Origin of the sequence: Nocardioides sp. 31GB23 (assembly GCF_040012395.1) — a bacterium.
Taxonomy (GTDB): Bacteria; Actinomycetota; Actinomycetes; order Propionibacteriales; family Nocardioidaceae; genus Nocardioides; species Nocardioides salarius.
Map to the genome: position 1 here is coordinate 1 of NZ_JBDYKJ010000016.1, position 54586 is coordinate 54586.

General features: G+C 73.1%; 57 protein-coding genes (1 of these 57 cut by a window edge). 26 read left to right on the forward strand and 31 right to left on the reverse strand.

The features are described from left to right. Positions 1 to 303: 303 nt before the first annotated feature. From ABKW28_RS06885 to ABKW28_RS06905, 5 genes are all read right to left on the reverse strand, one after another. Positions 304 to 1224, reverse strand: a complete 921-nt coding sequence (locus tag ABKW28_RS06885) for a hypothetical protein (protein WP_348607583.1) — start codon at positions 1222 to 1224, stop codon at positions 304 to 306. Further along, positions 1217 to 1927, reverse strand: coding sequence for a response regulator transcription factor (locus tag ABKW28_RS06890; protein ID WP_348607586.1), 711 nt, complete (start codon positions 1925 to 1927; stop codon positions 1217 to 1219). Before ABKW28_RS06890 ends, ABKW28_RS06885 begins: the two co-directional genes overlap by 8 nt. A 10-nt stretch (positions 1928 to 1937) precedes the next feature. Next, positions 1938 to 2510 (reverse strand): flavin reductase, encoded by a 573-nt coding sequence (locus tag ABKW28_RS06895; RefSeq protein WP_348607589.1) that lies wholly within the window; start codon positions 2508 to 2510, stop codon positions 1938 to 1940. After that, complete coding sequence (locus tag ABKW28_RS06900; RefSeq protein ID WP_307822773.1) at positions 2507 to 3652, reverse strand: DUF5931 domain-containing protein; 1146 nt, start codon at positions 3650 to 3652, stop codon at positions 2507 to 2509. Before ABKW28_RS06900 ends, ABKW28_RS06895 begins: the two co-directional genes overlap by 4 nt. Before the next feature lie 68 nt (positions 3653 to 3720). Continuing rightward, on the reverse strand, positions 3721 to 4452 hold the full coding sequence (locus ABKW28_RS06905; protein ID WP_193670411.1) for a lysophospholipid acyltransferase family protein: 732 nt from the start codon (positions 4450 to 4452) through the stop codon (positions 3721 to 3723). 83 nt (positions 4453 to 4535) lie between these two features. Between ABKW28_RS06905 and ABKW28_RS06910 the strand changes: the two genes are divergently transcribed. After that, on the forward strand, positions 4536 to 5330 hold the full coding sequence (locus ABKW28_RS06910) for an alpha/beta fold hydrolase (protein WP_193670412.1): 795 nt from the start codon (positions 4536 to 4538) through the stop codon (positions 5328 to 5330). A 23-nt stretch (positions 5331 to 5353) separates the two neighbouring features. Next, positions 5354 to 5812, forward strand: a complete 459-nt coding sequence (locus ABKW28_RS06915; protein ID WP_193670413.1) for a hypothetical protein — start codon at positions 5354 to 5356, stop codon at positions 5810 to 5812. A 42-nt stretch (positions 5813 to 5854) separates the two neighbouring features. Here the strand turns inward: ABKW28_RS06915 and ABKW28_RS06920 are convergent, their stop codons facing one another. The 5 genes from ABKW28_RS06920 to ABKW28_RS06940 are packed head-to-tail and all read right to left on the reverse strand — an operon-like array spanning position 5855 to position 10018. Next, complete coding sequence (locus tag ABKW28_RS06920) at positions 5855 to 6853, reverse strand: ROK family protein (RefSeq protein ID WP_307822774.1); 999 nt, start codon at positions 6851 to 6853, stop codon at positions 5855 to 5857. Positions 6854 to 6860: 7 nt separating this feature from the next. Beyond that, positions 6861 to 7802, reverse strand: a complete 942-nt coding sequence (locus ABKW28_RS06925; RefSeq protein ID WP_193670414.1) for an ROK family glucokinase — start codon at positions 7800 to 7802, stop codon at positions 6861 to 6863. Further along, positions 7799 to 8350 carry a hypothetical protein gene (locus ABKW28_RS06930; protein ID WP_348607592.1) on the reverse strand — a complete coding sequence of 184 codons (552 nt, stop codon included), beginning with the start codon at positions 8348 to 8350 and terminating at the stop codon, positions 7799 to 7801. The genes ABKW28_RS06925 and ABKW28_RS06930 overlap by 4 nt, the downstream gene beginning before the upstream one ends. Continuing rightward, entirely contained in the window at positions 8347 to 9555 is a 1209-nt protein-coding gene (locus ABKW28_RS06935; RefSeq protein WP_348607595.1) for an ArsA family ATPase, read from the reverse strand. Before ABKW28_RS06935 ends, ABKW28_RS06930 begins: the two co-directional genes overlap by 4 nt. A gap of 13 nt (positions 9556 to 9568) precedes the next feature. After that, on the reverse strand, positions 9569 to 10018 hold the full coding sequence (locus tag ABKW28_RS06940) for an SRPBCC family protein (protein WP_193670417.1): 450 nt from the start codon (positions 10016 to 10018) through the stop codon (positions 9569 to 9571). Between the two features lie 182 nt (positions 10019 to 10200). On the opposite strand from ABKW28_RS06940, the gene ABKW28_RS06945 reads away from it, so the two are divergent. From ABKW28_RS06945 to ABKW28_RS06985, 9 genes are all read left to right on the forward strand, one after another. Then, the gene (locus ABKW28_RS06945) at positions 10201 to 12006 is read left to right on the forward strand and encodes an AMP-dependent synthetase/ligase (RefSeq protein WP_348607597.1); all 1806 of its coding nucleotides are present in this window, start codon (positions 10201 to 10203) and stop codon (positions 12004 to 12006) included. Positions 12007 to 12193: 187 nt separating this feature from the next. Next, a complete protein-coding gene (gene cpaB, locus ABKW28_RS06950; RefSeq protein WP_348607600.1) occupies positions 12194 to 12943 on the forward strand; it encodes a Flp pilus assembly protein CpaB in 750 nt (249 codons plus the stop codon). A 60-nt stretch (positions 12944 to 13003) separates the two neighbouring features. After that, positions 13004 to 14218 carry an AAA family ATPase gene (locus ABKW28_RS06955; protein WP_348607603.1) on the forward strand — a complete coding sequence of 405 codons (1215 nt, stop codon included), beginning with the start codon at positions 13004 to 13006 and terminating at the stop codon, positions 14216 to 14218. Further along, positions 14215 to 15672, forward strand: coding sequence for a CpaF family protein (locus ABKW28_RS06960; RefSeq protein ID WP_348607606.1), 1458 nt, complete (start codon positions 14215 to 14217; stop codon positions 15670 to 15672). The genes ABKW28_RS06955 and ABKW28_RS06960 overlap by 4 nt, the downstream gene beginning before the upstream one ends. Continuing rightward, positions 15672 to 17612 carry a type II secretion system F family protein gene (locus ABKW28_RS06965; RefSeq protein ID WP_348607610.1) on the forward strand — a complete coding sequence of 647 codons (1941 nt, stop codon included), beginning with the start codon at positions 15672 to 15674 and terminating at the stop codon, positions 17610 to 17612. The genes ABKW28_RS06960 and ABKW28_RS06965 overlap by 1 nt, the downstream gene beginning before the upstream one ends. A gap of 1 nt (position 17613) precedes the next feature. Beyond that, positions 17614 to 18540 (forward strand): type II secretion system F family protein, encoded by a 927-nt coding sequence (locus tag ABKW28_RS06970; RefSeq protein WP_348607613.1) that lies wholly within the window; start codon positions 17614 to 17616, stop codon positions 18538 to 18540. A 7-nt stretch (positions 18541 to 18547) separates the two neighbouring features. Beyond that, positions 18548 to 20158: a sensor histidine kinase gene (locus ABKW28_RS06975; protein ID WP_348607620.1), complete on the forward strand. Its 1611-nt coding sequence runs from the start codon at positions 18548 to 18550 to the stop codon at positions 20156 to 20158. Beyond that, on the forward strand, positions 20155 to 20814 hold the full coding sequence (locus tag ABKW28_RS06980) for a response regulator transcription factor (protein WP_348607623.1): 660 nt from the start codon (positions 20155 to 20157) through the stop codon (positions 20812 to 20814). The genes ABKW28_RS06975 and ABKW28_RS06980 overlap by 4 nt, the downstream gene beginning before the upstream one ends. 139 nt (positions 20815 to 20953) lie before the next feature. After that, on the forward strand, positions 20954 to 21151 hold the full coding sequence (locus tag ABKW28_RS06985) for a Flp family type IVb pilin (protein WP_348607626.1): 198 nt from the start codon (positions 20954 to 20956) through the stop codon (positions 21149 to 21151). Here ABKW28_RS06985 and ABKW28_RS06990 read toward each other — a convergent pair whose 3' ends face one another. The 5 genes from ABKW28_RS06990 to ABKW28_RS07010 form a co-directional block, all read right to left on the reverse strand. Further along, complete coding sequence (locus ABKW28_RS06990) at positions 21152 to 22357, reverse strand: M48 family metalloprotease (protein ID WP_348607629.1); 1206 nt, start codon at positions 22355 to 22357, stop codon at positions 21152 to 21154. Beyond that, positions 22354 to 23589 carry a hypothetical protein gene (locus ABKW28_RS06995; RefSeq protein WP_348607632.1) on the reverse strand — a complete coding sequence of 412 codons (1236 nt, stop codon included), beginning with the start codon at positions 23587 to 23589 and terminating at the stop codon, positions 22354 to 22356. The genes ABKW28_RS06990 and ABKW28_RS06995 overlap by 4 nt, the downstream gene beginning before the upstream one ends. Before the next feature lie 49 nt (positions 23590 to 23638). Further along, positions 23639 to 24580, reverse strand: coding sequence for an NlpC/P60 family protein (locus ABKW28_RS07000; protein ID WP_348607635.1), 942 nt, complete (start codon positions 24578 to 24580; stop codon positions 23639 to 23641). Positions 24581 to 24953: 373 nt separating this feature from the next. Next, on the reverse strand, positions 24954 to 25160 hold the full coding sequence (locus ABKW28_RS07005) for a hypothetical protein (RefSeq protein ID WP_348607638.1): 207 nt from the start codon (positions 25158 to 25160) through the stop codon (positions 24954 to 24956). A gap of 108 nt (positions 25161 to 25268) precedes the next feature. After that, positions 25269 to 26594 carry an NYN domain-containing protein gene (locus ABKW28_RS07010; RefSeq protein ID WP_348607646.1) on the reverse strand — a complete coding sequence of 442 codons (1326 nt, stop codon included), beginning with the start codon at positions 26592 to 26594 and terminating at the stop codon, positions 25269 to 25271. 104 nt (positions 26595 to 26698) lie between these two features. On the opposite strand from ABKW28_RS07010, the gene ABKW28_RS07015 reads away from it, so the two are divergent. The 3 genes from ABKW28_RS07015 to ABKW28_RS07025 are packed head-to-tail and all read left to right on the forward strand — an operon-like array spanning position 26699 to position 29475. Continuing rightward, positions 26699 to 28525: a DEDD exonuclease domain-containing protein gene (locus ABKW28_RS07015; protein ID WP_348607649.1), complete on the forward strand. Its 1827-nt coding sequence runs from the start codon at positions 26699 to 26701 to the stop codon at positions 28523 to 28525. 18 nt (positions 28526 to 28543) lie between these two features. Then, entirely contained in the window at positions 28544 to 28822 is a 279-nt protein-coding gene (locus ABKW28_RS07020; RefSeq protein WP_341230980.1) for an Lrp/AsnC ligand binding domain-containing protein, read from the forward strand. An 8-nt stretch (positions 28823 to 28830) separates the two neighbouring features. Further along, positions 28831 to 29475 carry a hypothetical protein gene (locus ABKW28_RS07025; protein ID WP_348607652.1) on the forward strand — a complete coding sequence of 215 codons (645 nt, stop codon included), beginning with the start codon at positions 28831 to 28833 and terminating at the stop codon, positions 29473 to 29475. 203 nt (positions 29476 to 29678) lie between these two features. Here the strand turns inward: ABKW28_RS07025 and trpD are convergent, their stop codons facing one another. Genes trpD through ABKW28_RS07040 form a run of 3 tightly spaced genes read right to left on the reverse strand, consistent with a single transcriptional unit; the run spans position 29679 to position 32063 of the window. Continuing rightward, entirely contained in the window at positions 29679 to 30704 is a 1026-nt protein-coding gene (gene trpD / locus ABKW28_RS07030; protein WP_193670434.1) for an anthranilate phosphoribosyltransferase, read from the reverse strand. Positions 30705 to 30706: 2 nt separating this feature from the next. Then, complete coding sequence (locus ABKW28_RS07035; RefSeq protein WP_348607655.1) at positions 30707 to 31129, reverse strand: hypothetical protein; 423 nt, start codon at positions 31127 to 31129, stop codon at positions 30707 to 30709. A gap of 10 nt (positions 31130 to 31139) precedes the next feature. After that, entirely contained in the window at positions 31140 to 32063 is a 924-nt protein-coding gene (locus tag ABKW28_RS07040) for a cytochrome c oxidase assembly protein (protein WP_348607728.1), read from the reverse strand. A gap of 157 nt (positions 32064 to 32220) precedes the next feature. Here ABKW28_RS07040 and ABKW28_RS07045 point away from each other — a divergent pair, with 157 nt between their 5' ends. The 4 genes from ABKW28_RS07045 (at position 32221) to ABKW28_RS07060 (ending at position 36587) form a co-directional block, all read left to right on the forward strand. After that, entirely contained in the window at positions 32221 to 32826 is a 606-nt protein-coding gene (locus ABKW28_RS07045) for a heme-copper oxidase subunit III (protein WP_227492200.1), read from the forward strand. Between the two features lie 91 nt (positions 32827 to 32917). After that, on the forward strand, positions 32918 to 33730 hold the full coding sequence (locus tag ABKW28_RS07050) for a c-type cytochrome (protein ID WP_341230851.1): 813 nt from the start codon (positions 32918 to 32920) through the stop codon (positions 33728 to 33730). After that, positions 33727 to 34842, forward strand: a complete 1116-nt coding sequence (locus ABKW28_RS07055; protein WP_193670438.1) for a Rieske 2Fe-2S domain-containing protein — start codon at positions 33727 to 33729, stop codon at positions 34840 to 34842. The genes ABKW28_RS07050 and ABKW28_RS07055 overlap by 4 nt, the downstream gene beginning before the upstream one ends. Before the next feature lie 2 nt (positions 34843 to 34844). After that, positions 34845 to 36587, forward strand: a complete 1743-nt coding sequence (locus ABKW28_RS07060) for a cytochrome bc complex cytochrome b subunit (RefSeq protein WP_302707962.1) — start codon at positions 34845 to 34847, stop codon at positions 36585 to 36587. Positions 36588 to 36704: 117 nt separating this feature from the next. Here ABKW28_RS07060 and ABKW28_RS07065 read toward each other — a convergent pair whose 3' ends face one another. From ABKW28_RS07065 to coxB, 4 genes are all read right to left on the reverse strand, one after another. Beyond that, complete coding sequence (locus ABKW28_RS07065; protein WP_348607658.1) at positions 36705 to 37937, reverse strand: Ig-like domain-containing protein; 1233 nt, start codon at positions 37935 to 37937, stop codon at positions 36705 to 36707. An 89-nt stretch (positions 37938 to 38026) separates the two neighbouring features. Continuing rightward, positions 38027 to 38443, reverse strand: a complete 417-nt coding sequence (locus ABKW28_RS07070) for a cytochrome c oxidase subunit 4 (protein ID WP_193670441.1) — start codon at positions 38441 to 38443, stop codon at positions 38027 to 38029. Next, complete coding sequence (ctaD, locus tag ABKW28_RS07075) at positions 38443 to 40134, reverse strand: cytochrome c oxidase subunit I (protein ID WP_348607731.1); 1692 nt, start codon at positions 40132 to 40134, stop codon at positions 38443 to 38445. Before ctaD ends, ABKW28_RS07070 begins: the two co-directional genes overlap by 1 nt. 74 nt (positions 40135 to 40208) lie before the next feature. Continuing rightward, on the reverse strand, positions 40209 to 41156 hold the full coding sequence (gene coxB, locus ABKW28_RS07080; protein WP_302707956.1) for a cytochrome c oxidase subunit II: 948 nt from the start codon (positions 41154 to 41156) through the stop codon (positions 40209 to 40211). A 93-nt stretch (positions 41157 to 41249) separates the two neighbouring features. On the opposite strand from coxB, the gene ABKW28_RS07085 reads away from it, so the two are divergent. Both ABKW28_RS07085 and ABKW28_RS07090 read left to right on the forward strand, forming a co-directional pair. Then, positions 41250 to 42389: an aminotransferase class V-fold PLP-dependent enzyme gene (locus ABKW28_RS07085; protein WP_348607661.1), complete on the forward strand. Its 1140-nt coding sequence runs from the start codon at positions 41250 to 41252 to the stop codon at positions 42387 to 42389. Then, entirely contained in the window at positions 42386 to 42637 is a 252-nt protein-coding gene (locus ABKW28_RS07090) for a sulfurtransferase TusA family protein (protein ID WP_348607664.1), read from the forward strand. Before ABKW28_RS07085 ends, ABKW28_RS07090 begins: the two co-directional genes overlap by 4 nt. Here ABKW28_RS07090 and ABKW28_RS07095 read toward each other — a convergent pair. Continuing rightward, on the reverse strand, positions 42634 to 43572 hold the full coding sequence (locus ABKW28_RS07095) for a carbohydrate kinase family protein (protein ID WP_348607734.1): 939 nt from the start codon (positions 43570 to 43572) through the stop codon (positions 42634 to 42636). The genes ABKW28_RS07090 and ABKW28_RS07095 overlap by 4 nt on opposite strands. 186 nt (positions 43573 to 43758) lie before the next feature. Here ABKW28_RS07095 and ABKW28_RS07100 point away from each other — a divergent pair, with 186 nt between their 5' ends. After that, positions 43759 to 44049, forward strand: a complete 291-nt coding sequence (locus ABKW28_RS07100; RefSeq protein WP_348607667.1) for a hypothetical protein — start codon at positions 43759 to 43761, stop codon at positions 44047 to 44049. 223 nt (positions 44050 to 44272) lie between these two features. On the opposite strand, the gene ABKW28_RS07105 is transcribed toward ABKW28_RS07100, so the two are convergent. Together ABKW28_RS07105 and ABKW28_RS07110 are read right to left on the reverse strand one after the other, a co-directional pair. Next, a complete protein-coding gene (locus ABKW28_RS07105; RefSeq protein WP_193670445.1) occupies positions 44273 to 44635 on the reverse strand; it encodes an iron-sulfur cluster assembly accessory protein in 363 nt (120 codons plus the stop codon). A gap of 102 nt (positions 44636 to 44737) precedes the next feature. Then, positions 44738 to 45829, reverse strand: a complete 1092-nt coding sequence (locus ABKW28_RS07110) for a glycerate kinase (RefSeq protein WP_348607670.1) — start codon at positions 45827 to 45829, stop codon at positions 44738 to 44740. Between the two features lie 60 nt (positions 45830 to 45889). Between ABKW28_RS07110 and ABKW28_RS07115 the strand changes: the two genes are divergently transcribed. Genes ABKW28_RS07115 through nadA form a run of 3 tightly spaced genes read left to right on the forward strand, consistent with a single transcriptional unit; the run spans position 45890 to position 47990 of the window. Next, the gene (locus ABKW28_RS07115; protein ID WP_348607673.1) at positions 45890 to 46048 is read left to right on the forward strand and encodes a hypothetical protein; all 159 of its coding nucleotides are present in this window, start codon (positions 45890 to 45892) and stop codon (positions 46046 to 46048) included. 21 nt (positions 46049 to 46069) lie between these two features. After that, complete coding sequence (locus ABKW28_RS07120; protein ID WP_348607737.1) at positions 46070 to 46783, forward strand: GNAT family N-acetyltransferase; 714 nt, start codon at positions 46070 to 46072, stop codon at positions 46781 to 46783. A gap of 22 nt (positions 46784 to 46805) precedes the next feature. Next, positions 46806 to 47990, forward strand: a complete 1185-nt coding sequence (gene nadA / locus ABKW28_RS07125; RefSeq protein WP_193670447.1) for a quinolinate synthase NadA — start codon at positions 46806 to 46808, stop codon at positions 47988 to 47990. A gap of 104 nt (positions 47991 to 48094) precedes the next feature. On the opposite strand, the gene ABKW28_RS07130 is transcribed toward nadA, so the two are convergent. From ABKW28_RS07130 to ABKW28_RS07150, 5 genes are all read right to left on the reverse strand, one after another. Then, on the reverse strand, positions 48095 to 49330 hold the full coding sequence (locus ABKW28_RS07130) for a GAF domain-containing sensor histidine kinase (RefSeq protein ID WP_348607676.1): 1236 nt from the start codon (positions 49328 to 49330) through the stop codon (positions 48095 to 48097). Between the two features lie 148 nt (positions 49331 to 49478). Beyond that, positions 49479 to 50057, reverse strand: coding sequence for a hypothetical protein (locus ABKW28_RS07135; RefSeq protein WP_348607678.1), 579 nt, complete (start codon positions 50055 to 50057; stop codon positions 49479 to 49481). A gap of 11 nt (positions 50058 to 50068) precedes the next feature. Next, positions 50069 to 50995 (reverse strand): zinc metalloprotease HtpX, encoded by a 927-nt coding sequence (htpX, locus tag ABKW28_RS07140; protein WP_348607681.1) that lies wholly within the window; start codon positions 50993 to 50995, stop codon positions 50069 to 50071. Positions 50996 to 51079: 84 nt separating this feature from the next. Continuing rightward, positions 51080 to 51358: a hypothetical protein gene (locus ABKW28_RS07145; RefSeq protein WP_348607684.1), complete on the reverse strand. Its 279-nt coding sequence runs from the start codon at positions 51356 to 51358 to the stop codon at positions 51080 to 51082. Then, positions 51355 to 52137, reverse strand: a complete 783-nt coding sequence (locus ABKW28_RS07150) for a PspA/IM30 family protein (protein ID WP_348607687.1) — start codon at positions 52135 to 52137, stop codon at positions 51355 to 51357. The genes ABKW28_RS07145 and ABKW28_RS07150 overlap by 4 nt, the downstream gene beginning before the upstream one ends. Positions 52138 to 52309: 172 nt before the next feature. Here ABKW28_RS07150 and ABKW28_RS07155 point away from each other — a divergent pair, with 172 nt between their 5' ends. Beyond that, positions 52310 to 52921 (forward strand): DUF3043 domain-containing protein, encoded by a 612-nt coding sequence (locus tag ABKW28_RS07155; RefSeq protein ID WP_348607690.1) that lies wholly within the window; start codon positions 52310 to 52312, stop codon positions 52919 to 52921. 9 nt (positions 52922 to 52930) lie between these two features. Next, a complete protein-coding gene (locus ABKW28_RS07160; RefSeq protein ID WP_348607693.1) occupies positions 52931 to 53794 on the forward strand; it encodes a hypothetical protein in 864 nt (287 codons plus the stop codon). Here the strand turns inward: ABKW28_RS07160 and ABKW28_RS07165 are convergent. Continuing rightward, on the reverse strand, positions 53768 to 54586 hold the 3' portion of the coding sequence (locus ABKW28_RS07165; RefSeq protein WP_193670453.1) for an aldo/keto reductase family protein. The gene runs 189 nt beyond the window's last position; the window shows 819 of its 1008 coding nt (coding positions 190-1008); its start codon lies off the right edge, out of view; it ends in the stop codon at positions 53768 to 53770. The two genes, ABKW28_RS07160 and ABKW28_RS07165, sit on opposite strands and share 27 nt — an antisense overlap.

Here is a 54586-nt window from a genome sequence, read left to right on the forward strand (position 1 = left end):
GCTGGGTGCCCCGCACACCCCGCAGCGGCCGCGTTTGGCGCGACGTGGGCGCACGTGAGCGACCAGGACACCCCCGACCGACCCGTCGGCATCGGCGTCCTGGTTGAACTCGACACCCTCGATCACCGCTGTCGCATCGACGCCCAACAAGGCGCGCCATAGGCTGGCGTCCCGCACGCCGTTCTCCTGCCCTTGGTTTCGGACTCTAGACAAGCCAGAAACCTAGACAGAGAACGGCGTGCGCCACATCAGGCCACGCTCAGCGACCCACGGAAGGGTCACAAGAGCCAGATATGGGCCGGGTCAGGGGTCGAGGGCGGTGAGAGCGGCGGCGGCGCGGTCGCGCTCGGCCTGGGCGTCCTCGAGGGCCGCCTGCGCCTCGTCACGCTCCTCCTCCGCCTCGCCCAGCTCCTCCTCGACCTCGTCGCTGGTCGACTCCAGCTCGGCGAGGCGCCGGCGCAGCTCGTCGATCTCCGACTGCACCTGCAGGCTGCGCGCCTCCAGCTCCTCCACCCGCTGCCCGGCCTCCTCGCGGGAGCCGCGGGCCACGACCAGCTCCTCGTCGGCGGCGTCGAGCTCGTCCTGGGCGGCGGCGCGGGCCTTCGCGGCCGCCTCCGGGTCCGGTACGACGCGCAGCTCGGGTCGCGGGGGCGCCTCGGGCGGGGCTGCGGCCGGGGCCTCGAAGCCGAGCGCCTGCGGCAGCGCGAGCGCCCCGGCGACGTCGACGTCGTCCATGCCGGTGGTCTCCAGCGGCGCCACCAGCAGCCCGCTGCGCACGGCCCGGGCGCACTCGGCGTCGACCATCGCGGCCGTGAGCGTGGCCTGCACCTGCTCGGCGACGGCCTCGGTGACCCGCAGGCCGTGCTCGCGGGCCAGGCCCCGCGCGGTCGTGGTGACCGCCGCGGTCAGCTGGCGGCGCTGCCGGGTCAGGGTGCGCAGCTCGTCGGCCGACATCGCCGCCTGCGCCTCGCGCAGCGCGGCGCCCACAGAGAGCACCTGCTCGACCTGCTCGGTCTCGTGGCGCACCAGCAGGTCGACGACCCACGCGGCGGTGGTCGGCTTGCGCAGGGCCTTGAGGTCGCGGGCCAGGTCGGTGCCGCGGTGCTGCTTGACCAGGGCGTCGCGGGCGGCGGTGAACTCGCCCAGCGGCAGCGAGTAGAGCCGCTCGGCGAGGTCGAGCAGCCCGGCACCGTCGCCCGGCTCGTCCCCGGTCTCCTCACTCATCGTCGTCGAGGCCGCGCTCGATCGCCCACCGGGTGAGCTCGACGCGGTTGTGCATCTGCAGCTTGCGCAGCGTGTTCTGCACGTGGTTCTGCACCGTGCGGTGCGAGAGCACCAGCCGCTCGGCGATCTGCTTGTAGGACCAGCCCTTCGCGACCATCCGCAGCACCTCGGTCTCGCGCTCGGTCAGCTCGGGGTGCCCGTCGGCGGGGTCGTCGGCAGGGGTGTCGGAGAGCCGGCGGTACTCCCCCAGCACGAGCCCGGCCAGGCCCGGGGTGAAGACGGGGTCGCCGGCGGCGACGGCAGCGACCGCCGCCAGCAGCTCGGCCCGCGAGGCCGACTTGACCAGGTAGCCGGTGGCGCCGGCCTTGACCGCGGCCAGCACGTCGGCCTGCTCGCCCGACGCGGAGAGGATCAGCACCCGTGCCGAGGGGTCGACGCGCAGCACCTCGGCGGCGACCTCGACGCCCGAGGGTCCCGGGATCTGCAGGTCGAGGACGACCACCTGGGGCCGGGCGGCCGGGAACCGCGCCAGCGCCTCGTCGCCGGTGGCCGCCACCGCGACCACCTGGTGGCCGGCGGCGGCCAGGTCGCGCTCGACCGCGTCGCGCCACATCGGGTGGTCGTCGACCACCATCACGCGCAGGGCCGCGGCGGACCCGGTGGACCCGGTGGATTCTGAGTCGAGCGGTGTGACCTCGGTCATGGCGCCGACCCTATGCCGGTCCGGGGGTCGATCCCTGGCCCGACCCCGCACCGGACCCCGAGGCCGGCGCGCCGAGCCGCAGGTAGCGCCCCCGGCGGTGGCCCAGCGCCCCGCCGGGGCCGTCGTCGTCGCCGACCGCCACGTGCGCCAGCCGGCAGGTGACCTCGAGCGACCAGCCGACCTCGCGCCGGCCGACCAGCTCGACCCCGGCCCAGGTGGGCGCCGAGAGCAGCCGCGGCCCCCACCCGGTCTGCTCGAAGTCGGCCAGCCGCCACGGTCCGCCGGGGGCGGGGGCGGTGCCGGCGAACGCGTCGGCCAGGTAGCGGTGCTCCCAGGCCAGCAGCGAGACGACCGCGCGGCCGGTGTCGAGCAGCGTTCCGGTCAGGTCGGCGTCGGGGTCGAGCAGCGCGAGCAGGCCGGGCTCCTCGCCGTGGGCCAGCATCAACGAGGTGACGGTCAGCCCGTCGCGCAGCGCGCCCTCGCCGGCGGCCCACAGGCTGACGGCGCCGCCGAGCCGGCCGCGGAGGCGGCGTACGGGGTCGGGATCGGGGTCGGCGAAGGGGTGCGAGTCGTGGATGGTCACCGCGGCACCACCAGCTCCCACTCGGTGCCGAGGCCACCGGTGCTCAGGGTAGCGGTGCCGCCCAGGTCGTCGAGACGGCCGCGCACCGAGCCGCTGACGCCGAGCCGGCCCTCGGCGACCGCCTCGTCGAGTCGACCCTCGGGGATGCCGGGTCCCTCGTCGCGCACCGACACCTCGACCCGGTCGGGCAGCGCCTCGAGCAGCACCCACGAGCGCGGGGGCGCGCCGTCGGCGGCGGCCGGCACGTGCCGGGCCACGTTGTCGAGGCACGCACCCACCGCGGCCACGAGCTCGACGACCGCGTGCGCGTCGAGGGGCACCGGCTCGGCCGGCACCGCCACCTCGACACCGGGTCGACGTCCCAGCGCGACCAGCTCGGAGGCCAGGTCGAGCACCCGCAGTCCGCCGGCACTCCCCGCGCTGGCGGGGCCTGCGGTCCCGGCCACCCCGGCCGCGTCCTGGCTGCGGATCAGCCCGCGCAGCACGTCCTCCTGCTCACCGGCCAGCCGCGCCAGCTCCTCGCCCTGGCCGCCCAGCTCGTGGCCACGGCGCTGGACCAGCGCCAGCACCTGCAGCACCCCGTCGTGCACCGCCCGGGCCAGCCGGGTGCGCTCGGCCGCGGTGGCGGCGGCCCGCTCGGCGCGGTCGCGCTCAACGGCCATCTGCTGCAGCGACCCGGCCATGTAGCCGACCACGGGGCCCCCGATGAGCAGCAGGAAGACGTTGCCGTAGACGGCCTGGCTGACGTCCTGGCGCACCGCCAGGTCGGTGCCGGCCAGCACCAGCGCCGCCACGAGCCCACCCTGCCAGCGCAGGTGCACCGCCCAGGCCAGCAGCGCGGTCATCACCCAGAAGCCGGGCACCGAGGCGTTGAAGTCGGGCCCCTTGACCAGCGGGCTGCTCACCAGCGCCACGACCGCGATGGCGAGGTCGGTGCCCAGCAGTGCCCAGCCGCGCCGGGCGTGGTCGGCGTAGAAGTGCCCGGCCAGCACGGTCCAGACCGCGAGCGAGGCGACCACACCGAGGCCCAGCACGGGGCGGTCGAAGTTGTCGTAGCGGTAGACGTTGAGCGCCACCGTGTTGGCCAGCACCACCCAGCGCAGCCAGGCCAGGGCCTGGAAGAGCCGGTCCTCGACGGCCACGGCCGCCGGGTGGTCGGGATCGGCCGCGCCGGGCCGGGTGCGGCCGGGCAGTGCCGCACGGAGCCGGGTCAGGACGCCTTCTTCTGCTCGCCCGCCGACTGCGCCGCGGCGGCGGCGTCGGCCTTCTTCGACTCCTCCTTGGCGCGGGCGGCGTACATGTCGACGTACTCCTGGCCCGAGAGGCGCATGATCTCGTACATGATCTCGTCGGTGATCGAGCGCAGGATGTAGCGGTCGTTCTCGAGGCCCTCGTAGCGCGAGAAGTCCAGGGGCTTGCCGAAGCGCACCACGGGCCGGGTGACGGTGCCGAACTTCTTGCCCGGCGGGGCCACCACGTCGGTGCCGACGACGGCCACCGGGACCACCGGGACGCCGCTCTCGAGCGCCAGGCGCGCCACCCCGGTCTTGCCGCGGTAGAGCTTGCCGTCGTGGGAGCGGGTGCCCTCGGGGTAGATGCCGAAGAGGCCGCCCTCGCCCAGCACCCGCTTGGCCGAGAGCAGCGCACCGGCCGCCGCGTCGGCGCCGGAGCGGTCGATGGGCACCTGGCCCGAGCCGGAGAAGAACGTCTTCTGCAGCCAGCCCTTGAGACCGGTGCCGGTGAAGTACTCGGCCTTGGCCACGAAGGTGACCCGGCGCGAGAGCGTGAGCGGCATGAACAGCCAGTCGGCGTACGAGAGGTGGTTGCTGGCCAGGATGGCCGGACCGTTCTCGGGCACGTGCTCGGCGCCCTCGACCTGGGGCCGGAAGACCACGCGCAGCAGCGGCCCGATGGCCACCCACTTGAGGAACCAGTAGAACACCGAGACGACCCTCCCCGACCACGTACGACGACTGCCGCTGGGGACTCCTGCGGCGCGCACCAGCCTAGGGCATGATCTCGCGCATGACTCCTGCGTCGGCCCCGCCCGTGCACCCGCTGGCCGCCCCCCTCGCCACCGACCCCGACCCGTCGCTGACCGGCGACCGGCGCGTCGGGGTGCTGGTCTGCCACGGCTTCACCGGGCAGCCCGCCTCGGTGAAGCCGTGGGCGCAGGCGCTGGCCGGGCGCGGGTACGCCGTCGAGGTGCCGCGCCTGCCCGGGCACGGCACGACCTGGCAGGACCTCAACGGCTACCGCTGGGAGGACTGGTACGCCGAGGTCCGCGCGGCGCACCGCAGGCTGCTGGAGCGCTGCGACGTCGTGGTGCTGGCCGGGCTGTCGATGGGCGGGGCGCTGGTGCTGCGACTGGCCGCCGACGTGGAGTCCTCCGACCAGGTCGCGGGGGTCGTGGTGGTCAACCCGGCCGTGGCCACCAAGCGCCTCGACGTCAAGCTGCTGCCGGTGCTCAAGCACCTCGTGCCGTCGTTCCGGGGCATCACCGACGACATCAGGAAGCCCGGCGTCACCGAGCACGGCTACCCGCGCGCGCCCCTGAAGGCGGTGCACTCGATGATGCGGGCCTGGCCGGTGCTGGTGGCCGACCTGCCGCGGGTCACCGCGCCCGTGCTCTACGCCCGCTCGGCGGTCGACCACGTGGTCGACGAGTCGTCGGAGCCGCTGATCACCTCGCGGGTCTCCTCACGTGACGTGACGGTGCTGCGGCTGCCCGACAGCTACCACGTGGCCACCCTCGACAACGACCTGCCGCTGCTCGTCGAGGAGACCGCTGCCTTCGTCGCCCGGGTGACCTCGGGCTGAGGCCCACCGCCTACGCTCGAAGGGTGCATCGCGAGGAGGACGACGAGGCCTGGCGCGCGATCGTGGAGAACTTCGGCGAGCGCGCCGAGCTCGACGACCCGGAGGCTGCCTCGGAGACGAGGACCGAGCCCGACCCCGAGCCCGGTCCCGCCGCGGGACCCGACCCGGACCCGGCCCCGGAGCCTGCCCCGGAGCCTGCCCCGGCTCCCCCGCCGGCACCCGCACCCCCGGTCGACGACGAGGACCGCTTCGTGCCCCCCGAGCCGGGCCCGCTGCCGGTGCCCGCCCCCGACCGCGGCATCGCCTGGATCGGGGTCTTCGGGGCCCCGGTGGTGCTGCTGGTCTCACTGCTGGCCGGCATCGACCTGCCGCGCTGGGTCGGGTGGCTGATGGTCGCCTGGTTCGTCGGCGGCTTCGTCTACCTGGTCCACCAGATGCCCCGCGAGCCCCGCGACCCCTGGGACGACGGCTCCCGGGTCTGACCCGGGCCTCCAAGCCCGACCGACAGACCTGGCCGGGCCGGCTCAGCCGCGCGGACGCGCGTGCCGGCCCAGGCCCTCACGCACCAGGTCGGCGGCGCCGACCACCCCGGCCTCGGGGCCGTAGCGCGCCCGCAGCAGCGGCGGCACGACCCGGTGCTGCGCGCCGACCAGCGAGCGGCCCAGCTCCTCGCGCGCCGGCTCGAGCAGCAGGTCGCCCGCGGCCGACACCCCGCCGCCGACGACCACGACGCTGGGGTCGAGCCCTGCGACCAGGTTGGCCACCCCGAGGCCCAGCCACTCCCCGACCTCGGCGTACGCCGCCAGCGCCGCGGGGTCGCCGGCGCGTGCGGCGTCGGTGACCATCGGGCCGGTCAGGGCGGCCGGGTCGCCGCCGCAGGCCGCGGCCAGCGCACCGTCGGGGCCGAGCCCCGCGCGGGCGGCGCGCACCAGGGCGTTGCCGCTGCAGTACTGCTCCCAGCAGCCGCGCCCGCCGCACTCGCAGTCGCGGCCCCCGGGCACGACGCGGGTGTGGCCGAACTCGCCGGCCATGCCGTTGCGGCCGCGGTGCAGCACCCCGCCGACCACGACCGCGCCCCCGATGCCGGTGCCCAGCGTCAGCACCAGCGCGTCGGCGGCCCCCATCGCCGACCCGTGCGCCGACTCGGCCCGGGCCACGCAGTTGGCGTCGTTGTCGAGGAAGACCGGCACGCCCCACCGGTCGGTGAGCCGGGCCCGCACCTGGTGGCCGCGCCAGGGCAGGTGCGGGGCGAAGGCCACCCGCTCGCCTGCGGCGTCGACGAAGCCGGCGGCGGCCAGGCCGACGCCGGCCACCCGCCGGCCGTCGGCGACCTCGTGCACCGCCTCGCTGAGCGCGTCCTCGAGCAGCGCGACGTCGACGCGCCGGCCGGGGGTGGCCCGGTGGGCGACCCGCGAGACGCTGCCGTCGATGGCCACCTCGGCGGCCATCACCTTGGTGCCGCCGACGTCGACGCCGATCACGACCGGGCGCAGGGCCCCCGAGCCCGCCTGCAGGAGCGACACGGCGGGCTCAGACGCGGGCGAGGTCGGCGGCGCCGATGAGACCGGCCCGGTTGCCCAGGCGGGCCTTGCGGATCTCGAGGCTGGGCCGGTGGCCGCGACCGGTGAGCTGGGCGGCGAAGGCGGCCCGGATCGGGTTGAGCAGCAGGTCGCCGGCCTCGCTGACTCCCCCGCCGATCACCACGGCGGCCGGGTCGAGCACGGCGGTGAGGGAGGCGATCCCCTCGCCGAGCCACCGCCCGAGGTCGGCGAGCTGCTCGACGGCGAAGGGGTCGCCGGCGCGGGCGGCCTCGGTGATGAGGGGGCCGGTGATGGCCTCGGGGTCGCCGCCGGCGAGGTCGAGGACCTCACGGGCCAGGAGCGATCCGCCGGCAGCGGCCGCGCGGGCCTCGCGCACCAGCGCCGAGCCCGAGCCGTACTGCTCGAAGCAGCCGCGGTTGCCGCAGCCGCACAGGATGCCGTTGGGCACGACGCGCATGTGGCCGATCTCGGCGCCGACGCCGAAGGCGCCCCGGTGCAGGGCGCCGTCGAGCACGATGCCGCCGCCCACGCCCGTGCCGACGGTGACCAGCAGCAGGTCCTCGACGTCGTGGCCGGCGCCGAAGCGGAACTCGCCCCAGGCCGCGGCGTTGGCGTCGTTCTCGATGACCACCGGCAGGTCGAGGCGGCGCTCGAGGTCGGCGCGCATCGCCACGTCGCGCCAGGCGATGTTGGGCGCGAACATGACCACCGAGCGCGAGCGGTCGACGTACCCGGCCGCCCCTACACCCACGGCGCGCACGTCGTGGCGCGAGCGCAGCTCGCGCACCAGGCCGGCGACGGCCTCCTCGATCGCCTCCTCGGAGCTGGCGGGCGAGACCACCCTCAGCTCCTCGAGGATGGTGCCCTCCTCGTCGACGACACCGCCGGCGATCTTGGTGCCGCCGATGTCGATGCCACAGGTCAGGCTCATGGGAGGTCTCCGGGGTCGGTGCGGGGCTCGGTCTCGTCGTCCGGCTCGTCGTCGAGGTCGATCGTCTCGACGTCGCGCGAGCGGCCCGACGGCGGGGTGGTCGCCAGCAGCGCCGCGGCCGCCTGCACCAGCGACGAGGCGGCCGCGCCGAGGTGCGCGCGGACCTCGGGGCTGACCTGTCGCACGGCGTGCACGCCCCGGCACACCGGGCACCAGCGGCACTCGGGCGCGCCGGTGGCGAGGTTGTCGTCGAGGGCGCCGGCGAGGTGCTCCTGCACCCGGGCGGCTGCCTCGGCGGCGTGCCCGGCCAGACCCGCGAGGTGGGAGCCGAGATCGTGCAGGTCGCCCTGCGCGGCCTTCGCCCCGGCCGCGCCCAGGTCGCCCAAGTCACCCAGGTCACCCAGGTCGCCGAGGTCGCCGGCCTGGTCCTGGGCCCAGTCGGTGAGGGCGCCGAAGAGCTTGGCGGCCTCCTCGGCGAGGGAACCGACGTCCTCGCCGCTCCGGTCGCCGGAGCGGTCCGCGCCGCCGGAGGGCTTCTCGTCGCTCACCGCGCCGCCTCCCGTCGTACGCCGCTCGCGGCGGCCGGCTCCTCGTGCTCGACGAAGCGGACCCGCAGGCCGCCGGCCTCGACCCGTGCGCCGGCCACCCGCAGGCGGGCCAGTCCGGCCGGCAGGGTCAGCAGCCGGCGGTAGGACCCGACCGTGACCACCAGCTCGTCGCCGTTGCGGGCCAGGTCGACCTCGGCGCGGGTGACGAGCGGCAGCGCGAGGCGCAGCAGCGCGCCGCCCTCGCTGCGCTCGATGCTGAAGGGCCCCGGCCCCGCCGGCACCGCCAGCGGGTCGGCGCCGGCGTAGACCTGCTCGGCGAGCCCGCGCAGCGCCTCGACGCCGACGGGCTCCTCGGCGCGGTACTCCGAGCGCCACACCGGCAGCCCGGCGAAGGACTGCTCGACCTGCTCGAGCACCGCGGCCTGCGAGGCCACCCAGCCGGCGCGCCAGTCGTCGCCGCCGGCCTCGGGGAAGACGCGGTTGGCCACGACGCCGTCGACGCGGTAGCCGAAGAGGGAGAGGTGGGTCCAGCTGCGGCGGGCCTCGGCGAGCACGACGTTCTCGGGGGTGAGCACGACCCACACGCTGGCGTCGGGGCCCGAGAGCAGGGTGCGGACCTCGTCGAGCTCGGCGTGCAGCCGCTCGATCGCGTCGAAGACGTGGTCACCGGGCATCGGCACCCCCACGCTGCGGGTCAGCACCGGCTTGAGGGCCTTGATGATGCGCCGCTCGGCGGGGAAGACGCGCTGCATGTACCAGCCCAGCGCCTCGGGCAGGGCCAGCAGGCGCAGCGTCTCGGCGGTGGGGGCGCAGTCGACGACCACGACGTCCCAGCGTCCCGACAGCGCCTGCTGGCGCAGCTCGAGCAGCGCCAGCACCTCCTCGGCGCCCGGCAGCACGGTCAGCTCCTCGGCCGCGACCGGATCGACGCCGGCCGCGTCGAGGACCGAGAGCAGGTAGTGCTGCACCTCGGCCCACGACTGCTGCAGCTTGCGCTGCGCGTCGACCTGCTGGACGTGCAGGCGCGGCGCCACCTCTCTGGGCTCGGGCCCGGCGCTCACGCCGAAGGCGTCGGCCAGGGAGTGCGCGGCGTCGGTCGACAGCACCAGGGTGCGGTGCCCGGCGGCCGCGGCGAGCGCCGCGGTGCCCGCGGCGACGGTCGACTTGCCGACCCCGCCCTTGCCGGTGAACAGCAGGATGCGCACGCAGCGGCCCCGCTCAGCCGAGCGACTCGACGCGCTTCTTCAAGCCCTTCAGCGCCGTGTCGATGAGGATCTTCTCGCCCTTGCGCTTGAGCATGCCGATCAGCGGGATCGAGACGTCGAGGGCGAGGCGGTAGGTCACCTCGGTGGCGCCGTCGCGCTCGCGCAGCACGTAGGCGCCGTCGAGCATGCGCAGCATCTTGCCCTCGACGAGGCTCCAGGTGACCTGGCGGTCGCCGTCCCACTCGTAGGCCAGCGTGTACTCGTCCTTGATCGGGGAGACGTCGAGGGAGAAGAACACCTCGCGCGCCCGGCCCGCCTCGGGACCCTCGTCGATGGTGGAGCGCACCTCGGCGGTCTTCACGCCCTTGGCCCAGGCGGGGTACGCCGGGAAGTCGGCGATCACGTCCATGACCTGCGCGGCTGTGGCGTCGATCACGATCGACGAGGTGGTCTGCTCGGCCATCTGGCTGCCCCCTGTCCCTCCCGGTGGTGACCCGGGTCTCTCCCCCGAGTGCGCGGCGACTGTACCGGATGGGCCGGGGCCGCCCGGCGGCGGTAACGTGCCGTGCGCGTCCCGCCCCGGGCCGCGGCGGGCATGACCGCGAGCCCGACCGGGCCGGATTCGTGAGCAAGAAGGAGACAGACGTGCGTGAGTTCTCCACGCCCCTGACCATCGAGGTCCCAGCGACGGGCAACCTGACCGACGACGTCGTCGCCAACGCCGAGCAGGCACCCGACGCGGTCGTCTTCAGCCGCCCGGGCCACGACGGGGACGCCTGGCAGGACGTGACGGCCGCGGAGTTCCTCGCCGAGGTGCGCGGGGTGGCCAAGGGCCTGGTCGCGGCCGGTGTCGAGGTGGGCGACCGGGTCGCCCTGATCTCCAAGACCCGCTACGAGTGGACGCTGCTCGACTACGCGATCTGGTTCGCCGGCGCGGTCACGGTGCCGGTCTACGAGACCTCCTCGCAGGAGCAGGTCGGGTGGATCCTCAGCGACTCGGGGGCCCGTGCCGTCGTGGCCGAGAGCGCCGAGCACGTCGCCCGGGTGAGCGCCGTGCGCTCCGGGCTCAGCGAGCTCAACCACCTGTGGTCCTTCGCCGACAACGCGGTCGAGGTGCTGACCAGCCTGGGTGCCGACATCGACGACGCCGAGCTGGAGAAGCGGCGTACGAGCGCCACCCCGCTCGACCTGGCCACGCTCATCTACACCTCCGGCACCACCGGGCGCCCCAAGGGCTGCATGCTCACCCACGCCAACTTCATGTTCGAGCTGGGTGTGGCCACCGACGAGCTCGACGCGCTCTTCGAGTCCGAGGGCGCCGCCACCCTGCTCTTCCTGCCGCTGGCCCACGTCTTCGCACGGATCATCCAGGTCGGCGCGGTCAAGAAGCGGGTCCGCCTCGGGCACAGCTCCGACATCAAGAACCTGCTCGCCGACCTCCAGGTCTTCCGGCCCACCTTCATCCTGGCGGTGCCGCGGGTCTTCGAGAAGGTCTTCAACACCGCCTCGCAGAAGGCGGCCGCCGAGGGACGCGGCGCGATCTTCGACAAGGCCGCTGAGACCGCGATCGCCTGGTCGCGCGGCCAGGACAAGGGCCGCGTCCCGCTGCGGGTGCGGGCCGCGCACGCGGTCTTCTCGCGCCTGGTCTACGCCAAGCTGCGCGACGCGCTGGGCGGCAGGTGCGAGTTCGCCGTCTCGGGCGGGGCTCCCCTGGGCGAGCGCCTGGGCCACTTCTACCGCGGCATCGGCCTGAGCGTGCTCGAGGGCTACGGGCTGACCGAGACCACTGCCGCGCTGTGCGTGAACACCCCCGAGGCGACGCGCATCGGCACCGTCGGGCGCCCGATGCCCGGCACCGCGGTGCGGGTGGCCGACGACGGCGAGCTGCTCTTCCGCGGCGGCCAGGTCTTCGCCGGCTACTGGGACAACGAGCAGGCCACCGCCGAGACCCTCGAGGCCGACGGCTGGTTCCACAGCGGCGACGTGGGCGAGGTCGACGACGAGGGCTTCGTGCGCATCACCGGTCGCAAGAAGGAGATCCTGGTGACCGCCGGGGGCAAGAACGTCGCCCCGGCGGTGCTCGAGGACCGCCTGCGCGCGCACCCACTGGTCGACCAGTGCGTCGTCGTCGGTGACGGCCAGCCCTACATCGCGGCGCTGGTCACCCTCGACCGCGACGTGCTGCCGGGGTGGGCCGAGGCGCACGGCAAGCCGGCCGACGCCGCCGAGCTCGTCGACGACGCCGAGCTGCGCGCCGAGATCGAGAAGGCCGTCGACGACGCCAACAAGGCGGTCTCGAAGGCCGAGTCGATCCGCAGGTTCGTGCTGCTGGCCGACGAGTGGACCGAGGAGGGCGGCCAGCTCACCCCCAGCCTCAAGCTCAAGCGCTCGGTGGTGATGCGCGAGCAGCGAACCCGCGTCGCGGAGCTGTACGCGGCTCCCCCGGCCTGATCGGGCGACCGGCGCGGCGTGGCGCAGGTCACACCCTTTAACTGAGCGGTCCGGGCAAACCGGCCACACGACCCCGGAGTCCTCCCTAGCATTCCTCAGGGAGGCGGGCGCACCTGTGCGCCCGGGTCGACGGGCGGAGCAGGGGGACCCCGCGCCAGTGCGACCGCCGACGGGAGGAAGTGCACCGATGGATCGTCGACGAGTGCTGCTCATCGCCGCTGCGGTCGTCGCAGCCCTGGGCACCGTGCTGGTGCTGGTCTACGTGCAGGGCGCCGACAACCGTGCCCGCGACGCCTACGAGACCACCGAGGTGCTGGTCGCGACCCAGCAGATCGAGCGCGGCGAGACGGTGGCGGCCGCCGCCGCCGGCGGCAAGCTGGCCCTCGAGCCGGTGGCCCGCGGGCAGATCCTCCCGGGCGCCCTGACCACCACCGAGGGCGTCGAGCAGGACGTGGCGATGATCGACATCTACCCCGGCGAGCAGGTGGTGCCCCAGAAGCTGGGTGCCAGTGCCGTCGAGGAGACGCGCCTGCAGATCCCCGACAAGGGCGACATGGCGATGTCGATCAACCTCACCGATCCCGCCAGGGTCGCCGGCTTCGTCAACCCCGGCTCCGAGGTCGCGATCTTCGTCAACGGCACCGACGCCACCACCGCCCAGCCCTACAGCCGGGTGCTGCTGACCCGCGTCACCGTGATCGCGGTGGGCTCGACCACCCCCATCACCACCACGACCACGACGGCCGAGGGCCAGGGCGGCGAGCAGGTCGCCGAGACGCTGCCCCGCACCCTGATCACGCTCTCGGTCAGCCAGCCGCAGGTGCAGAAGGTGCTGCTGGGCCAGAGCCAGGGCGAGCTGTCGTTCGCGCTGCTCACCGAGGACTCGAAGGTGCGGCTGAGCCCGGCCACCACCCCGCAGAACCTCTTCCCGGGCTGACCCGCCCCCGGTTCCTCCACCGGACCCACCCACCCAGCAGCACCGAAGGAGGCAGCACCGATGCCCGTCGTCACCGACCCGGAGGCCGCAGTGGTCACCACCCTGCTCGGCGCGCTGCCGCCCGGCGGCCAGGGCGTCGACTCCGTCGAGCGGATGCGTGCCTGGCTCGACCTGCACCCCGACGAGTACGTCGTCGTGCTCGGGCCGCACCTCGACCTCGACGACGCCCTGAAGGTCTGCGAGGACCTGCGCACCACCCGGCCCACCGTCAGCGTCGTGCTGGTGCGCGCCGCGCTCGACACCGACGTGCTGACGCGAGCGATGCAGGCCGGCGCCCGCGACGTCGTGCCCGACGGCGACACCTCCGGCGTGGCCGCGGCCGTCGCGCGCGCCCACGAGCTGCACCTGGCCCTACGCGGGCCCACCGGGGCCCACCAGCTGGGGCGGGTGGTCACCGTCTTCTCACCCAAGGGCGGGGTCGGCAAGACCACCATGGCGGTCAACCTGGCGCTGGCGCTGGCCGACGGCGGGGCGCGCAGGGTCTGCCTGGTCGACCTCGACCTGGCCTTCGGCGACGTCGCGATCACCATGCAGCTCTTCCCCACCCACTCCATCGAGCACGCCATCGGCTCCGAGCACGACCTCGACGTCGAGCAGCTCGACGCCCTGCTCACCCGCCACGACAAGTCGCTGATGGTGCTCGCCGCACCCGCCCACCCCGACGCGCGCGAGCGGGTCACCCCGGCACTGGTCACCCGGGTGCTGCGCACCCTGCGCGAGTCCTTCGACCACGTGGTCGTCGACACCGCGCCCGCCTTCGACGAGCAGGTGCTGACCGCCCTCGACGAGACCGACGAGTGCGTCATCGTGGCCACCCTCGACGTGCCGACGCTCAAGAACGTCAAGGTGGCCCTCGAGACCCTCGACATGCTCGACATCGCCCGCGGGCACCGGCACCTGCTGCTCAACCGCGCCGACGACGCGGTGGGCATCGGCCCCGAGAAGGTCGAGGCCATCCTGGGCATGCCGATCGCCACCCAGGTCGGCTCCTCGATCGACATCGCGGCCTCGACGAACTCCGGCACGCCGCTCGTCGTGGACTCCCCCGACCACGCCGGCAGCACCGCCCTGCGCCGCTTCGCGGCCACCCTGTCGGGCGAGAGCGGGTCGGCGGCGCCGGGCCCGGACGCCGACGACGGGGCCGGCAGCCAGGAGCGCCCCGAGGGCACCTCGGGCCGGGGCCGGGCCCGCTTCCGGATGAGGAGACCAGGATGAGCCTCTCCGACCGGCTGGCCGCCGCCCGCCGCGCCGGGGTCGACGTGGACGCCGATCCCGAGGACCCGACCACGCTGGTGCCGGGCGGACCGGTCGAGGCCGCTCGCCCCGCCGGCGCCGACGTCGTACCGGCGTCGGCGCCCGCGGCCGCTCCCCGGCGCTCGCTGGGCGGGCGCGAGGACGACCGGATCGAGCACCTCAAGGCCAGCGTGCACGCCGAGCTCGTCAAGCAGCTCGGCCCGCAGCTCTACGACGCCGACATGGACACCGACGAGCTCGACCAGCGGGTCCGCTCCGTGCTCGCCGACGTGCTGGGCAAGCAGGACCGGCCGCTGTCGAGCAGCGACCGGCAGCGGGTCTCGCAGGAGATCAGCGACGACATCCTCGGCTACGGGCCGATCGAGCCCTACCTGCGCGACCCCGACGTCTCCGAGGTGATGGTCAACGGCCACGACTCGATCTGGCTGGAGAAGAGCGGGCGGCTGGTGCCGGCGAGCGCCAAGTTCGCCGACGAGGCCCACCTGCGCCGCACCATCGACAAGATCGTCTCCCGCATCGGTCGCCGCGTCGACGAGTCCTCGCCGATGGTCGACGCCCGGCTGCCCGACGGCAGCCGCGTCAACGCGGTGGTGCCACCGCTGGCCGTCGACGGCTCGGCCCTGACCATCCGCAAGTTCGCGGCCGACCCGCTGACCGTGGCAGACCTGGTCCGCTTCGGCTCGCTCTCCGACCAGACCGCCGGCTTCCTCGACGCGTGCGTGCGCGGGCGGCTCAACGTGATCGTCTCGGGCTCCACCGGCGCCGGCAAGACCACCACCCTCAACGTGCTGAGCTCGTTCATCCCCGGCGACGAGCGGATCGTGACGATCGAGGACGCCGCCGAGCTGCAGCTCAAGCAGGACCACGTGGTGCGCCTGGAGTCGCGCCCGGCCAACATCGAGGGCAAGGGCACGGTCTCGATCCGCGACCTGGTCAGGAACAGCCTGCGGATGCGCCCCGACCGCATCATCGTCGGCGAGGTCCGCGACGCCTCGGCGCTCGACATGCTGCAGGCGATGAACACCGGCCACGACGGCTCCATCTGCACCCTGCACTCCAACGGCCCCCGCGACACGCTCGCGCGGATGGAGACGATGGTGCTGATGGCCGGCATGGACCTGCCGGTGCGCGCGATCCGCGAGCAGGTGGCCTCCGCGGTCGACCTGATCGTGCACCAGACCCGCTTCAAGGACGGCACCCGCCGCATCACCCACATCACCGAGGTGGAGCGGATGGAGGGCGACGTCATCACGCTGCAAGACATCTTCGTCTTCGACAGCTCGCTGGGCTTCGACCGCGACGGCCGCTCGCTGGGCCGGCTGCGCGCCACCGGGCTGCGTCCGAAGTTCCTGGAGAAGATGGCCTACGCCAACGTCACCGTCGACCCGCTGATCTTCGCCACGGACCGGATCTGATGCGCTCCTGGCGCCCGCTCCTCCTGCTGCCGCTGCTGGGCCTGGTGGTCTCGGTGCTGCTGGGGCCCGCGCTGCTGGGCACCGGCCAGGCGTCCGCGAGGGGCGCCGCCGGTGAGGATGCGAGCATCTCGTACGCCGAGCCGACCGCCGACGGCGTCTCCCTGCTGGTCTCGGTGCCCGCCGACGCCGACGTCGACCCGGCCTCGGTGACCGTGCAGGTCGGCGGAGCGAGCGTCGGCGCGCAGGCGGAGCCGGCCGGCTCCTCGGGCTCGGTCCGGCGCAGCGCGGTGCTCGCCATCGACACCAGCAACTCGATGTCGGGCGAGCGGTTCGAGGCGGCGCAGCAGGCCGCTCGAGACTTCCTCGTCCTGGTGCCCGACGACGTGCTGGTCGGCGTGATCACCTTCGCCGGCGACGTGGCCACCCCGCAGGCGCTCACCGCCGACCGCGACGCCGCCCGTGCCGTCGTCGACGCGTTGACGCTGAGCCGCGGCACGGCCCTCCACGACGCCGTCCTGGCCGCGGTCGACCTGGCCGGCAGCGAGGGCCAGCGCACCGTGCTGGTGCTCTCCGACGGCGCCGACACCACCTCGACCCCCCTGGCCGATGCCACCGCAGCGGTGGCCGCCTCCGGCATCGGCCTCGACGTCATCTCGCTGCAGGGCGCCAAGCCGACCCTGCGCGAGCTCGCCGAGGCCGGCGAGGGTCGCGTCGTGCCGGCGACGAGCCAGGCGCTGGCGACCGCCTTCGCCGCGGAGGCCGACGCCCTCGACCGACAGCTGCTGGTCACCGCCGCCGTGCCCGGTGACCTGGGCGCCACCGAGCAGACCGTGCGGGTCACCCTCGACTCGCCCACCGGACCCGTCGTCGCCGAGGCGTTCGTGCCGGTCGCCGAGTCGGTCGCCGGCGGCACCGGCGTCGACGACCTCGTGCGCAGCGACAACGGGTGGAGCGCGCCCGGCTGGACGATGTGGGCGGGCGTGCTCGCCCTCGGGGCCGGGCTCGTGGCGCTTGCCGTGCTGCTGGTGCCCCGGCGCCAGGTGGCCGCCGGCCCGGCCGAGCGCGTCGAGCAGTACGCCGCCGCCACCGGTCGCCCCGGCTCCTCGGCCGCCGCGCCGGCCCGGGTCGACCCCGAGCAGGCGCTGGCCCAGGCCAAGGAGGCGGCCGGGCAGGTGCTGCGCCGCAGCCGCGGCCTCGAGGTCCGCATCGCCGCCCGGCTCGAGAGCGCCGGCAGCCAGCTGAAGGCCCCCGAGTGGCTGCTGGTCCACGTCGGCATCGTCGTCGGCGCCGGTCTCCTGGGCCTGTTGCTCGGCGGCGGCAGCCTGGGAGTCGCGCTGCTCCTGGTCGTGCTCGGCCTGCTCGGGCCCTGGCTCTACCTGGGCCTGAGGAGCTCGCGTCGCCGCAAGAAGTTCAACGAGCTGCTGCCCGAGACCCTCGGGCTGATCTCGGGGTCGCTGTCGGCCGGCCTGTCGCTGAGCCAGTCGGTCGACACGGTGGTCCGCGAGGGCCAGGAGCCGATCGCCGGCGAGTTCCGCCGCGTGCTCGCCGAGACCCGCCTCGGCGTCACCCTCGAGGAGGCCCTCGAAGGGGTCGCCGTGCGCTTCGACAGCAAGGACTTCGAGTGGGTGGTGATGGCGATCCGCATCCAGCGCCAGGTCGGCGGCAACCTCGCCGAGCTGCTCGACACCGTCGCCGGGACCATGCGCGAGCGGGCCTACATCCGCCGGCAGGTCTCCGCGCTCGCGGCCGAGGGCAAGCTGTCGGCGTACGTGCTGGGCGGCCTGCCGCCGCTGTTCCTGGCGTACCTCTTCCTCACCCAGCGCGACTACGTGATGGTGCTCTTCACCGACCCCCGGGGGCTGGTCATGCTCGTCGGGGCGGGGCTGTGGCTGGCCCTCGGCGCGTTCTGGATGAGCAAGCTGATCAAGGTGGAGGTCTGAGATGGTGGTGCTGCTGCTCCTCGGCGTCGTGATGATCGCCGCCGCCCTGGTGCTGCTGGCCGCCGCGACCACCAGCGACGCCGAGGCCAGCGGGGTCGGCAGGTCGCTGGCGGTGCTGCAGGCGATGACCGACGCGCCCGAGGAGCTGACCGCCGAGGTCGACCGGCCGTTCTCCGAGCGGGTCCTCGAGCCCCTGCAGGCCCGGACCCTGGGGGTCGGTCGCCGGCTCTCCGGCGCCGACTCCGCCGACCGGGTGCGCCGCAAGCTCGACCTCGCGGGCAACCCCCGCGGCTGGGACGTCGACCGGGTGGTCTCCGGCAAGGTGATCGGCGCGGTCGCCGGCCTGATCGTGGGCGTCGTGCTGGGGCTGGTGCTGGGGCTCTCGACACCCACGTTCGTCGTGGCGGTGGTCGCCGGGCTCGTGCTGGGCTTCCTCTCCCCGGGGCTGTACCTCTACCAGCGGGCCTACGACCGTACCCAGCGGATCACCCGCGACCTGCCCGACGCCATCGACCTGATGACGATCAGCGTCGAGTCGGGCCTCGGCTTCGACGCCGCGGTGCAGCAGGTGGCCCGCAACACCCAGGGCCCGGTGGCCGAGGAGTTCGCGCGGGTGCTCCGCGAGATGCAGATCGGCCAAGGCCGCTCCGACGCACTGCGCGCGATGGCCGAGCGCACCGACGTCGCCGACCTCAAGTCCTTCGTCAGCGCCATGGTGCAGGCCGACTCGTTCGGCATCCCGGTCGCGCAGGTGCTGCGCATCCAGGCCCAGGAGATGCGGGTCAAGCGCCGCCAGCGTGCCGAGGAGAAGGCCCAGCAGGTGCCGGTCAAGATCACGGTACCGCTGATCTTCTTCATCCTTCCCTGCCTCTTCGTCGCCGTGATGGGACCGGCCGCGATCGGCATCATGGACAGCGGTCTGGGATGATCCACCCGTGCACCTAGCCCACCGCCAGGCGCTGCGCATCAACGCCGCGGCCCGCGCCTTCGTCCTGCTGGCGATCGGCGGCCCCCTGCTGTGGGGCCAGGACCGCGGCGGGCTGCTGGGCCTCGCGGTGCTGGGCGCGCTGTGGGTCGGCCTCGTCCCGGTGGAGCAGCGCGCCCGCTCCCGGCCGCTCCTGCTGACGGTGCTCGAGTCGGCCGCGGTGACGACGACCTGCCTGCTGGCACTGAGCAGCTCGCCGGCCATCCTCGGCGCCCTGGCTGCGCCCCCGTTCGTGGCCGGGCTGCGCTGCGGCGCCAAGGGCGTGCTCGCCGCGCTCGGCACCGTCGTGCCCGCCGCCGCACTGGTGCTGGGCCTGGGCGAGGCGTCGCTCAGCACCGACGAGCTGCTCGCCGCCTTCACCTGGCTGACCATGGGCCTGGGCCTCGGGATGATCGCCTCCTTCCTGCGCTCCGCCCTCGGCCAGCCCGACCCGCTGCTGCCCTACCGGCACGCCAGCTCGCTCCTGCACGAGCTCAACCAGCTCTCCGAGGGGCTGAGCTCGGGCCTCGAGCCGCGCAGCCTCGGCGGCGCCATCCTCAGCGCGGTGCGCGACGAGCTGCCCACGGCCGACCTGGTGCTCTACGTCGGCGACGACGAGCTGACGCCGCTGCTGAGCCGCACCCTCGACGACTCGGGCTCGACCCACACCGCCCTGCTGGCCCGGCTGGCCCAGCGCTCGGGACGCCTCGAGACCGACGGCCAGACCTTCGCCTTCCCGCTGCGTCCCGAGTCGGGCCAGCCCGGCATCGTCGCCGGAGTCTTCTCCGACCGGCTCGACCCGGGCGCGCTCGACCTGCCGCGCACGGTGCGCCGGCTGACCCGCCACCTCGAGGTCAGCACCGTGCACCTCGAGACGGCGCTGCTCTTCACCGCCTTCCGCGACGCGGCCACCGCCGACGAGCGGCGCCGGCTCTCGCGCGAGATGCACGACGGCGTCGCGCAGGAGATCGCCTCGCTCGGCTACCTCGTCGACGCGCTCGCCGCCACGCCGGCCTCCGACGAGCAGGCCGCCCGGTTCCTGATGCTGCGCGAGCGGGTCAGCGAGGTGGTCGCCGAGGTGCGCCGGTCGGTCGTCACGCTGCGCACCACCGTGGGCGAGAGCGAGAGCCTGGGAGCGGCGATCGGGTCGCTGGCGCGCAACCTCAGCCAGCTCTCGGGCGTCGCGATCGAGGTGACCCTCGACGAGAAGTCGCAGCGGCTGCGCGGTGAGGTCGAGGCCGAGCTCTTCCGGATCACGCAGGAGGCCCTCAACAACGCCGTCAAGCACGCCCAGTGCACCCTCATCCGCGTGCAGTGCCACGTCGACGCTCCCGCGGCCACCATCTCCGTCACCGACAACGGCCGTGGCCTGGGCGACATCGGGCTGCCCCTCGACGCCCGGGCCGACTCCTACGGCCTGGGCATCATGCGCGAGCGCGCCGCGCTGATCGGCGCCCACCTCGACATCGAGGAGCCGCCAGGAGGCGGGCTCCGGGTCGCCGTCGCGGTATCGTCCGGGCACCCGCCCCCGACCACCCAGCAGGCGAGCGAGTCCCCCCGAGAGATCCAGGTGTCCACATGAGCGAGTCGCTGACGAGGGTGATGCTGGTCGACGACCACCAGCTGATCCGCGACGGCCTCGGCGGCGTCTTCGAGATGCACGCCGACATGAACGTGGTCGGCACCGCCGCCTCGGTCACCGAGGCCCTCGCCCTCTTCGCCGAGCACCGCCCCGACGTCGTGGTCACCGACCTGCAGCTGCAGGACGGCACCGGCCTCGACATCGTGCGTGCTCTGCGCCGCGACCATCCCGAGGTCGGCCTCGTGGTGCTGACCATGCACTCGGGCGACGACCAGATCTTCGCCGCGATGGAGGCCGGCGCGTCCGGCTTCGTCGGCAAGGACGCCCCCTCCGACGAGGTGGTCAAGGCCGCCCGGCACGCCAAGGTCTCCCCGCGCTCCTTCGTCTGCTCCGGCTTGGTCGGCGCGATGATGCGCCGCGGCGCGGCCGAGTCGACCCGGCTCACCGACCGCGAGCACGAGGTGCTGGTGCTGCTGGCCGACGGGCTGGGCGCCTCGGCCATCGGCGACAAGCTCTACATGAGCGAGTCGACCGCCAAGTCGCACATCGCGAAGATCTACCAGAAGCTGGGCGCGGCCAACCGGGCGCAGGCGCTGGTCACTGCCATGCGGGTCGGCCTGCTGTCCTCGGTTCAGCGCAACCCGGGCGAGCGCTGACCGCTCGCGAGCAGGGGTAGTCCGAACGGGCTACCACGACGGCAAACCTTCTCCCGATCCGCCGCGCGTCGTTGCGCCAGCATGCTGAGATGCATCAGGTCCCACCCCTGTCCGGGACCGTGTCTTGAGGGAGACCACCATGCTGCAGTTTCTGATGACCATGATCGCCGGCCAGAAGGCCAAGATGGACGAGCGCGGTGCCTCCGCGGTCGAGTACGGGCTGCTCGTCGCCGGCATCGCTGCCGTCATCGTTGCTGTCGTCATCACCCTGGGAGGTCAGATTCAGGCCGCATTCCAGGGCACGAGCGACCAGCTCCCCACAGCGCCGACCACCTGATCATTCGAAGGTGCGACCTAACGCTATTCGACTCAATGGCCCTGGATGCGTCGTCAACCACCAGCCGTAAACAGTCGTGACATCAGGATCGCTCAGCGACCGCACCGCCAGCCGACGTTGCAGCTCGACGAAGCCCTCCGGGTCCCCCGTGGCCCGGAGGGCTTCGACGTCGGCACGTGTCTCCACCGTCCGGCTGATCCCGTTCTGGAGGGGCGCGGCGAGCACCGTGCCCACGGCCAGCAGGGCCAGCACCAGCGGCACCGTGCCGGCGCGTCGTACGTCGTGACGGCGCAGCAGCACCCCGGCCAGCCCCACGGCGGCGGCCACCCCCACGGCGCCGAGCAGCGAGCCGACGAGCACGTCGTCGTGCTGGGCGTGCGCCAGCTCGTGGGCGACCACCGAGAGCGCCTGGTCCTGCGGCAGGTCGCGCACCAGGGTGTCGTAGAGGACCACCCGGCGGGTCCCGCCGAAGCCGGAGACGTAGGCGTTCAGCGTCGTGGTGCGCCGCGACGCGTCGGCCACCAGCACCTCGTCGACACCGACCCCCTCGGCGTCGGCCAGCTCGAGCACGCCGGTGCGCAGCGCCCCGGCCTCGAGCGGCTCGAAGTCGTTGAAGAGCGGCTCGACCAGCAGCGGGTAGACGAACGACCCGAGCAGCACCAGCAGGCCGAGCACTCCCCCGGCCACCGCGGGCCAGCGCCGCGGGAAGCGTCGGGCGCAGAGCATCAGCGTGAGCAGGCCCACCGAGGTCACCACGACGGCCAGGCCCTCGCGCACCGCCAGGTCGCGGGCGAAGCCGAGCCACGACTGCGTCGAGAGACCCTCCTCGAGCACCCGCCGGCGCACCAGCACGGCGAAGGGCAGCGTGATCGTGCGCCCCAGGACCTCGAGGACCGCGACCACGAGCACCACCTGCGCCCACCACGGCCCGGGCAGCCGGGCCACGAGGCGGCGACCCAGCGAGGTGAAGCCGACCACGCACGCCACCAGCAGCGAGACACCCAGCGAGCCCAGGCTCCAGGTCCGCACCCAGGTGGAGAACGACTCGGCGCGGGCGATGTGCTCAGGCGTGAAGTAGTCCTCCGGGTCCACCGGCTCGGGGCGCCCGCCCGGCACCGGATCCCACGGCACCAGCCACCACGCCAGCAGCGCGAAGGCCGCCCCCGCGAGGAGCAGCACCGCCCAGGCGGTGCGGGTGTGCGTCATGCCGCTCCCGCCTCGTCGGCCAGCGAGCGCAGCTCGTCGCGCCAGCGTCGCGTCAGCTCGGCCTGGCTGATGCCCGCCACCCCGCGCAGCGCGGCGGCGAAGTCCTCGCCCGCGCCGGCCGAGCGGTAGAGCTCGACCAGGGCGTCCTGGCCGCCCGCGCGAGCCAGCTCGCGCGTGGCCAGCCAGGCGGCCTCGTACGCCGCGCCGAGGTACGGCGCGCCCACCCCGAGGTCGGTGGGGCCCGGCAGGGCCTCGGGCACCCCGCTCTCGCGCACCTGGTCGACCACCTGCGCGGCCAGGGTGGTGGCGGGCAGGTCGACGTCGCGCAGCGCCACGTAGTCGGCGAAGCCCTCCACCAGCCACAGAGGGGCGCGGCTGGTGGGCGCCCGGGTGAGCGCGTGCACGGCTTCGTGGCTCATCACGACCTGGGCGCCGACCGGCTCGAGGCGGTCCATCTCGGCGGGGTTGACCAGCACGTGCAGCGGCCCGCCGTCGACGACCTCCCCGTCGGGGCTGGTGGTCACGGCGGCCACGTCGGCATAGGTGCCCTCGTCGACGCCGAGCGCGGCGTCGAGGCCGGCGGCGGTGCGCGGCACCTCGACCACCAGTCCACGCCCGGTGCCGGGCAGCACCCGCTGCACGACCGGCAAGGCTCGCCGGGCGAGGCGGTCGTAGCGGGCCAGGTCGCGCGCGGAGCCGGCCACCGCCACCACCCGCGAGTCCGTACGTCGCACCCGCAGGTCGTCGGTGAGCCACAACGGCGCCCGGCCGCCGGCGACCCCGGCCGCGGTCACGGCCACCCGCTCGTCGCCCTCCGCGACGTTGCGCAGCGCGAAGACGACCTCGCTGCGCGCTGGCGCGGGGTCGAACCCGGCGACCTGCCAGGTCACGTCGACGACCACCCGCCAGGCCCCTTGAGGGTCCGTCCCGCCGTCCTGGTCGACGTAGCGCAGCGTGACGCCCTCGAGCCCGAGGTCCTCGGCGTTCTCGACGACGTCACGCAGCCGGCGCGCGGCCGCAGGGTCGTCGTCCGGGGCCAGGGCCGCGGCGGCAGCCGCGTCGCCGCGCGAGATCGCGGCCTCGAGGCCGGCCAGCGCGGCGGCCGCCTGCCCGGGCCGGGCGGTCGGTGCCGCACCGGGGTCGGCGCCCGGCGTGGCGACGTACGGGTCGTCGAGGACGCGCCAGACGACGAGCCCGAGCACCACCAGCAGGGACAGCGAGAGGCCGACCACCCACGAGCGTGGGCGACCGGCCTCTCGACGTGCGGTGCTGGCCAGCGGATCAGCCGGGTCGGGTGGCCCCGACGAGGGGCATCGAGTTGACGCTGGTGATCCGGACACCGGTGCTCGGGTTGGCGGCGTCGACGATCTGGCCGTTGCCGATGTAGATGCCGACGTGGCTGATCGGGCTGTAGTAGTAGACGAGGTCGCCGGGCTGCAGCGCCGAGGTCGAGACCTTGGTGCCGCCGCCGTACTGGGCGCTCGAGGAGTGGGGCAGCGAGACGCCGGCCTGGCGCCAGGCCATCATCGTCAGGCCCGAGCAGTCGAAGGCGCTCGGCCCGGCCGCTCCGTAGACGTAGCTCTTGCCGACCTGCGCGAGGGCGTACTGCACCGCGGCGGCCGCACGACCCGAGGCGGGCACCGACACCGGCGCGGTCTCGGTGCGCTGGGCGTCGCGCGAGACGACCGCCTCGCGGGCCTCGAGAGCCTCGCGCTCCTCGGCCTCGAGGCGCGAGAGCAGTGCCTCGGCCTCGTCGACCTTCTCGTCGATGGTCGCCTTCTCCTCGGCGAGCTCCTCCTCGACGGCGGCGAGCTCGGCGGCCTGGGCCGCGGTCGCCTGGCGCCGGATGTCGAGCGCCTCCACCTCGATGGAGTAGGTGTCGAAGAGCTGGTCCTGCAGGCCGTCGTAGGCGCTCAGGGTCGACATCTGGGCCAGGAAGGCGCTGGGGTCGTCGGCGACGACCACCTGGCCCACGGCGGAGAGGTTCTGGCCCTGGTAGGTGCGCACGATCGAGTCGCGCACCTGCTCACGGACCGAGCTCATCTGCTCGTCCTGGCGCTGCTGGTCGGAGCGCACGGCGTCGAGCTCGCGCTGCAGCTCCTCCAGCTCGATGCGAGCGTCGTTGTGACGCTCCGAGGCCTGCTCGGCCTCGTGGTAGAGCTTGTCGACGCGGGCCTGCACGTCGTCGATGTCGGGCTCGGCCTGGGCCGGGCTGGTGGGCACGAAGGCCACTGCTCCTACGAGCAGGGCTCCGGCGAAGGCCGTGGTCAGGCGCTTGTGACCGTGAAGCACGAGTGGGCGGTCTCCCTCAGCTATCGACGTCTGCCGGGTGAGCAGGAGGGTGCGACCCCACGACCGATGGTTCCCCGGCTCCGGGGTGCGGGCACCCCGGACTCGACGCGGTGACCGCGCGGACCAGGACGATCCACTCCCACGGACACCAGCCACGGACGTTAGTCGCTGGCTGCCGCCGAGACCAATCAACCGCCGCGCGTCGCCCCCGAATTTGCGCACCCTCGCGCCTCAGGAGTCACCCACGTCACACCGGTCACAGGAACCACAGGTTGGCTGGACCGCCCGCCGTGGCCCGACCGGCTCAGGCGGACTCGGCCTCGGGGCCGGAGACCGGCTCGACCAGCCGCAGCGGTGGCACCAGCCCGCCCGCGGCCAGAGCGTCGAGGGCGCGCCTCTCGTCGTCGTCGATGGTCAGCTCGGGCGGCGGCCCCAGCAGCACGGAGACCACGCAGTCGTGGCAGGCCAGGCCTCGGACCACACAGGTGTCGCAGTCGATTCTCGTCGTCATGGAGGTGAGGCTGGCAGGGGCCACCGACAACGGCGCCGCGGCGACCCGCCGACGGCGTGTCCCGGCGTGTCGGACCCGGGGTGGCGACGGCCCATCAGCTCGACGCGCTCAGCGCGCCAGCAGGTCCAGCAGCACCCGCGACGACACGTGCCGCACGCCGCGAGCCCGCGTCCGGGCCCGCAGGTCCTGGTCGTCGGTGACGACGACCACGACACGGCCCTCGGGCTCGGCTGCGACCAGGTCCTCGATGACGCGGTCGGCGATGACGCCGTACGGGCTGAAGAGGACCTTGACGCCGCGGGGCGCGGAGACCGCGGGACGCACGTCGACCTCGGCCGCGTCGAAGACCACGGTCGTCTCCGCGCGCGTGCGCGCCACGAGCGGCGCCAGCAGCGCCAGCAGCCGGGAGCGCTGGGTCTCCAGCGAGGTCGACGACCACACCGTCTTGGTCACGTTGTAGCCGTCGACGACCAGACGCGACTGCGGCAGCGCCAGGTGCTGCTCGAGCACCGAGGCCGTGATCGGTGCGCTCGCCGACCGGCCGCCATCGCGCGCGGCGTCGTCCTCCAGCCGCTGCTCCACCGACTCCCCCGGCGCCGTCGAGCCCGCCGGCAGGCCGAGCTCACGGCGGAGCCCCGTGGCGGCGTCGACCAGCGTCTCCAGCAGCACCCGGGCGCGGGCGGTGGCGTCGTCGCGCTCGGTGCGGTCGGCGCGGCGCTGCGCCTGGGCCTGCGCCTGGGCCTGCGCCTCGAGCGTCTCGACGCGCGCGCGCAGCCGCCTCAGCTCCTTCTCCTGGACCGCGAGGGCTGCCTGCTCGCGCGCCTGCGCGCCCGCCACCTCGGCACGCGCCTGCTCCAGCTCCTCACGCACCGCACGCTCGGAAGCACGGGTCTCGCCCAGCCGGCGGCGCAGCGTCGCGTTCTCCGACTTCTGCTCGTCCAGCTGGGCGCGGTGGCTCGCGCGCACCTCGCGCAGCGCCTGCTCGGCCTGCTCGACCCGCTCGGTGAGCCGGGCCTCGCGGGAGCGCTCCGCGCTCTGCTCGCGGGCGGCCACCGTGCTGACCGCGTCGTCGAGGCGCCGGGTCCAGCCCCGGGGCCGCAGCAGCCACCCGAGGGCGGCGTCCTCCAGCGCGTCGCCCGACCCGCCCTCGCGCAGCGCGGCCACCTCGGCGGCGCGCTGGGTGGCGACCTGGTGGGAGGCCCGCTCGCGCAGGTCGGGGTCGGCCAGGGCTGCCGCGATCGCCGTGCCCCCCAGACGGGCCCGGCGGGCGGGCGCGAAGCCGGCCACCCGGCGCAGTGCCGGCGGCAGCCCGGTGACCTCCGGCAGCACCGAGGCCACCACGGCCACCACGCGCGTGCGCACGGCGACCGGCAGGTCCTCCAGCGCGACCTCGGCCCCACGCTCGGCGTCGGCAGCGTGCTCGTGCTCCGCCACCACGCCTCCTCATCTGCTCGCCGCCGGACCTCGACAACACCTGTGCCCACCCTAGGGCGCGCGCCTACCGCGCGCTGTCGGTGCCGCCACCTAGCGTCACCACCATGAGCAGGGCCCGCGCGCAGACCGTCACCAGCACCCCGCCGCGCCCGGCCCAGCGCGAGGCCCAGCGCGAGGCCCAGCGTGAGGCCCAGCTGAGCTTCGACGAGCTGGGCCGCCCGCTGCGCGACCTGACCTTCTGCGTGGTCGACCTCGAGACGACCGGCGGCTCGGCGGCCCACGGCGCGATGATCACCGAGATCGGCGCGGTCAAGGTGCGCGGCGGCGAGGTGCTGGGTGAGTTCCAGACCCTGGTCAACCCGCACACCACCATCCCGCCGTTCATCTCGGTGCTCACGGGCATCACCAACACGATGGTGGCCGACTCCCCCGGCATCGAGTCGGCGCTGCCCGCCTTCCTCGAGTTCGCCGCCGGCTGCGTGCTGGTGGCCCACAACGCGCCCTTCGACGTCGGCTTCCTGCAGCACTTCGCCGCCGAGCAGCAGCGGCCGTGGCCCCGCTTCGAGGTGGTCGACACCGCCAAGGTCGCGCGCCGGGTGATCACCCGCGACGACGCCCCCAACTGCAAGCTCTCCTCCCTGGCCCGCCTCTTCGGCGCCGAGACCACCCCCAACCACCGCGCGCTCGCCGACGCCCGCGCCACCGTCGACGTGCTGCACGGGCTCTTCGCCCGCCTGGGCAGCGTCGGCGTGCAGACCCTCGAGGAGCTGCAGACCTTCTCCGCGCGCGTCAGCGCCGCCCAGCGCAAGAAGCGCCACCTGGCCGAGCAGCTGCCGCACGCGCCCGGCGTCTACCTCTTCCGCGACGACCAAGAGCGGGTGCTCTACGTCGGCACCTCCCGCGACCTGCGCACCCGCGTCCGTTCCTACTTCACCGCCTCCGAGACCCGCTCCCGCATGGGCGAGATGGTGCGGCTGGCCGACCGCGTCGACCACGTCGAGTGCGCCACCCCGCTGGAGGCGCAGGTGCGCGAGCTGCGCCTGATCGCCGAGCACAAGCCGCGCTACAACCGGCGCTCCCGCTTCCCCGAGAAGATGCACTTCATCAAGCTCACCCGCGAGCCGTGGCCGCGCCTCTCGCTGGTCGCCCGGGTCCTTGAGGACGACGCCGACTACCTCGGCCCCTTCTCCTCCAAGCGCGCCGCCGAGAGCTGCCTCTCGGCGCTGCACGAGACGTTCCCGGTGCGCCAGTGCACCGACCGGCTCGCGCGTCGCCCCTCGCGCAGCGCCTGCGTGCTCGCCGAGATGGGCAAGTGCCTGGCCCCCTGCGACGGCAGCGTCGACGAGGCGTCGTACGCCGCCCTGGTGCGCCAGCTGCGCGACGCGCTGCTGCGCCGCCCCGACGACGTCGTGGAGACCATCAACCACCGCATGAGCCTGCTGGCCGACGACGAGCGCTTCGAGGAGGCCGGGGCCCACCGCGACCGGCTGGCCTCCTTCGTGCGCGCCGCGGCCCGCACCCAGCGGCTCAGCGCCCTGACCGGCTGCCCGGAGGTGGTGGCCGCCCGGCGCGAGGACGACGGCCGCTGGGCCGTGCACGTGGTCCGTCACGGGCGGCTCGCGGCCGCCGGGGTCATCCCGCCCGGGGCCGACGCGCACGCCTACGTCGACCAGCTGCGCGCCGCGGCCGAGACCGTGCGCCACGCCCCCGGCCCGGTGCCCGCCGCCAGCGCCGAGGAGACCGAGAAGATCCTGCGCTGGCTGGAGTCCGACCACGTGCGGCTGGTCGAGGTCACGGGCCAGTGGGCCTGCCCGGTCGCGGGCGCGACCCGGCACCTCGCGGTGCACGACGCGGTCGAGCAGTCGCGGCGCGCGCTGGTGCCCGACGACGAAAGACGCCCCCTCGCCACGGCGCACCGTCCCCCGCGCTGAGGCGCTACGGTGACCTGCGTGATCACCGCCATCGTCTTCGTCAAGGCCGACGTCGCCCGCATCCCCGAGGTGGCCGAGCAGATCGCCGCCATCGAGGGGGTCTCCGAGGTCTACTCCGTCACCGGCCAGATCGACCTCATCGCCCTGGTCCGGGTCCGTGACCACGACGAGGTCGCCAGCGTGGTGGCCGACACCCTCAACAAGGTGCCCGGCGTGACCTCGACCGAGACCCACATCGCGTTCCGCGCCTACTCCCGCCACGACCTCGAGAGCGCCTTCTCCCTCGGGCTCGACTGAGACCGCTCGTGGACCTCCTGACCGAGCACTGGCTCGACGTGCTCGGGTGGGGCGGCAGCGCCCTGCTGGTCTTCTCGCTGATGCAGCAGCGGGTGCTGCGCTTTCGCGTGCTCAACCTCGCCGCCGGGGTGGCACTGCTGGTCTTCAACGCGATCATCGAGGTCTGGCCGATGGTCGGCCTCAACGCGGTCACCAGCGCCATCAACATCTGGTTCCTGGTCAGGCTCGTCGGCGAGCGCCACGACGAGCACGTCTTCGAGGTCCTCGAGGTCGGTGCCGACGACGCCTACCTGCACCACGTGCTGCGCACGCACCGCAGCGACATCGCCCGTTTCCAGCCCGACTTCGACGGCCGGCCCGACCCCGACGGCGACCACGCCTTCCTGGTCCAGCGCGGCGACGAGACCGTCGGGGTCGTCGTGGTGCGCCGCGAGGGAGACCTGGGCGACGTCGCCCAGGTGCGCCTCGACTACGTCACCCCGCGCTTCCGCGACTTCACGCCCGGCGAGTTCGTCTGGCGGCGCAGCGACGCGCTGCGCGAGCTCGGCTTCCGCCGCGTGGTCACCGCCCCCGGCATGGTCGGCGCCTACTACGACCACCTGGGCTTCCACCGCGAGGGCGACGCCTACGTGCTCGACCTCGCCCCCGCCTGACCGCCGACCCAGCCCAAATTTCACGCTGACCCGGCCCGAACTTCGCGCTGACCCGGCCTGGATCTCTCCCCGAGTCGGCCCGTCCCGGCACCCGCGAAGCATGGGCCGGGTCGGGGGGAAGTCCGGGTCGGGTCGAGGGGAAGTTCGGGCCGGGTCGAGGCGAAGTTCAGGCCGGGTCGGGGGGAAGTATGGGCCGGGTCGGCTCAGCCGGCGGAGGCCTCGACCCAGCCCTGCAGGGTCGCGGCGGCGGCACCGGAGTCGACGGCGCGGGTGGCGCGCTCGATGCCGGCGGCCAGGGCCGGCAGCGGGTCGGCGGCGGGCTCGTCGTGCACGGCCAGGGCGGCGCCGGCGTTGAGCAGCACCGCCTCGCGCACGGGTCCGCGCTCCCCCGCCAGCACCCGGCGTACGACGTCGGCGTTGTGGGCCGCGTCGCCGCCGCGCAGGTCGGCGGTGGTCGCGGGAGCCAGGCCGAGGGCGGCCGGGTCGACCGTCTCGGTGCGGACCTCGCCGTCGTGGACCACCCACAGCGACGAGGTGGTGGTGGTGGTGAGCTCGTCGAGGCCGTCGTCACCGCGGAAGACCCAGGCGTCGACGCCGCGGCGGGCGAAGACGCCGGCCATCAGCGGCGGCTTGCCGGCGTAGGCGCAGCCGATGGCCTGGGCGGCCGGGCGCGAGGGGTTGGCGAGCGGGCCGAGCAGGTTGAAGGTGGTGCCGATGCCGAGCTCGCGCCGCGGCACGGCCGCGTGGCGCAGCGCGGGGTGGAAGGCCGAGGCGAAGCAGAACGTGATGCCGGCCTCCTCGGCGACCTCGGCCACCCGGGCGGCCGGCAGGTCGAGGCGCACCCCGAGCACCTCGAGCACGTCGGCGGTGCCCGAGGTCGAGGAGGCCGAGCGGTTGCCGTGCTTGACCACGCGGGCGCCCGCGCCGGCGGCGACGATGGCGGCCATCGTCGAGATGTTCACCGACATCGACCGGTCACCGCCGGTGCCGACGACGTCGAGGGTGCGGCCCGGGACACTCAGCGGGGTGGCGACGTCGTACATCGCCTCGACCAGCCCGAGCACCTCCTCGATGCTCTCGCCCTTGGCGCGCAGCGCGACGGCGAAGCCGGCGATCTGGGCCTCGGTGGCCTGACCCGCCAGGATCTCGCCCATCGCCCAGCCCGTCTGGGCCGCGCTCAGGTCCTCCCCCGCGACGAGCGCGCCGAGGACCTCGGGCCAGGCGCCCACGCTCAGGCGGTGGTGGCCGGCACGCGGGCGCGCAGCAGCGCGACCACGGCCTCGGCCAGCTGGATGGGGTCGAGCGGGTGCGGCACGGCGGCCTCGGCGCGCGACCAGGTGGCCAGCCAGGCGTCCTGGGGGCGCCCGGTGAGCACGACCACCGGGGGGCACTGGTGGATCTCGTCCTTGAGCTGCTTGGCGATGCCCATCCCGCCGGCGGGCACGGCCTCGCCGTCGAGGATCGCCAGGGAGATGTGGCCGGCGTCCATGTTCTGGATGACGACGGGCTCGGTGGCCACCTCGACGTACTCCAGCTCGGGCAGGTCGGGGTGCGGGCGTCGGCCCAGCGCCAGGATGACCTGCTTGCGGGTGTTGACGTCGTCGCTGTAGACGAGCACCTTCAACGGCGTGCGGGAGGCAGTGGTGTCGCTCACGCCGGCGATGCTACCCGTCGCGCCCGCCGGTGGACGTCGCGGCCTGCTCGCGCGCCTCCAACCTGTCCAGGCGACGGTCCTCCCGCTTGGCCTCGGCCATCGAGGAGCGCACCCACTGGGCGAAGAGCACCGCGAAGAAGGTCAGCGCGATCAGGTCGCCCGAGCCCCAGAGGATGCCGCCGGCCAGGTGCTGGTCGTCGTAGGCGTCGGGCAGCCAGGAGCCCATCGGCCCCTCGCGCAGCCGCAGGTAGTGCTCGCCGCCCAGCAGCGTGGACTGGCCCATGATCGTGACGCCCAGGAAGGCGTGGAAGGGCAGCGTCAGCACCGTCAGCAGCATCCGGAAGGGGTAGCCGGTGCGCCCCGGCAGCGGGTCGATGCCCATCAGCGGCCAGAAGAACAGCGCGCCGACGGCGACCAGGTGCACGTGCATCATCTCGTGCACGAAGACCGACTCCAGCGACGCGGCGTACCAGTCGGTGAAGTAGAGCGCCCACGGCGAGATGATGTAGAGCACGAACGCCAGCGGCGCGAAGGACAGCACCTTGGCCAGCCGCGAGTGCAGCAGCGCCAGCAGCCAGGCACGCGGGCGCCGCGGCAGCGTGCGCAGCGCCAGGGTCACCGGCGCGCCCAGCGCCAGCGCGAGCGGCACCAGCATCGAGAGGATCATGTGCTGGACCATGTGCACGCTCAGCAGCGTCGTGTCGTACGCCGCCAGCCCCGAGGCCGTCGCGAAGTAGAACGAGCCCATCCCCCCGCCCACGAAGGCGACGGTGCGCCCCACCGGCCAGTGGTCCCCGCGGGCCCGCAGGCGCTGCACACCCAGCAGGTAGAGACCCACCACCCAGACGGTCCCGATCGTGGGCACCGGGGCCAGCGACCACTGCCCCAGGACCTCTCCCAGGGAGAAGGCGGGCAGGCCGGCGCCGATGGTCATCGCGAGCACGACGAGACCTCCTGCGAGGGGACTGGAGCGGGGAACGGCACGTTGTGAACTTTATGACCCGGCACTAACCGGGGGTCGGGGTGACCTCGTTCAGATCGCAGGACATAATGCTCGTGTGGCGACAGCGGCAACCCTCCCAGCATCCCGTCTGCACGGGCACCACGACCGACCCAGCATGGTCAGTGTCGGGACCATCATCTGGCTCTCGAGCGAGCTGATGTTCTTCGCGGCGCTCTTCGCGGCGTACTTCACGATCCGCTCGGTCAGTCCGGACCTGTGGGAGCAGAACACCCAGCTCCTCGACGTGCCCTTCGCGTTGGCCAACACCACCATCCTGGTGTTGTCCTCGCTGACCTGCCAGCTCGGCGTCTTCGCCGCCGAGCGCGGCCAGGCGGGACGCACCGGCTCGCTGCTGCAGTTCAAGCTGTGGGGCCTGCGGGAGTGGTTCATCCTGACCTACCTGATGGGCTCGGTCTTCGTGGCCGGCCAGGCCGTCGAGTACGCCAACCTCGTGCAGGAGGGCGTCACGATGCAGGACTCGGCCTACGGCTCGATGTTCTACCTGACGACCGGCTTCCACGGCATCCACGTGGCGGGCGGCCTCATCGCCTTCCTCCTCGTGCTGGGGCGCACCTACCTGGCCCGCAAGTTCACCCACGAGCAGGCCGTCAGCGCCATCGTCGTCTCGTACTACTGGCACTTCGTCGACGTCGTCTGGATCGGGCTTTTCGCCACGATCTACCTTGTCAAGTAACTCCTGAGTCGCTGCACCCCGAACCCAAGGACCCCCAGTGCGCTTCGTGAACCGCTCCGCCGGTCGCCTCTCCCGTCACCGTCGCGGCCCGTTGGCCGGACTCGTCCTGCTGCTGGTCGGCCTGGTGACCGCCGGTGGTCTCTACACCGCGCTGGCCCCCGCCCAGGCGCAGGACTCCGACACCCTGGCCATCGAGGTCGAGAAGGGCCGCGAGCTGTTCCTCGTGGGCTGCTCGAGCTGCCACGGCCTCAACGGCGAGGGCGTCAGCACGCTTGACGGCAACAACCTCGGCCCCTCGCTCGTCGGCGTCGGCGCCGCGGCGGTCGACTTCCAGGTCGGCACCGGCCGGATGCCGATGGCCCAGCCCGGCGCCCAGGCTCCCCGCAAGCCGGTCACCTACTCGGAGGAGGAGACCGCCCAGCTCGCGGCGTACGTCGCCTCGCTGGGCCCCGGCCCCGCCATCCCCGACGAGTCCGACTACTCGATCGAGGGTCTCGACGACGACGCCAAGGAGGCGGCGGTCGTCCGTGGTGGCCAGATCTTCCTGACCAACTGCACCGCCTGCCACAACTTCGAGGGATCGGGTGGCGCCATGCCGCGCGGCGGCTATGCCCCGGCTCTCGACGGCGTGGAGTCCAAGTACATCTACGAGGCCCTGCTGACCGGCCCGCAGAACATGCCCAGCTTCAGCAACGGCAACCTCGCACCCGAGGAGAAGCGCGACGTCATCGCCTACCTGAAGTCGCTCGAGGAGCAGCCCGGGTACGGCGGCTTCGGCATGGGCGGCCTCGGCCCCGTGACCGACGGCGTCTTCGCGTGGCTGGTCGGTATCGGCGGTCTGGTCGCCTTCGCGATCTGGATCGCTGCGCACACCACCCGTTCGAAGAAGAAGGTGACGGCGTGACGGACATCCAGCACGGCGAGCAGGCCGGCAAGCACCTGCCCGCGACGACCGAGGAGCCGATCGCCAACCCGGGCCTCCCCGAGCACACCTGGCGACCCACCGACGTCGACGACGACGCGGCACGACGAGCCGAGCGCCAGGTCGCGACGATGTTCGGTCTCGCCTCGGTCTTCGCGGTCCTCTTCGTGGTGGCCTACTTCTCCTTCGACGTCGGCGACAGCTGGGAGACGGTGCTGGGCCTCGGCGCCTCGAACATCGCCCTGGGCACCACGCTGGGCATGGCCCTGCTGCTCATCGGTGTCGGGATCATCCAGTGGGCCCGCAAGCTGATGGCCGACCACGAGATGGTCGAGATGCGCCACCCGGCCCGTTCCTCCGACGAGGACCGCGCCGCGACGCTGGCCGCCCTCGACGCCGGGCTCGAGGAGTCCGGCATCGCGCGTCGCCCGCTGGTGCGCAACTCGCTGATCGCCTCGATCACCCTGCTGCTCGCGCCGGCCGTGGTGCTGTTCCGCGACCTGGGCCCCACACCCAGCCAGGCAGCAGCCAGCGGCCCCGACGCGGGCCTCGAGAACACCATCTGGAAGCCCGACATGCGTGTTGTGCGCGATGTCATCGGCACCCCGATCCGCGCCGCCGACCTCGAGGTCGGCGACCTGGTCAACGCCGAGCCCGAGGCCATCTTCCCGACCGAGGAGAACGGCTACCCCGAGATCGAGGGCGTCGAGCTGTACGTGGCGAAGTCGAAGGCCGCGGTCGTCGTGGTCCGGATGGACCCCGACGACGTAATCCCCGGCGAGGGGCGCGACAACTGGTCGGTCGACGGGATCGTCTGCTACTCCAAGATCTGCACCCACGTCGGGTGCCCGATCTCGCTCTACGAGCGCACCACGCACCACCTGCTGTGCCCCTGCCACCAGTCCACCTTCGACCTCGCCGACTCCGGGCGTGTCGTCTTCGGTCCCGCCGGACGGCATCTTCCCCAGCTCCCGCTGGCGGTCGATGCCGAGGGCTTCCTGGTCGCGCAGAGCGACTTCACCGAGCCGGTGGGGCCCAGCTACTGGGAACGTGACCACAAGGACATCGGCGAGCAGGGTGAGGCAGAGCTGTGAGCATGGACACCAGCAAGGTCGCGACGAGCAACAGCTCGGCCGCGACGGCCAAGAAGCCCGGCAAGGCAGGAGTCGTGGCCAACTGGGCCGACGAGCGCCTGGGCCTGGGCACGGCCATGAAGAAGAACCTGCGCAAGGTCTTCCCCGACCACTGGTCCTTCATGCTCGGCGAGATCGCTCTGTGGAGCTTCGTCGTGCTGCTGCTGACCGGTGTCTTCCTGACGTTCTGGTACCGGCCGAGCATGGCCGAGGTGACCTACATGGGCTCCTACGACCAGCTGCGCGGGCTGCACATGTCGGAGGCGATGGCCTCGACCCTCAACATCAGCTTCGACGTCCGCGGCGGCCTGCTGATGCGCCAGATGCACCACTGGGCAGCCAACATCTTCATCGCCTCGATGATGATCCACCTGCTGCGCGTCTACTTCACCGGTGCGTTCCGCAAGCCGCGAGAGCTCAACTGGGTCATCGGCTCGCTGCTGCTGCTGCTGGGCACCCTCGAGGGCTTCACCGGCTACTCGCTGCCCGACGACCTGCTCTCCGGCACCGGCATCCGCGCCGCCGACGGCTTCATGAAGTCGATCCCGGTCGTGGGCACCTACATGTCGTTCTTCCTCTTCGGTGGCGAGTTCCCGGGTGACTCGATCATCCCGCGCCTCTACACGATCCACGTGCTGCTGATCCCCGGCCTGCTGCTGGGGCTGATCGCGGCCCACATGCTGCTGCTCGTCTACCACAAGCACACGCAGTGGCCTGGTCCCGGCCGCACCGAGGAGAACGTCGTCGGCTTCCCGATGCTCCCCGTGTACGCCGCCAAGGCCGGTGGGTTCTTCTTCATCGTCTTCGGCGTCACCGCGATGATGGGTGCGCTGCTCAACATCAACCCCGTCTGGAAGCTCGGCCCCTACGACCCGACCAAGGTGACGGCAGGTTCGCAGCCCGACTGGTACATGGGCTGGCCCGACGGCGCGCTGCGCATCATGCCGGGCTGGGAGACCCACCTGTTCGGCTACACGATCGCCTGGAACGTCTTCCTGCCTGTCATCGTGCTGCCCGGCCTGATGTTCACGATCCTGCTGATGCTGCCGTTCATCGAGTCCTGGATCACCGGGGACAAGCGCGACCACCACCTGCTGGAGCGCCCGCGCAACGCCCCGACCCGCACCGCCATCATGGTCGCGCTGATGACCTTCTACGGCCTGATGTGGGCTGCGGGCGGCAACGACATCATCGCGATCAAGCTCAACCTGAGCATCAACCAGATCACCTACTTCCTGCGGGTAGCGGTATTCCTGGGTCCGGTGATCGCCTTCATGATCACCAAGCGCTGGTGCATCTCGTTGCAGCGCCACGACCAGGAGAAGCTGCTGCACGGCTACGAGACGGGCGTGATCATGCGCTCCCCCGAGGGTGGCTACAGCGAGCGGCACCTGCCGATCGCCCCGGCCTCGGCCTACACCCTCACCGCGCGCGACCGCGACGAGATGTGGACGCCCGAGGCGGAGACCGACGAGAACGGCGTACGCCGTCCCGGCGGTCGACTCAGCGGCCTGCGGGCCAGGCTCAACAAGGCCTGGTACGCCGACAACGTGCAGAAGCCGACCGCGGCCGAGCTCGAGGAGGCGCACCACCACGCCGAGCACGAGCACGAGCTGCAGGCGCCCCTGGAGGGCCACTCGGCGGACGGCCACCAGTTCGACGGCCACCACGCCGTCGAGGGCGAGACGTTGCGCGGCAGCCACTGAGGCACCGGCACGACCAGCACGACACGCAGGCCCCCACCCGATCCGTCGGGTGGGGGCCTTCGTCGTGCGTGCCGAGCGGGGCGGGGCCCGGGTGGGCCCGGGAGGCTCAGCGGGGGCTCAGCCGAGCGCCGAGCCCGCACGGTAGTCGCGCCAGGTGGCGTTCCAGTCGCCGAAGCCGTTGTCCAGCGTCATCGGCCGGTCGGTGCCGGTGTACTCGACGACGTCACCGCGCCGGGTCATCGCGTAGAGCCAGGCGGCCTGGTCGGTGCTCATCCCCGTGCAGCCGTGCGAGACGTTGGCGCTGCCCTGGCTGCCGACCGACCAGGGCGCGGCGTGGATGAACTCCCCCGAGCTGGTCAGCCGCATCGCCCACTGCACGTCGTCGATGTCGTAGGCCTCGTCGCCGCCGATGCCGACGGTCTCGGAGTCCATCCGCTTCGACTCGTACTTCTCCATCACGACCTTCGTGCCCGAGCGGGTGGTGAACCCGGCCTTGCCGGTGGTGATCGGGATCGTGCGCAGCAGCCGGCCGTCGGAGTAGACCTCCATCGTGTGGCGCTGCGCGTCGACGCGGTAGACGTGGGCCGGCCCCACGGTGAAGGCGACCTCGCGGCTCTCCTGCCCGTAGATCCCTCCCCCGGCGTCGACCCCGTTGACGTCGAGGTCGACCACCACCTCGCTGCCGGCCTGCCAGTACTCCCTCGGTCGGTAGTGCACCTCGGTGTCGCTGAGCCAGTGCCAGGAGCCGGCCTGCCGCGGTGTGGACTCGACGTGCATCTCGCGCTCCATCGCGGCGCGGTCGGTGACCGGCAGGTCGAACTGCACCACCACCGGCATCCCGACCCCCACGGTCTCACCGGCCAGCGGAGCCACCGAGGCGTAGGTCTGCTGCGAGAGCGCCAGGTCGGCGGTGCGGAAGCGGCGCTGGCGCACGACGGGCCCGTCGGTGCCGCGCACCCGCACGCGCACGTCGTACGCCGTCGCGGGCTCGAGCCGCTCGGTGGCTCGCCAGGCGCCGTCCTGGCGGTGCCCGGGCAGAATGCCCGCGGCGGAGGTGACCTCGACCCCGAGCAGGTCGCCGCCCTCGGCACGCACCTGGAGCAGCGTGTCGACGGGCACTCCCTGGGCGCCGGGGCGCACGTTGCTGCGCACGGCCACGCGAGCCTCCTCGCCCGCCGGTGCCGCGCCTGCGTCCCCGGCTGCTCCGGCGTCCTGCCCGCGGCTCTCCTGGCCGTCCGTGGCGGCGCGGTCGGACTCGCAGGCGCTCAGGGCGCCGAGGGAGACCGCCAGCGCGGCCAGGGTCGCCAGCCGGCGACGCGAGCGGGAGGCACCAGGCCGGTCAGGTGTCATGCCCCAAGGGTAAAGGGGTGCCGGGAACCAGGACGACTCCGCGGCCCGGAGGCGGCGGAGTCGTCGTGGTGGTGCGGGCGGGCGCGTGCTCAGTGAGCGTGCTCGCCGCGGTAGTACTCGTAGACCAGGCCGGAGGTGGCCACGGCACCCAGGACGGCTCCGATGATGGCCAGCCACCATGCTGTCATCGCAACTCCGAAGACGATCGTGCCGAGGGTCAGCGCGGCCCACAGCGGCCACCAGGAGTACGGCGGGAAGAAGCCCAGCTCTCCGGCGCCGTCGGCGATCTCGGCGTCCTTGCGGTCCTCCGGACGCGGCTCCATCTTCTTGGCGTGGAAGCCGAGGTAGAAGGTGACCATCAGGGTGAGCAGCGTGGTCATCGTCAGGGCGGAGGTGCCCGTCCAGTCGCCACCGGTGTCGCCGGCACTGGTGATGAACCAGTACGCCGGGGTGATCAGCACCAAGAACACGGTGCAGATCGCGAAGATCAAGGCCTCGGCCCTCATCAGCTGTCCTTCCCGTCGTCGGACCGAGTGCCGGTGGACCGGCGCTCACCCACGGTCTCTTCGCGCCCGGCCATGTCGGGGGCGTCGGCGAAGCGACCCTCGCGCGCCGCCTCGTTCTGGTCGAGCTCGATGGCCGCGATCTCCGGGTGGTGCAGGTCGAAGGCCGGCGACTCCGAGCGGATGCGCGGGATGGTCACGAAGTTGTGGCGCGGCGGCGGGCACGAGGTGGCCCACTCCAGCGAGCGACCCCAGCCCCACGGGTCATCGACCTCGACCAGCGGTGCCTTGCGCGAGATCCACACGTTGTAGAAGAACGGCAGCATCGACAGGCTCAGCAGGAACGCGCCCACGGTGGAGATCTGGTTGAGCAGGGTGAACCCGTCGTCGGGCAGGTAGTCGGCGTAGCGGCGCGGCATGCCCTCGACACCGAGCCAGTGCTGGACCAGGAAGGTCAGGTGGAAGCCGATGAACAGGATCCAGAAGTGCAGCTTGCCCAGCCGCTCGTCGAGCATCCGACCCGTGAACTTGGGCCACCAGAAGTAGAAGCCCGCGAACATCGCGAAGACCACGGTGCCGAAGACGACGTAGTGGAAGTGCGCGACCACGAAGTAGGAGTCCGAGACCTGGAAGTCGAGCGGCGGGCTGGCCAGGATGATGCCGGTCAGACCACCGAACAGGAACGTGGTCAGGAAGCCGATCGACCACAGCATCGGGGTGTCGAAGGACAGCGACCCGCCCCACATCGTGCCGATCCAGTTGAAGAACTTCACGCCGGTCGGCACCGCGATCAAGAACGTCATGCCGGAGAAGAACGGCAGGTTGACCGCGCCTGTGACGAACATGTGGTGCGCCCAGACCGCGACCGAGAGGATCGCGATGCCCAGGGTCGCGCCCACCAGGCCGACGTAGCCGAACAGCGGCTTGCGGCTGAAGACCGGGAAGATCTCGGTCACGATGCCGAAGAACGGCAGCGCGATGATGTAGACCTCCGGGTGGCCGAAGAACCAGAACAGGTGCTGCCACAGGATCGCGCCGCCGTGGGCGGTGTCGAAGACGTTAGCCCCCAGGATGCGGTCCGCTTCGAGCATCAGCAGCGCGCCGGCGAGCACCGGGAAGGCGATGAGCACCAGCAGGCTGGTGATCAAGGTGTTCCACACGAACAACGGCATCCGGAACATGGTCATGCCGGGGGCGCGCATGCAGATGATCGTGGTGATGAAGTTGACCGCGCCCAGGATGGAGCCGAGTCCGGCCATCCACAGACCCATGATCCACAGGTCACCGCCCACGCTGGGGCTGTTGACGGCGTTGGACAGCGGGGTGTATGCGAACCACCCGAAGGAGGCTGCGCCCTCAGGGGTCAGGAAGCCCGATGCGGCGATCAGGCCGCCGAAGAGGAACAGCCAGTAGCTGAACATGTTCAACCGCGGGAACGCGACGTCGGGTGAGCCGATCTGGATCGGCATGATCACGTTGGCGAAGCCGAAGAACAGCGGCGTCGCGAAGAGCAGCAGCATGATCGTGCCGTGCATGGTGAAGAGCTGGTTGTAGAGCTCCTCGTTGACCACCTGCTGGCCCGGGAAAGCCAGCTCGGAGCGGATCACCAAGGCCATCAGGCCACCGATGAGGAACCACGCGAACGAGGTGATCAGGTACATCTTGCCGATCAGCTTGTGATCGGTCGTCGTCATCATCCGCACGGCCAGCTGGCCGAGCGGCTTGCGGGGCTCGCCGGGTGCGGTCGGCCTCTGGGCGGTGGCGGCGCTCACTGGCCCTCTCCTCCGGATCGGGTGGATGCGAGGCCCACCTGGGTGCGGGCGTCCTCGCCTCCGAGGATGGGCAGCTCGGCCTGGACGCCCGTGCTGGCGAGGTTGGAGTCGGCCAGGTCCGCCACGTAGGCGTCGTACTCCTCAGCGCTGACGACCTCGACGTTGAAGAGCATCCGCGAGTGGTAAGCACCGCAGAGCTCATAGCACTTGCCCTTGAAGGTGCCCTCGGTCGTGGGAGTGACCTCGAAGGAGTTCACGCGACCCGGGATGACGTCCATCTTGATCAGGAACGCCGGTACACCGAAGTCGTGGATCACGTCGGGCGAGTGCAGGTTGAAACGCGTGGTCTCACCGACCGGCAGCACCAACGTGGGGATGTCGGTGAGAGTGCCCGCGAGGTAGGCGTAGCCCTCGTAGGGGAACTCGTCGTCCTCGTTGTCCTCGTCAGCTGCCACGTCGACGGCGCCGATGCCGTGGTTGAAGGTCCACGACCACTTCTGGGCGGTCACCTCGACGATGTTGTCGGGGGCTGGGGACTCCTCGAGCACGATGTCCTGGACCCGGATGGTCTGGGCGAAGAACACCACGACCATCATGATCGGCGCGACCGTGTAGAAGATCTCCAGCGGCAGGTTGTAGCGCGTCTGGACCGGGACCTCGTCGTCGCTGCGCCGGCGGTAGGCGACCACCACCCAGGCGATGAGGCCCCACACGACGACACCGGTGATCAGAGCCGCGATCCACGCGCCCTGCCACAGCGCGAGGGTCGACTCGCCCTGCTCGGTGATGGGCTCTGGCATGGCCAGGCGCTCCCACTCACCGCGGGACTCCGACGAACAACCGGCGAGCAGCACGAGGCCGAGGCCGAGCGTGGCGCCCAGGCCCGCACGACGGGCCGAGGCCCGCCGACGTCCTGGTGCCATCTGGGGGAGCTGCAGACTCACGAACGAGCCTTCCTCTCAAGCGATCAGAAGTTGGCGTCAGAGTACCCCGCCCACCAGCCGTCCGGCTGCACAGGGTGGCCTACCGTGGCGGTTGTGACGAATGCCGCGCCGGTCGACCTCGACGCGGCCTCGGGCGAGCCGCTGCACCCCGCGGCGAGCGAGGTCCTGGCCGCGGCGCACGAGCGTGGCTGGGGCGACCCGCGGCGCCTGCACCGGGCCGGCCGCGACGCCCGGCTGCTGCTCGACAACGCCCGCGAGGTGGTGGCCGGGGCGCTGGGGGTGCGCCGCGACGAGGTCTCCTTCACCTCCTCGGGCACCGAGGCCGTGCACCGGGGCCTGCTCGGGCTCCTCGAGGGCCGTGCCGACGGCCGCGACGCCACGCTGCTCAGCGCCGTCGAGCACAGCGCCGTGGGCCACGCCGCCGACTGGTGGGCCCGGCGCAGCGGCGTGCCGGGCGCCGTGGTGCCGGTCGACCGGCACGGGCGGGTCTCCCCCGACGACGTCGTCGACCTGGTCGCGCCCGGCACCGGGGTGGTGGCCCTCCAGGCCGCCAACCACGAGGTCGGCACCGTCCAGCCCGTCGCGGAGGTCGCGGCGCGCCTCGACGGTCGGGTCCCTCTCTTCGTCGACGCCTGCGCCGCCGCCGGGCGACGGGTGCTGCCCCGCGGCTGGGACGCCGCGGCCGCGTCCGCGCACAAGTGGGGCGGCCCGCCCGGCGTGGGGGTGCTGCTGGTGCGCAAGGGCGCCCGCTGGGCCTCCCCCTTCCCCGGTGACGACCGCGTCGACGAGCGCACCTCGGGCTTCGAGAACGTGCCGGCCGCCCTCGCGGCCGCAGCAGCGCTGCAGGCGGTCGTGACCGAGCGCGACGAGGTGGCGACCCGCCAGCACGCCCTGGTCGCCCGCCTGCGCGAGGGCGTCACCGCGATCCCCGACGTCGACGTGGTCGGCGACCCCGACGACCGGCTGCCCCACCTGGTGACCTTCTCGTTCCTCTACGTCGACGGTGAGGCGCTGGTCCACGAGCTCGAGAGGCACGGCTTCGGGGTCGCCAGCGGCTCGGCGTGCACGTCGTCGACCTTCGAGCCCAGCCACGTGCTGGCCGCGATGGGTGCCCTGACCCACGGCAACGCCCGGGTCTCTCTGCACCGCGACACCGGCGCCGAGGACGTCGAGCGGCTGCTCGCGGTGCTGCCCGGGGTGGTCGCCGACCTGCGGGCCCGGGTGGGCATGTGAGCGGGGCGGAGCCCGGCTCGGCCCCGCTCGAGCTCGACTGCCGCGGCCGGCTGTGCCCGCTGCCGGTGATCGACCTGGCCCGGGCGCTGCCCGAGGTGCCGGTCGGCGCGGTCGTGGGTGTCGTCGCCGACGACGCGGCCGCACGGGTCGACGTGCCGGCCTGGTGCCGGATGCGGGGCCAGGACTACCTCGGCGAGGACAGCGCCGAGGACGGCGTGCCCCGCTACCTGGTGCGCCGACGCGCCTAGCGCGCGCCCAGGTGCGGCGCCACGTCGGCGGCCGCGTCGGCGCCGTACGACTCCTCGACCCGGGCCAGGAACTGCTCGGCGGTGAAGCTGTACTCCTGGGTGCCGACGGTCTCGACGACGTACGCCGCGAGCACGCAGCCGACCTGCGCGCTGCGGGTCAGGTCGAGGCCCCACGCGGTCGCGGCGAGGTAGCCGGCACGGAAGGCGTCGCCGACGCCGGTCGGCTCGACCGCGGTGACGTTCTTGGCGGCGGGCACGACGATGTCGTCCTCGCCGGCGCGCAGCACCCGCACGCCGTCGGCGCCCAGGGTGGTGACCTGGACCCCCACCCGGGCCAGCACCTCGTCGGCCGACCAGCCGGTCTTCTGCTGGATCAGGTGCGACTCGTACTCGTTGCTGAAGAGGATCGCGGCGCCCTCGACCAGCGGGCGGATCAGGTCGCCCTCACCGAAGGCGAGCTGCTGGCTGGGGTCGGCGATGAAGGGGTAGCCGCGCTGGCGGCACTCCTCGGTGTGGCGCAGCATCCCGTCGGGGTCGTCGGCGCCGATCAGCACGAACGACGGAGCGCCCACCCTGGCCACGATGGGGGCCAGCTCGATGAGCCGGGCCTCCTTCATCGCACCGGGGTAGAACGAGGCGAACTGCGCCATCGTGGTGTCGGTGGTGCACACGAAGCGGGCGGTGTGCAGCGACTCCGAGATGCGTACGTGGTCGCAGTCGACACCGTGCCGCTCCAGCCAGGAGCGGTAGTCGGCGAAGTCCTCGCCCGCCGAGCCCACCAGCACCGGCCGCAGGCCCAGGCGCGCCATCCCGAAGCACATGTTGGGAGCCACCCCGCCGCGCCGGATCTCGAGGTCGTCGACCAGGAACGAGACCGACAGCTTGTGCAGCTGCTCGACGACCAGGGAGTCCTCGAACTTGCCGGCGAAGCTCATCAGGTGGTCGGTCGCGATCGACCCGGCGACCAGGAGCGGGCCACCGGTCGGGACCACCGCCTGGGCGTCGGCCGCGGGGTCGGCCGCGGGGTCGGTCAGGGGCGTCGAGGAGGTGTCGGGCACGGCGCGAACACTACCTGCGGGTACTGCTGGGAGTACCCCCCAGTAGCCCCTAACGTCGCGACCATGACCTCCTCGACGCCCTCCCCCGGGCCCCTCGGGCCAGCCGCACGGCTCCCCTACGACGACCTTGCCCGCATCAGCGACATGGGTGCCGACTGCGAGGCCGCCGGTCGCGCGCTGCGCCTGCCCGTGGGCCGCGAGGCCACCGCTGCCGCCGCCGTCGCCCGCGCCGCCACCCGCCCCGCGCCCAGCATCCACTTCGCCGACTTCCCCCGCGAGGTGCGCAAGCGCGACATCGAGGTCGGTGAGGCCGCGCAGCGGCTCGCCAACGCGTTGTCGTTGCATCTGGACTGACGCTCCGGCGTACGACGAAGCCCCCGGACCTGGTCGGTCCGGGGGCTTCGGTGTGTCTCAGTGCTGGTGCTGGGCGGTGCTGAGTCCCAGGAGGTCACTGGGTCTCGACACGGCGGTCACGGCTTCGCAGGCTCAGCCGTGCGCCTTGCTCGACCACCGATGACGAGTCCGCTGGCGCGTCCTCGTCCGACCACCAACAGCAAGTCCGCTGGCGCGTCCTTGCTCAGTGGAAGCTGTCGCCGCAGGCGCAGGAGCCGGTCGAGTTGGGGTTGTCGATGGTGAAGCCCTGCTTCTCGATGGTGTCGACGAAGTCGATCATCGCGCCGTTGAGGTAGGGCACGCTCATCCGGTCGACGACGACGCTGACGCCGTCGAAGTCGGTGACGACGTCGCCGTCGAGGGTGCGCTCGTCGAAGAAGAGCTGGTAGCGCAGGCCCGAGCAGCCACCGGGCTGCACGGAGATGCGCAGCGCGAGGTCGTCGCGTCCCTCCTGCTCCAGCAGGCTCTGCACCTTGGCCGCGGCCACCGGGCTCAGGTTGATGCTGTCGGTGCGGCGCTCAGGAGTGGTCTCCACCTGCTCGGTCATGTCTGTGCTCCCAACATGGGTTGCGTGCTGCGTGGTCTGGTGCGGGCCGCCGGCACGTCGTGGACTGCAGCGGTCTCCGGGTCAAGGGTAGGCCACGCCGGGTTATTCCCTCGACCACGTCCGGGCGACCCGCTGACCCAGCGCCTCGAGGCTGCCCACGGGGTCCTCGAAGGCCTGCTGCTCACCGACGAGGTCGACCAGCGAGTACGCCGACTCCACGCCCAGCGCGCGCATCTCCCGCGAGCCGACCAGCACCTGCCCGGCCAGCGCCACGCACGGCCGCAGCGCCTCGGCGGCGACCTCGGCGACGCCGTACGGCACCTTGCCCGAGCGGCTGGAGAAGTCGAAGGCGCCCTCGCCGGTCACCACGAGGTCCGCGGCGCGGGCCCGGCCGGCCAGCCCCACGGCCTCGGCGACCAGGGCGATGCCGGGCTCGCGCACCGCACCCAGGCACAGCAGCGCGTGGCCCAGCCCTCCGGCCGCCCCCGCCCCCTTCTGCAGCGAGGTGCGCCGGTCGGTGGCGGCGGCCAGCCGCTCGAGCCAGCCGTCCACCTCGAGGTGGCGCTCCTCGGCGATGCCCTTCTGGGGGCCGTAGGTCTTGGTGGCGCCGAACAGGCCGGTCAGCGGGTTGTCGACGTCGCTGGCGGCGACGAGCCGCACCCGGCCCACGCGCTCGCGCGCCGGAGCCAGGTCGACGGCGACGAGATCACCGAAGCGGGCCGGGCCGGAGTCCAGCCGACCGGTCTCGGTCGTGGCGCCCAGGGCGTGCAGCAGCCCCGCTCCCCCGTCGTTGGTGCCGCTGCCGCCGAGGCCCACCACGACCGTGGTGGCGCCGGTCGCCAGCGCCGCCAGCAGCAGCTGGCCCACGCCGACGGTGGTCGCGAGCTCGGGGTCGCCCTCGGCGGCCAGGTGCCGCCCGCAGGCCTGCGCGGTCTCGACGTACGCCGTCTCGCCGACGACCAGCACCGTGGCCGGCACCTCCTCGCCGTGCGGGCCGCTCACCGTCGAGACCAGCAGCTCGCCGCCCAGGGTGGCGTGCAGCACGTCGACGAAGCCGGGGCCGCCGTCCGACATCGGCGCCAGGTCGAGCTCGTCGCCGGGCGCGTGGCGCCGCCAGCCCGCGGCGATCGCCTCGGCGGCCTCCACGGCGGTGAGGGTGCCGGCGAACTTGTCAGGGGCGACCAGGACTCGCATGGGCGCATCCTCGCAGCCGCGGGCGGGCCCGGCCACGGCGCTGCCGCCTACGGTGGGCAGGTGCCGAGCCCGACCGCCGCCATCCGCCCGATGCGCCCCGACGACGTCGCCGAGGCCGAGCAGGTCAGCTCGGAGAGCTTCCACGCGCTCGACCGGCTCACGCTGCCCCGCGCCTGGCCCGAGCCGGAGCCGCGGCAGGGCGGCCGGAGCCGGTCGTGACAGGCCCGCACCCAGCACCTGCTGCGCACCGACCCGGGCGGCTGCTGGGTGGCCGAGGAGGACGGCACGATGGTGGGGGTCGTGACCTCGCTGGTGCGCGAGGGCACCTGGATCCTCTCGACGTACGCCGTGCGGCCGGGCCACCAGGGCCGCGGCGTCGGCAAGCCGCTGCTGGCGGCAGCGCTGCACCACGGCCGGGGCGCCCTGCGCGGCATGCTGTCGAGCTCGGCCGACCCCCGCGCGGTCCGCGTCTACCGCCAGGCCGGGCTCTCGCTGCACCCGCAGATGGTGCTGCGCGGCACCCTCGACCGCACCGCGATCCCGCTCGGCACGGGCGACAAGGTGCGCGAGGGCAGCGCCGGTGACCAGGACCTGCTCGACTCGGTCGACCGGCAGGCCCGCGGGAGCGCGCACGGCGCCGACCACCCCCTGCTCATGACGCAGTCGCGGCTGCTGCTCTCCGAGACCTCCACCGGGTCCGGCTACGCCTACGCATACCCTGACGGCCGGGTGGCGCTGCTGGCCGCGACGAACCGCCGCACGGCCGGGCGGCTGCTGTGGTCGGCGCTGGCCGACGGGCCCGAGCAGACCGAGGTCGCGCACGTCACCGCGGCCAACGAGTGGGCCCTCGACATCGGTCTGGCCGCCCGGCTGGAGGTCTGGACGGTGGGCTACCTGGCGCTGCGGGCGATGCGTCCGCCGTCGCCGTACCTGCACCACGGCTCGCTGCTGTGAGGTCGGCGCCTACGATGGGGCCATGACGACCGTCGACCTCCCGCTGCTGCCGCTCGGCCGTGGCGTCGACCTGCAGTCCGAGCGCGGGGTCGAGTGCCCCGGTGACCTGCCGGCCGCGTCCGACCCCGACCTGGTCGCGCGTGCGCGCGCGGCCAAGGAGGCGCTGGGCGAGCGCGTCTTCGTGCTGGGCCACCACTACCAGCGCGACGAGGTCATCCAGTTCGCCGACGTCACGGGCGACTCCTTCAAGCTGGCCCGCGAGGCCGCGGCCCGCCCCGACGCCGAGTTCATCGTCTTCTGCGGCGTGCACTTCATGGCCGAGTCGGCCGACATCCTGACCTCCCCCGACCAGCAGGTCGTGCTGCCCGACCTCGCGGCCGGCTGCTCGATGGCCGACATGGCCCGCCTGCAGCAGGTCGAGACCGCCTGGGACGCGATGGCCGAGGCCGGCATCCAGGACGCCGTGGTGCCGGTGACCTACATGAACTCCAGCGCCGACATCAAGGCCTTCTGCGGGCGCAACGGCGGCGTCGTGTGCACCTCCAGCAACGCCGAGGTCGCGCTGGAGTGGGCCTACGACCAGTTGCCCGACGTCGAGGGTGGCGCCAAGGTCCTCTTCCTGCCCGACCAGCACCTGGGCCGCAACACCGCCGTGCTGCAGATGGGCCTCACCCTCGAGGACTGCGTGGTCTGGGACCCGCACCGCCCCAGCGGCGGCCTGACCCCCGAGCAGCTGCGCGACGCCAAGATGATCCTGTGGAAGGGCCACTGCTCGGTGCACGGCCGCTTCTCCCCCGACGTCGTCGACGCGCTGCGCGCCCAGGACCCTGACATCCAGATCCTGGTGCACCCCGAGTGCCGTCACGAGGTCGTGCTCAAGGCCGACCTGGTCGGCTCGACCGAGTTCATCATCCAGACCATCGAGGCCGCCCCGGCCGGCTCGTCGTGGGCCATCGGCACCGAGCTCAACCTCGTCAAGCGCCTGGCCGACAGCCACCCCGACAAGTCCATCGCCTTCCTCGACCGCACCGTGTGCTACTGCTCGACGATGAACCGCATCGACCTGCCGCACCTGGTCTGGGCGCTCGAGTCGCTGGCGGCCGGCACCGTGGTCAACCGCATCGAGGTCGACGCCGACACCGAGCGGGAGGCGCTGGTCGCCCTCGAGCGGATGCTGGCGCTGCCCGGTCGCACCGCCAAGGACTGACGCACGAGCAGTCACTTCCGCACCGTCGACCAGTCACTTTCGCACCGGCCTGGGGGTCGGAGTGACCGGTCGGTGGTGCGAAGGTGACTGCTCGTCGCGGGTGACTACTGCTCGCGGGCCGGCAGCTCGAACCACACCGTGGTGCCGCCGCCGGGCGTCTCCTCGATCCCGATGGTTCCGCCGTGCGCGTCGACCACGCGACGCACGGTCGCGAGGCCGATCCCCGAGCCGGGTACGTCGGCGTGGGTGCGGGTGAGCGGCTCGAAGACGCGCTCACGGTCCTCGGGCGCGATGCCGAGCCCGTGGTCGACCACCTCGACGCGCCAGCCGGCAGCGGCCGGTCTCGCGTGCACGCGGATCCGGGCGCTCTGGCCCGCGGGCACGAACTTCGCGGCGTTGGCCACCAGGTTCTGCACCACGGCCCGCAGCTGCACCGGGTCGCCGGTGACCACCGGCAGCTCGCCGACCTCGAGGCTCGCACCGCCCAGCGCCCCGGCCAGGTCGTCGCGCACGTCCTGGACCAGCCCGCCCAGGTCGACCGGCTTGCTGGCGATCTGGCCACCGATGCGGGCGTAGGCGAGCAGGTCGTCGATCAGCGCCTGCATCCGCTCCGACCCCTTCTCGGCCCGCCCGACGAGGTACTCGGCCGTGACCGGGTCGAGCCCTCCGGCCTCGACCTCCTCGGCGAGCATCGAGAGCGACATCCGCACCGCCGTGAGCGGGTTGCGCAGGTCGTGGCTCACCTGGCCCGCGAAGGCTGTCAGCTGGCTGTTGGAGCGCTGCAGCTCGTCGCGCACCCGCTCGAGCTCGCAGACCGACGAGGCCAGCTCACGGGTGCGCAGCTCGAGCTCGAGCAGGTCGACGACCCGCTCGGCCAGCTCGGCCAGGGCACGCTCCTGGTCGTCGGTGATCTCACGGGGCACGGTGTCGAAGACGCACAGGGTCCCGATCACCACTCCGTGGGGGGTGACGAGCTGGTGGGTGGCGTAGAAGCGCACGTCGCCGATCTCCCCGGTGACGAACGGGTTGTCGGCGAAGCGGGGGTCCTGGGAGGCGTCGGGGACCACCACCGGGACGCCCTCGTGCAGCACCACGTTGCACATCGAGTCCTCGCGGGTGCACACGGAGGCGTCGAATCCCTTCGTGGCGATCTGGTGCTGGGCGACGTCGGTGATCAGGTTGATGGTCGCCAGGGGCACGCCGGCGACCTGGGCCGCGATGTCGACCAGCGCGACGAGGTCGCTGCGGGGCGGGTCGAGCAGCACCTGGTAGCGGTCGATCTCCAGGACCCGGCGCCGGTCCTCCACGACGGGGGCGTGGTCCGACAGCTGCTCCAGCACGCGTTCCTCCAGTCGTCCGGCCGGGGCCGGGCAGGAGGGAGTGGTGCCACGGCGGGACGGCGCCCAGTCTAGGGAGCCCTCCTGACGTGCCGCACCCGTAAGCGAGGCGCGTCCTGCAAAGACTCTCGGCGGGCCGGGACCGGAGGCCCTAGAGGCCCGGCGCACCCCACAGCGCGAGCCAGCGCGACGTCTGCTGCTCGACCGGCAGCTCCCGGCTCAGCGTCTCGCGCAGGTTGATCTCGAGCAGGCTGTCGCGCTGCCGCGCGCCGCCGGGCTGCGGGGCGAAGGGGTAGAAGGTGCCCTGCTTGTAGAGGTAGACCAGACCGACGCGGCGTCCGGCGGCGTCCTCGAAGGGCACCAGCGAGCACAGCAGCCCCGGCCCGAAGCCCTGCGACTCCAGGGTGGTGTTGACCGCGTGCAGGTCGGTGACCAGGCCCCCGACGTCGTCGGGGTCGTCGTCGACGACCAGCCACGTGTAGCCGAACTCGTCGTGGGAGGTGCTGACCTCGGGGGCGTCGGCGGCGTTGCGCAGCAGGGTCAGGATCTCGGCCTCGGTCTCGGCGAAGGCCGCCCCACCGGCCGCGCGGTAGCAGACCGAGCCGAGCCCGGTGGGCCGCAGGCCCAGCGAGGCCTGCAGCGTGATCGCGGCGCTCGGCACCCCGAAGAGCGCGTCGAGGTCGGCCTGCTTGGGCCGCGTGCGGCCCAGGATCGAGTCGAGGAATCCCATCGCGCAGCGCCTCAGCCCGTCGGACGGCCGAGCTCGGCCTGGATCTTGGCCAGCTGCTCGAGGCGCTGCTCGAGGCTGGGGTGGGTCGAGGTGAGCGTCTTGAGCGACACGCCCTTGATCGCGGGGGCGATGAAGAAGGCGTTCATCGACTTGCTCGCGCGCAGGTCGCGCTCGGGGATGGTGTTGATCTCCCCGGTGATCTTCTGCAGCGCCGAGGCCAGCGCCTGCGGCTTCATGGTCAGGTAGGCGCCCGCCCGGTCGGCCGAGAGCTCGCGGTAGCGCGAGAGCACCTTGAGCAGCAGGAAGCTGATCGCGTAGGTGACCAGGCTGACCAGCAGCACCAGGAGCCAGACCGGCAGGGCGTTGTTGCCGTCGCGGCGGTTGCCGCCGAAGAACATGCCGTAGCGCGAGCCCTGGGCGAGCATCCCGGCCAGGATGCCGGCCGAGGAGGCCACGGTCATCACCAGCACGTCGCGGTGCGCCACGTGCGAGAGCTCGTGGGCCAGCACGCCCTCGAGCTCCTCGGCGTCGAGGGTGCGCAGGATGCCCGTGGTGACCACGACGATGGCGCGTTCGGGCGAGCGGCCGGTGGCGAAGGCGTTGGGCACGTGGGTGTCGGAGATCCCGACCCTCGGCTTGGGCATGTCGGCCATCGCGCACAGCCGGTCGATCATCCCGTGCAGCTCGGGGGCCTGCTCGGGGGTCACCTCGCGCGCCCCCATCGCGCGCATCGCGACCTTGTCGGAGGAGTACCACTGCCACCAGACCACGCCGAGGCCGCCGACCCCGATGAGCAGGGCGATGCCGGGGCTGCCGCTCTGGGCGAAGACCCCCATCAGCACCGCGACCAGCCCCACGAAGAGGAAGCCGAGCAGGAACATGACCAGGGTCATCCGGGCGGTCAGCCCGGCGTCGCCGACGAAACGCGTGCGTGCCATGCCCTCATCCTCCCCCGTGGTCCAAGCAGCCTGGGCGGCGCCCGGTCGGTCGTCGTCCAGGCGCCGATCCCGATCCCCTGGGGATCAGCCCGGGATCAGCCCGTCGCCGCTGAGCATCTGCGCGACCTCGGCCATCGTGGCGTCGGCCGGGGGCAGGATCAGGTCGGACTCGTCGAGGCTGTCGAGCTGGTGCGGGGCGGCCTCGGCACGCACCGCCTGCAGCAGCGCGGCGAGCGCCGTGGTGAAGGCGGCCTCGTCGCCGGCCTCCACGGCCGCCTCGACCTCGGCGTCCAGCGTGTTCAGGCGCTCCATGGCCTCGTCGGGGACGTCGAGCTGGCCCTCGCCGAGGATGCGGACGATCATGCCCGGTCCTCGGGACGCTCGACCTTCTCGCCCTCCGGCTGCGAGTCGAGGATGTCGCCCCCGCTCTCGAGCTGGCCGGGCTGGGCGGAGCCCTTGAGCCGGGCCAGCTCGGCCTCGACGTCGGAGTGGCTGCTCATCGCGTCGAGCTCGCGGGAGATGTCGTCGCCGCGGTTCAGCGAGCTCGCGTCATCGAGCGCCCCGGAGGCGATCAGCTCGTCGATGGCGCCGGCGCGCGCCTGCATGTTGGCCGTCTTGTCCTCGGCGCGCTGGATCGCCATGCCGACGTCGCCCATCTCCTCGCCGATCCCCGACATCGCCTCGTTGATGCGGGTCTGCGCCTCGGCGGCGGTGTAGGTCGCCTTGATCGTCTCCTTGCGGGTGCGGAAGGACTCGACCTTGGCCTGCAGCCGCTGCTGGGCCAGGGTGAGCTTCTCCTCCTCACCCTGCAGCTGCGCGTGCTGGGCGCGCAGGTCGTCGATCTGCTGGGTCAGCGCCGACTTGCGGGTCAGCGCCTCGCGGGCCAGGTCCTCGCGCTCGACCGAGATCGCCTTCTGCGCCTGGGTCTGCAGCTTGTCGGACTGCTGCTGCAGCTGGTTCATCTGCAGCTCCACGCGCTTGCGCGAGGTGGCCACGTCGGCGACGCCGCGACGTACCTTGGAGAGCAGGTCCAGCTGGCGCTGGTAGCTGTAGTCGAGGGTCTGACGCGGGTCCTCCGCGCGGTCGAGGGCCGTGTTGGCCTTCGAGCGGAAGATCAAGGTCATGCGCTTCCAGAGGCTCATGGTGGTGCGGTCCCTCTTCCGGTCGGTCGCGTGTGGTGCTGCGGGTCACCTCACCTTACGGCTCGACGGCAAGGTGCCGCGAGGGGGCCGCGGTGGCTCGCCGGTAGGCTGGAGGGCCCAGCCGTCCCACCCCCGGTCGCCCGCGCGGCGTCCCCCACCAGAAGGTCCAGCGTTGTTCCGTCGCAGCAAGAGCGAGCCCGTCCCGGACACCACCTCCTCCGCCGTCCCCGGCGCCGGGCCCACGACCGAGCGGCCCAGCACCAAGGGTCGCCCCACGCCGACGCGCAAGGAGGCCGAGGCGATGGCCCGGGCCCGGGCCAAGCCGCCGCGGACCCGCCGCGAGATGGCCCAGGCCCAGCGCTCGGCGCGCGGCGAGTCGACCGCCCGGGTCAAGGCCGGCATGAAGGCCGGCGAGGAGCGCTACCTGATGGCCCGCGACAAGGGCCCGGTGCGCCGCTTCACCCGCGACTTCGTCGACGCCCGCTTCTCCTTCGTCGAGCTGATGATCCCCATCCTGCTGGTGACGATGGTCCTCAGCTACTCCGGCAACGCCGGGCTGGCCAGCTTCGGCAGCTCGGTGCTGCTGCTGGCGATGCTGCTGGTGGTCATGGACATGGTGCTGCTGCGCTTCCGCCTGCGTCGTGAGCTCGTCGCACGCTTCCCCGACGACTCGCACAAGGGCACCACCTACTACGCCATCACCCGCGCCATGCAGATGCGCTTCATGCGCCTGCCCAAGACGCAGGTCAAGATGGGGCAGAGCCTGCCCGAGCACTACCGCTAGGCCGGCGCCGTGGGGCCGCTGGAGGCCGTGGGCCTGGCTGCGGGCCTGCTCGGTGCCGTGCTCTTCGGGTGCGGCGCGGTCGCCCAGGCCCATGGCGTACGCCGTCACCCGGTGCCGCCAGGGCACCTGCCCGGCTTCGTGGCGCGCTCGGTGCGCGACCCGTGGACGTGGCTGGTGCTGGCCGCCTACCTCGGCGGCTTCCTGCTGCACGTCGTGGCCATCTGGTGGCTGCCGCTCTACCTGGCCCAAGCCACGGTGGCCATGGCGCTGCCGGTCGCGGCGCTGGCCCAGCGCCACGTCGAGGAGCCGCTGGGGCTAGCGCACTGGACCTCGGTGGGGCTGGTCGTGCTCGGGCTGACGCTCCTGGCGGCGGGCTCGGGCAGCGCCGGCGCGACCCGCACCGACCCGGTGCTGGCGCTGGTGCTGGCCCTCGCGGCGCTCGCCCTCGCCCTGGCCAGCGTGCTGCGCCACCGCCTGGGCCCCGCCGGGCTGGGAGCGCTCGCCGGGCTCGGCTACGCGGGCTCGGCGGTGGCGGTGCGGGGCGTGCAGCTGCCGGTGGACGGACCGGTGCTGGTCTGCGCCCTGGCGGTGCCGTCCTTCAGCCTGGTGGCCTTCTGGCTCTACTCGCTGGGCATGGACCGCGCCGCGGTGTCGTCGGCCACGGCACCGATGAACGTGGGCCAGACGTTCGTGCCGGCGGCCGTGGGGGTGGCCCTGCTCGGCGACACCGTGCGGCACGGCTGGGAGCCCGTGGTGCTGCTGGGGCTGGTCGTCTCGACGTGGGGAGCGGTGCGGCTGGGCCGCGCGGGTGACCTGGCCCGTCCGCACCGCCCCACGGACCAGGGCTCAGCCGAACTCGCGCCGAGCGGGTGAGACCGTCTTCGCCGGGTCGCGCTCGACGACGGGCGCGACGGCCTCGTCGATGGCGGCCATCAGGTCGTCGTCGAGGCGCACCCCGGCGGCCTTGACGTTGTCGCTGACCTGCTCGGGCCGGCTGGCGCCGATGATCGCCGACGAGACGTTGGGGTTCTGCAGCACCCAGGCGACGGCCAGCTGGGCCATCGACAGCCCGGCCTGCTCGGCCAGCGGCTCGAGCTTCTCGACCCGCTGCAGCACGTCGTCCTGCAGCCAGCGGCTGATCATCTTGTCGCCGCCCTTCTCGTCGGTCGCGCGCGAGCCCGCCGGGTGGTCCTGGCCGACGCGGTACTTGCCGGTCAGCACCCCCTGCGCGATCGGGGACCAGACGACCTGGCCCATGCCGAGCTCCTCGCAGGTGGGCACCACCTCGGACTCGATGACGCGCCACAGCAGGTTGTACTGCGGCTGGTTGGAGACGAGCGGGATGCGCAGCTCGCGGGCCAGCGCGTGGGCCGCGCGGATCTCCTCGGCGCGCCACTCCGAGACCCCGATGTAGTGCGCCTTGCCGGCGTGCACGACGTCGGCGAAGGCCTCCATCGTCTCCTCCAGCGGCGTCTCGTGGTCGTAGCGGTGCGCCTGGTAGAGGTCGACGTGGTCGGTCTGGAGGCGACGCAGCGAGGCGTCGATCGACTCCATGATGTGCTTGCGCGAGAGCCCGTGGTCGTTGTGCGCGCCGGGGCCGGTGGGCCAGTAGACCTTCGTGAAGATCTCCAGGCCCTCGCGGCGCTCGCCGGCGAGGGCCTTGCC

What these genes read in the sequence shown, in the direction of transcription:
- ABKW28_RS06885 (WP_348607583.1), bottom strand. Translation starts at nt 1,224, where the DNA reads ATGAGTGAGGAGACCGGGGACGAGCCGGGCGACGGTGCCGGGCTGCTC.
- ABKW28_RS06910 (WP_193670412.1), top strand. Translation starts at nt 4,536, where the DNA reads ATGACTCCTGCGTCGGCCCCGCCCGTGCACCCGCTGGCCGCCCCCCTC.
- htpX (WP_348607681.1), bottom strand. Translation starts at nt 50,995, where the DNA reads ATGGCACGCACGCGTTTCGTCGGCGACGCCGGGCTGACCGCCCGGATG.
- ABKW28_RS06960 (WP_348607606.1), top strand. Translation starts at nt 14,215, where the DNA reads ATGAGCCTCTCCGACCGGCTGGCCGCCGCCCGCCGCGCCGGGGTCGAC.
- ABKW28_RS07095 (WP_348607734.1), bottom strand. Translation starts at nt 43,572, where the DNA reads ATGAGCTTCGCCGGCAAGTTCGAGGACTCCCTGGTCGTCGAGCAGCTG.
- ABKW28_RS07070 (WP_193670441.1), bottom strand. Translation starts at nt 38,443, where the DNA reads ATGAGGGCCGAGGCCTTGATCTTCGCGATCTGCACCGTGTTCTTGGTG.
- ABKW28_RS07065 (WP_348607658.1), bottom strand. Translation starts at nt 37,937, where the DNA reads ATGACACCTGACCGGCCTGGTGCCTCCCGCTCGCGTCGCCGGCTGGCG.
- ABKW28_RS07105 (WP_193670445.1), bottom strand. Translation starts at nt 44,635, where the DNA reads ATGACCGAGCAGGTGGAGACCACTCCTGAGCGCCGCACCGACAGCATC.
- ABKW28_RS06965 (WP_348607610.1), top strand. Translation starts at nt 15,672, where the DNA reads ATGCGCTCCTGGCGCCCGCTCCTCCTGCTGCCGCTGCTGGGCCTGGTG.
- ABKW28_RS07135 (WP_348607678.1), bottom strand. Translation starts at nt 50,057, where the DNA reads ATGGGATTCCTCGACTCGATCCTGGGCCGCACGCGGCCCAAGCAGGCC.
- ctaD (WP_348607731.1), bottom strand. Translation starts at nt 40,134, where the DNA reads ATGACGACGACCGATCACAAGCTGATCGGCAAGATGTACCTGATCACC.
- ABKW28_RS07110 (WP_348607670.1), bottom strand. Translation starts at nt 45,829, where the DNA reads ATGCGAGTCCTGGTCGCCCCTGACAAGTTCGCCGGCACCCTCACCGCC.
- ABKW28_RS07005 (WP_348607638.1), bottom strand. Translation starts at nt 25,160, where the DNA reads ATGACGACGAGAATCGACTGCGACACCTGTGTGGTCCGAGGCCTGGCC.
- ABKW28_RS07145 (WP_348607684.1), bottom strand. Translation starts at nt 51,358, where the DNA reads ATGATCGTCCGCATCCTCGGCGAGGGCCAGCTCGACGTCCCCGACGAG.
- ABKW28_RS06990 (WP_348607629.1), bottom strand. Translation starts at nt 22,357, where the DNA reads ATGACGCACACCCGCACCGCCTGGGCGGTGCTGCTCCTCGCGGGGGCG.
- ABKW28_RS07015 (WP_348607649.1), top strand. Translation starts at nt 26,699, where the DNA reads ATGAGCAGGGCCCGCGCGCAGACCGTCACCAGCACCCCGCCGCGCCCG.
- ABKW28_RS07100 (WP_348607667.1), top strand. Translation starts at nt 43,759, where the DNA reads ATGACCTCCTCGACGCCCTCCCCCGGGCCCCTCGGGCCAGCCGCACGG.
- ABKW28_RS06925 (WP_193670414.1), bottom strand. Translation starts at nt 7,802, where the DNA reads ATGAGCCTGACCTGTGGCATCGACATCGGCGGCACCAAGATCGCCGGC.
- ABKW28_RS07150 (WP_348607687.1), bottom strand. Translation starts at nt 52,137, where the DNA reads ATGAGCCTCTGGAAGCGCATGACCTTGATCTTCCGCTCGAAGGCCAAC.
- ABKW28_RS07040 (WP_348607728.1), bottom strand. Translation starts at nt 32,063, where the DNA reads ATGACCATCGGCGCCGGCCTGCCCGCCTTCTCCCTGGGAGAGGTCCTG.
- ABKW28_RS07060 (WP_302707962.1), top strand. Translation starts at nt 34,845, where the DNA reads ATGGACACCAGCAAGGTCGCGACGAGCAACAGCTCGGCCGCGACGGCC.
- nadA (WP_193670447.1), top strand. Translation starts at nt 46,806, where the DNA reads ATGACGACCGTCGACCTCCCGCTGCTGCCGCTCGGCCGTGGCGTCGAC.
- ABKW28_RS06970 (WP_348607613.1), top strand. Translation starts at nt 17,614, where the DNA reads ATGGTGGTGCTGCTGCTCCTCGGCGTCGTGATGATCGCCGCCGCCCTG.
- ABKW28_RS06955 (WP_348607603.1), top strand. Translation starts at nt 13,004, where the DNA reads ATGCCCGTCGTCACCGACCCGGAGGCCGCAGTGGTCACCACCCTGCTC.
- ABKW28_RS06985 (WP_348607626.1), top strand. Translation starts at nt 20,954, where the DNA reads ATGCTGCAGTTTCTGATGACCATGATCGCCGGCCAGAAGGCCAAGATG.
- ABKW28_RS06980 (WP_348607623.1), top strand. Translation starts at nt 20,155, where the DNA reads ATGAGCGAGTCGCTGACGAGGGTGATGCTGGTCGACGACCACCAGCTG.
- cpaB (WP_348607600.1), top strand. Translation starts at nt 12,194, where the DNA reads ATGGATCGTCGACGAGTGCTGCTCATCGCCGCTGCGGTCGTCGCAGCC.
- ABKW28_RS06940 (WP_193670417.1), bottom strand. Translation starts at nt 10,018, where the DNA reads ATGGCCGAGCAGACCACCTCGTCGATCGTGATCGACGCCACAGCCGCG.
- ABKW28_RS06890 (WP_348607586.1), bottom strand. Translation starts at nt 1,927, where the DNA reads ATGACCGAGGTCACACCGCTCGACTCAGAATCCACCGGGTCCACCGGG.